This window comes from Providencia sp. PROV130 (assembly GCF_028482225.1).
Taxonomy (GTDB): Bacteria; Pseudomonadota; Gammaproteobacteria; order Enterobacterales; family Enterobacteriaceae; genus Providencia; species Providencia rettgeri.
The window spans coordinates 173,014-229,970 of the sequence record NZ_JAMPQC010000010.1; the positions used below are offsets into that span (position 1 = coordinate 173,014).

62 protein-coding genes (2 of these 62 only partly in view) are annotated in these 56,957 nt (G+C 37.9%); 28 read left to right on the top strand and 34 right to left on the bottom strand.

Annotation, left to right across the window (positions count from 1 at the left end):
- From PSF28_RS08150 to PSF28_RS08165, 4 genes are all read left to right on the top strand, one after another.
- Nucleotides 1-345: the end of a methionine synthase gene (locus PSF28_RS08150; RefSeq protein WP_004254558.1), read on the top strand. It extends 687 nt beyond the left edge of the window; only the last 345 of its 1,032 coding nucleotides appear in the window; its start codon lies off the left edge, out of view; its stop codon occupies nt 343-345.
- A 171-nt stretch (nt 346-516) separates the two neighbouring features.
- On the top strand, nt 517-864 hold the full coding sequence (yajD, locus tag PSF28_RS08155) for an HNH nuclease YajD (RefSeq protein ID WP_210838838.1): 348 nt from the start codon (nt 517-519) through the stop codon (nt 862-864).
- A 185-nt stretch (nt 865-1,049) separates the two neighbouring features.
- On the top strand, nt 1,050-2,315 hold the full coding sequence (locus PSF28_RS08160) for a M24 family metallopeptidase (protein ID WP_272684887.1): 1,266 nt from the start codon (nt 1,050-1,052) through the stop codon (nt 2,313-2,315).
- 21 nt (nt 2,316-2,336) lie between these two features.
- A complete protein-coding gene (locus tag PSF28_RS08165; protein WP_210838835.1) occupies nt 2,337-3,014 on the top strand; it encodes a CerR family C-terminal domain-containing protein in 678 nt (225 codons plus the stop codon).
- Between the two features lie 30 nt (nt 3,015-3,044).
- On the opposite strand, the gene PSF28_RS08170 is transcribed toward PSF28_RS08165, so the two are convergent.
- Both PSF28_RS08170 and pdxR read right to left on the bottom strand, forming a co-directional pair.
- The gene (locus tag PSF28_RS08170; protein WP_210838833.1) at nt 3,045-3,626 is read right to left on the bottom strand and encodes a YebB family permuted papain-like enzyme; all 582 of its coding nucleotides are present in this window, start codon (nt 3,624-3,626) and stop codon (nt 3,045-3,047) included.
- Nucleotides 3,627-3,720: 94 nt separating this feature from the next.
- Nucleotides 3,721-5,208, bottom strand: a complete 1,488-nt coding sequence (pdxR, locus tag PSF28_RS08175; protein WP_210838831.1) for a MocR-like pyridoxine biosynthesis transcription factor PdxR — start codon at nt 5,206-5,208, stop codon at nt 3,721-3,723.
- A gap of 103 nt (nt 5,209-5,311) precedes the next feature.
- On the opposite strand from pdxR, the gene PSF28_RS08180 reads away from it, so the two are divergent.
- Nucleotides 5,312-5,770 (top strand): GNAT family N-acetyltransferase, encoded by a 459-nt coding sequence (locus PSF28_RS08180; protein WP_247605410.1) that lies wholly within the window; start codon nt 5,312-5,314, stop codon nt 5,768-5,770.
- A 98-nt stretch (nt 5,771-5,868) separates the two neighbouring features.
- Here PSF28_RS08180 and PSF28_RS08185 read toward each other — a convergent pair whose 3' ends face one another.
- From PSF28_RS08185 to PSF28_RS08200, 4 genes are all read right to left on the bottom strand, one after another.
- Nucleotides 5,869-6,417, bottom strand: coding sequence for an NADAR family protein (locus PSF28_RS08185; protein WP_210838827.1), 549 nt, complete (start codon nt 6,415-6,417; stop codon nt 5,869-5,871).
- Between the two features lie 99 nt (nt 6,418-6,516).
- On the bottom strand, nt 6,517-7,239 hold the full coding sequence (locus tag PSF28_RS08190) for an amino acid ABC transporter ATP-binding protein (RefSeq protein WP_109912194.1): 723 nt from the start codon (nt 7,237-7,239) through the stop codon (nt 6,517-6,519).
- Entirely contained in the window at nt 7,226-7,975 is a 750-nt protein-coding gene (locus PSF28_RS08195) for an amino acid ABC transporter permease (protein ID WP_272684888.1), read from the bottom strand. Before PSF28_RS08195 ends, PSF28_RS08190 begins: the two co-directional genes overlap by 14 nt.
- A gap of 66 nt (nt 7,976-8,041) precedes the next feature.
- Nucleotides 8,042-8,809 (bottom strand): basic amino acid ABC transporter substrate-binding protein, encoded by a 768-nt coding sequence (locus tag PSF28_RS08200; RefSeq protein ID WP_210838826.1) that lies wholly within the window; start codon nt 8,807-8,809, stop codon nt 8,042-8,044.
- Between the two features lie 294 nt (nt 8,810-9,103).
- Between PSF28_RS08200 and PSF28_RS08205 the strand changes: the two genes are divergently transcribed.
- From PSF28_RS08205 to PSF28_RS08230, 6 genes are all read left to right on the top strand, one after another.
- A complete protein-coding gene (locus tag PSF28_RS08205) occupies nt 9,104-10,018 on the top strand; it encodes an AEC family transporter (protein WP_210838824.1) in 915 nt (304 codons plus the stop codon).
- Between the two features lie 93 nt (nt 10,019-10,111).
- Nucleotides 10,112-11,572, top strand: a complete 1,461-nt coding sequence (locus PSF28_RS08210) for an AMP nucleosidase (protein ID WP_425594628.1) — start codon at nt 10,112-10,114, stop codon at nt 11,570-11,572.
- A complete protein-coding gene (locus PSF28_RS08215; RefSeq protein ID WP_210838820.1) occupies nt 11,553-12,116 on the top strand; it encodes a GNAT family N-acetyltransferase in 564 nt (187 codons plus the stop codon). The genes PSF28_RS08210 and PSF28_RS08215 overlap by 20 nt, the downstream gene beginning before the upstream one ends.
- Before the next feature lie 30 nt (nt 12,117-12,146).
- A complete protein-coding gene (locus PSF28_RS08220; protein ID WP_210838818.1) occupies nt 12,147-12,569 on the top strand; it encodes a helix-turn-helix domain-containing protein in 423 nt (140 codons plus the stop codon).
- A 105-nt stretch (nt 12,570-12,674) separates the two neighbouring features.
- A complete protein-coding gene (gene accA / locus PSF28_RS08225) occupies nt 12,675-13,634 on the top strand; it encodes an acetyl-CoA carboxylase carboxyl transferase subunit alpha (RefSeq protein ID WP_272684889.1) in 960 nt (319 codons plus the stop codon).
- Between the two features lie 45 nt (nt 13,635-13,679).
- Nucleotides 13,680-14,570, top strand: coding sequence for a LysR family transcriptional regulator (locus PSF28_RS08230; protein WP_210838814.1), 891 nt, complete (start codon nt 13,680-13,682; stop codon nt 14,568-14,570).
- On the opposite strand, the gene PSF28_RS08235 is transcribed toward PSF28_RS08230, so the two are convergent.
- From PSF28_RS08235 to PSF28_RS08260, 6 genes are all read right to left on the bottom strand, one after another.
- The gene (locus PSF28_RS08235) at nt 14,571-15,029 is read right to left on the bottom strand and encodes an RES family NAD+ phosphorylase (protein WP_210838812.1); all 459 of its coding nucleotides are present in this window, start codon (nt 15,027-15,029) and stop codon (nt 14,571-14,573) included.
- Entirely contained in the window at nt 15,026-15,487 is a 462-nt protein-coding gene (gene parS / locus PSF28_RS08240) for a type II RES/Xre toxin-antitoxin system antitoxin (RefSeq protein WP_004910826.1), read from the bottom strand. Before parS ends, PSF28_RS08235 begins: the two co-directional genes overlap by 4 nt.
- A gap of 88 nt (nt 15,488-15,575) precedes the next feature.
- Nucleotides 15,576-16,043, bottom strand: a complete 468-nt coding sequence (locus PSF28_RS08245; RefSeq protein WP_109912201.1) for a DUF1456 family protein — start codon at nt 16,041-16,043, stop codon at nt 15,576-15,578.
- A 191-nt stretch (nt 16,044-16,234) separates the two neighbouring features.
- On the bottom strand, nt 16,235-16,549 hold the full coding sequence (locus tag PSF28_RS08250) for an AzlD domain-containing protein (RefSeq protein ID WP_272684890.1): 315 nt from the start codon (nt 16,547-16,549) through the stop codon (nt 16,235-16,237).
- Nucleotides 16,546-17,247, bottom strand: a complete 702-nt coding sequence (locus PSF28_RS08255) for an AzlC family ABC transporter permease (RefSeq protein WP_272684891.1) — start codon at nt 17,245-17,247, stop codon at nt 16,546-16,548. The genes PSF28_RS08250 and PSF28_RS08255 overlap by 4 nt, the downstream gene beginning before the upstream one ends.
- Before the next feature lie 58 nt (nt 17,248-17,305).
- Complete coding sequence (locus PSF28_RS08260) at nt 17,306-18,160, bottom strand: AraC family transcriptional regulator (protein WP_272684892.1); 855 nt, start codon at nt 18,158-18,160, stop codon at nt 17,306-17,308.
- Between the two features lie 485 nt (nt 18,161-18,645).
- On the opposite strand from PSF28_RS08260, the gene leuE reads away from it, so the two are divergent.
- Nucleotides 18,646-19,287, top strand: coding sequence for a leucine efflux protein LeuE (gene leuE / locus PSF28_RS08265; protein ID WP_210838432.1), 642 nt, complete (start codon nt 18,646-18,648; stop codon nt 19,285-19,287).
- Between the two features lie 47 nt (nt 19,288-19,334).
- Here leuE and PSF28_RS08270 read toward each other — a convergent pair whose 3' ends face one another.
- Nucleotides 19,335-19,793: a GNAT family N-acetyltransferase gene (locus PSF28_RS08270; RefSeq protein ID WP_272684893.1), complete on the bottom strand. Its 459-nt coding sequence runs from the start codon at nt 19,791-19,793 to the stop codon at nt 19,335-19,337.
- 117 nt (nt 19,794-19,910) lie between these two features.
- Nucleotides 19,911-20,795 (bottom strand): DMT family transporter, encoded by an 885-nt coding sequence (locus PSF28_RS08275; RefSeq protein ID WP_272684894.1) that lies wholly within the window; start codon nt 20,793-20,795, stop codon nt 19,911-19,913.
- Between the two features lie 95 nt (nt 20,796-20,890).
- Between PSF28_RS08275 and PSF28_RS08280 the strand changes: the two genes are divergently transcribed.
- The 3 genes from PSF28_RS08280 to PSF28_RS08290 all read left to right on the top strand — a co-directional run bounded on the left by PSF28_RS08280 (nt 20,891) and on the right by PSF28_RS08290 (nt 23,226).
- Nucleotides 20,891-22,231, top strand: a complete 1,341-nt coding sequence (locus PSF28_RS08280; RefSeq protein WP_272684895.1) for an aminotransferase-like domain-containing protein — start codon at nt 20,891-20,893, stop codon at nt 22,229-22,231.
- Between the two features lie 78 nt (nt 22,232-22,309).
- On the top strand, nt 22,310-22,696 hold the full coding sequence (locus tag PSF28_RS08285) for a cytidine deaminase family protein (protein ID WP_210838423.1): 387 nt from the start codon (nt 22,310-22,312) through the stop codon (nt 22,694-22,696).
- 56 nt (nt 22,697-22,752) lie between these two features.
- Nucleotides 22,753-23,226 carry an NUDIX hydrolase gene (locus tag PSF28_RS08290; RefSeq protein ID WP_210838421.1) on the top strand — a complete coding sequence of 158 codons (474 nt, stop codon included), beginning with the start codon at nt 22,753-22,755 and terminating at the stop codon, nt 23,224-23,226.
- Between the two features lie 41 nt (nt 23,227-23,267).
- Here the strand turns inward: PSF28_RS08290 and PSF28_RS08295 are convergent, their stop codons facing one another.
- Nucleotides 23,268-23,882 (bottom strand): LysE family translocator, encoded by a 615-nt coding sequence (locus tag PSF28_RS08295; RefSeq protein WP_272684896.1) that lies wholly within the window; start codon nt 23,880-23,882, stop codon nt 23,268-23,270.
- Between the two features lie 151 nt (nt 23,883-24,033).
- On the opposite strand from PSF28_RS08295, the gene PSF28_RS08300 reads away from it, so the two are divergent.
- Complete coding sequence (locus PSF28_RS08300; RefSeq protein WP_272684897.1) at nt 24,034-24,918, top strand: LysR substrate-binding domain-containing protein; 885 nt, start codon at nt 24,034-24,036, stop codon at nt 24,916-24,918.
- Nucleotides 24,919-25,051: 133 nt separating this feature from the next.
- Entirely contained in the window at nt 25,052-26,155 is a 1,104-nt protein-coding gene (gene ddlA, locus PSF28_RS08305; RefSeq protein ID WP_272684898.1) for a D-alanine--D-alanine ligase, read from the top strand.
- Between the two features lie 46 nt (nt 26,156-26,201).
- Here ddlA and PSF28_RS08310 read toward each other — a convergent pair whose 3' ends face one another.
- The 5 genes from PSF28_RS08310 to hisN all read right to left on the bottom strand — a co-directional run bounded on the left by PSF28_RS08310 (nt 26,202) and on the right by hisN (nt 30,926).
- Nucleotides 26,202-26,753: an AAA family ATPase gene (locus tag PSF28_RS08310; RefSeq protein WP_272684899.1), complete on the bottom strand. Its 552-nt coding sequence runs from the start codon at nt 26,751-26,753 to the stop codon at nt 26,202-26,204.
- 118 nt (nt 26,754-26,871) lie between these two features.
- Nucleotides 26,872-27,645 carry a GNAT family N-acetyltransferase gene (locus PSF28_RS08315; protein ID WP_272684900.1) on the bottom strand — a complete coding sequence of 258 codons (774 nt, stop codon included), beginning with the start codon at nt 27,643-27,645 and terminating at the stop codon, nt 26,872-26,874.
- 3 nt (nt 27,646-27,648) lie between these two features.
- A complete protein-coding gene (locus tag PSF28_RS08320) occupies nt 27,649-28,749 on the bottom strand; it encodes an NAD(P)/FAD-dependent oxidoreductase (protein WP_272684901.1) in 1,101 nt (366 codons plus the stop codon).
- Nucleotides 28,750-28,937: 188 nt separating this feature from the next.
- A complete protein-coding gene (locus tag PSF28_RS08325; RefSeq protein WP_272684902.1) occupies nt 28,938-30,098 on the bottom strand; it encodes an MFS transporter in 1,161 nt (386 codons plus the stop codon).
- A gap of 27 nt (nt 30,099-30,125) precedes the next feature.
- Entirely contained in the window at nt 30,126-30,926 is an 801-nt protein-coding gene (hisN, locus tag PSF28_RS08330) for a histidinol-phosphatase (protein WP_210838405.1), read from the bottom strand.
- A gap of 88 nt (nt 30,927-31,014) precedes the next feature.
- On the opposite strand from hisN, the gene PSF28_RS08335 reads away from it, so the two are divergent.
- From PSF28_RS08335 to PSF28_RS08345, 3 genes are all read left to right on the top strand, one after another.
- Nucleotides 31,015-31,785: a DeoR/GlpR family DNA-binding transcription regulator gene (locus tag PSF28_RS08335; RefSeq protein ID WP_164528839.1), complete on the top strand. Its 771-nt coding sequence runs from the start codon at nt 31,015-31,017 to the stop codon at nt 31,783-31,785.
- 110 nt (nt 31,786-31,895) lie between these two features.
- Nucleotides 31,896-32,816, top strand: coding sequence for an alpha/beta hydrolase family protein (locus PSF28_RS08340; protein WP_272684903.1), 921 nt, complete (start codon nt 31,896-31,898; stop codon nt 32,814-32,816).
- A 1-nt stretch (nt 32,817) separates the two neighbouring features.
- Nucleotides 32,818-33,417: a LysE family translocator gene (locus PSF28_RS08345; RefSeq protein WP_210838401.1), complete on the top strand. Its 600-nt coding sequence runs from the start codon at nt 32,818-32,820 to the stop codon at nt 33,415-33,417.
- A gap of 40 nt (nt 33,418-33,457) precedes the next feature.
- On the opposite strand, the gene PSF28_RS08350 is transcribed toward PSF28_RS08345, so the two are convergent.
- A complete protein-coding gene (locus PSF28_RS08350) occupies nt 33,458-34,240 on the bottom strand; it encodes a GNAT family N-acetyltransferase (RefSeq protein WP_272684904.1) in 783 nt (260 codons plus the stop codon).
- Nucleotides 34,241-34,424: 184 nt separating this feature from the next.
- Here PSF28_RS08350 and yqfB point away from each other — a divergent pair, with 184 nt between their 5' ends.
- The gene (gene yqfB, locus PSF28_RS08355) at nt 34,425-34,754 is read left to right on the top strand and encodes a N(4)-acetylcytidine aminohydrolase (RefSeq protein ID WP_272684905.1); all 330 of its coding nucleotides are present in this window, start codon (nt 34,425-34,427) and stop codon (nt 34,752-34,754) included.
- Here yqfB and PSF28_RS08360 read toward each other — a convergent pair.
- On the bottom strand, nt 34,751-35,620 hold the full coding sequence (locus PSF28_RS08360) for a LysR family transcriptional regulator (protein WP_272664901.1): 870 nt from the start codon (nt 35,618-35,620) through the stop codon (nt 34,751-34,753). The two genes, yqfB and PSF28_RS08360, sit on opposite strands and share 4 nt — an antisense overlap.
- A 96-nt stretch (nt 35,621-35,716) precedes the next feature.
- Between PSF28_RS08360 and PSF28_RS08365 the strand changes: the two genes are divergently transcribed.
- Nucleotides 35,717-36,622, top strand: a complete 906-nt coding sequence (locus tag PSF28_RS08365) for a DMT family transporter (protein WP_272684906.1) — start codon at nt 35,717-35,719, stop codon at nt 36,620-36,622.
- A 36-nt stretch (nt 36,623-36,658) separates the two neighbouring features.
- Here the strand turns inward: PSF28_RS08365 and PSF28_RS08370 are convergent, their stop codons facing one another.
- From PSF28_RS08370 to PSF28_RS08390, 5 genes are all read right to left on the bottom strand, one after another.
- Nucleotides 36,659-37,525 (bottom strand): SDR family oxidoreductase, encoded by an 867-nt coding sequence (locus tag PSF28_RS08370; RefSeq protein WP_210838392.1) that lies wholly within the window; start codon nt 37,523-37,525, stop codon nt 36,659-36,661.
- Nucleotides 37,526-37,553: 28 nt separating this feature from the next.
- On the bottom strand, nt 37,554-38,075 hold the full coding sequence (locus tag PSF28_RS08375; RefSeq protein ID WP_210838390.1) for a GNAT family N-acetyltransferase: 522 nt from the start codon (nt 38,073-38,075) through the stop codon (nt 37,554-37,556).
- A 130-nt stretch (nt 38,076-38,205) separates the two neighbouring features.
- Nucleotides 38,206-39,195, bottom strand: a complete 990-nt coding sequence (locus PSF28_RS08380; RefSeq protein ID WP_272684907.1) for a D-cysteine desulfhydrase — start codon at nt 39,193-39,195, stop codon at nt 38,206-38,208.
- A gap of 15 nt (nt 39,196-39,210) precedes the next feature.
- Nucleotides 39,211-40,638, bottom strand: coding sequence for a Na+/H+ antiporter NhaC family protein (locus PSF28_RS08385; RefSeq protein WP_210838387.1), 1,428 nt, complete (start codon nt 40,636-40,638; stop codon nt 39,211-39,213).
- Between the two features lie 175 nt (nt 40,639-40,813).
- On the bottom strand, nt 40,814-41,356 hold the full coding sequence (locus tag PSF28_RS08390; RefSeq protein ID WP_210838385.1) for a GNAT family N-acetyltransferase: 543 nt from the start codon (nt 41,354-41,356) through the stop codon (nt 40,814-40,816).
- A gap of 153 nt (nt 41,357-41,509) precedes the next feature.
- Between PSF28_RS08390 and PSF28_RS08395 the strand changes: the two genes are divergently transcribed.
- Entirely contained in the window at nt 41,510-42,364 is an 855-nt protein-coding gene (locus PSF28_RS08395; protein ID WP_272684908.1) for a helix-turn-helix domain-containing protein, read from the top strand.
- 2 nt (nt 42,365-42,366) lie between these two features.
- On the opposite strand, the gene PSF28_RS08400 is transcribed toward PSF28_RS08395, so the two are convergent.
- Nucleotides 42,367-43,266 (bottom strand): LysR family transcriptional regulator, encoded by a 900-nt coding sequence (locus tag PSF28_RS08400; protein ID WP_210840011.1) that lies wholly within the window; start codon nt 43,264-43,266, stop codon nt 42,367-42,369.
- Between the two features lie 117 nt (nt 43,267-43,383).
- On the opposite strand from PSF28_RS08400, the gene PSF28_RS08405 reads away from it, so the two are divergent.
- Both PSF28_RS08405 and ada read left to right on the top strand, forming a co-directional pair.
- Nucleotides 43,384-44,562, top strand: a complete 1,179-nt coding sequence (locus PSF28_RS08405) for an MFS transporter (RefSeq protein ID WP_210840012.1) — start codon at nt 43,384-43,386, stop codon at nt 44,560-44,562.
- A 170-nt stretch (nt 44,563-44,732) separates the two neighbouring features.
- The gene (gene ada / locus PSF28_RS08410) at nt 44,733-45,809 is read left to right on the top strand and encodes a bifunctional DNA-binding transcriptional regulator/O6-methylguanine-DNA methyltransferase Ada (RefSeq protein ID WP_247605455.1); all 1,077 of its coding nucleotides are present in this window, start codon (nt 44,733-44,735) and stop codon (nt 45,807-45,809) included.
- Nucleotides 45,810-46,056: 247 nt separating this feature from the next.
- Here ada and PSF28_RS08415 read toward each other — a convergent pair whose 3' ends face one another.
- Entirely contained in the window at nt 46,057-46,194 is a 138-nt protein-coding gene (locus PSF28_RS08415) for a hypothetical protein (RefSeq protein ID WP_210840014.1), read from the bottom strand.
- 152 nt (nt 46,195-46,346) lie between these two features.
- On the opposite strand from PSF28_RS08415, the gene PSF28_RS08420 reads away from it, so the two are divergent.
- A complete protein-coding gene (locus PSF28_RS08420) occupies nt 46,347-47,756 on the top strand; it encodes an aminotransferase-like domain-containing protein (RefSeq protein WP_272684909.1) in 1,410 nt (469 codons plus the stop codon).
- A 51-nt stretch (nt 47,757-47,807) separates the two neighbouring features.
- Here PSF28_RS08420 and PSF28_RS08425 read toward each other — a convergent pair whose 3' ends face one another.
- Nucleotides 47,808-49,055, bottom strand: coding sequence for an MFS transporter (locus tag PSF28_RS08425; protein ID WP_222959670.1), 1,248 nt, complete (start codon nt 49,053-49,055; stop codon nt 47,808-47,810).
- Between the two features lie 532 nt (nt 49,056-49,587).
- Between PSF28_RS08425 and PSF28_RS08430 the strand changes: the two genes are divergently transcribed.
- Nucleotides 49,588-50,727, top strand: coding sequence for an MFS transporter (locus tag PSF28_RS08430; protein ID WP_272684910.1), 1,140 nt, complete (start codon nt 49,588-49,590; stop codon nt 50,725-50,727).
- A gap of 62 nt (nt 50,728-50,789) precedes the next feature.
- Here the strand turns inward: PSF28_RS08430 and ydeE are convergent, their stop codons facing one another.
- Nucleotides 50,790-51,980 (bottom strand): efflux MFS transporter YdeE, encoded by a 1,191-nt coding sequence (ydeE, locus tag PSF28_RS08435; protein WP_272684911.1) that lies wholly within the window; start codon nt 51,978-51,980, stop codon nt 50,790-50,792.
- A gap of 467 nt (nt 51,981-52,447) precedes the next feature.
- The gene (locus PSF28_RS08440; protein ID WP_272684912.1) at nt 52,448-53,605 is read right to left on the bottom strand and encodes an iron-containing alcohol dehydrogenase; all 1,158 of its coding nucleotides are present in this window, start codon (nt 53,603-53,605) and stop codon (nt 52,448-52,450) included.
- A gap of 432 nt (nt 53,606-54,037) precedes the next feature.
- Here PSF28_RS08440 and PSF28_RS08445 point away from each other — a divergent pair, with 432 nt between their 5' ends.
- Nucleotides 54,038-54,922 carry a DUF362 domain-containing protein gene (locus tag PSF28_RS08445; protein ID WP_272684913.1) on the top strand — a complete coding sequence of 295 codons (885 nt, stop codon included), beginning with the start codon at nt 54,038-54,040 and terminating at the stop codon, nt 54,920-54,922.
- A gap of 43 nt (nt 54,923-54,965) precedes the next feature.
- Here PSF28_RS08445 and PSF28_RS08450 read toward each other — a convergent pair whose 3' ends face one another.
- Together PSF28_RS08450 and PSF28_RS08455 are read right to left on the bottom strand one after the other, a co-directional pair.
- Nucleotides 54,966-55,844: an alpha/beta fold hydrolase gene (locus PSF28_RS08450; RefSeq protein ID WP_272684914.1), complete on the bottom strand. Its 879-nt coding sequence runs from the start codon at nt 55,842-55,844 to the stop codon at nt 54,966-54,968.
- Nucleotides 55,845-55,986: 142 nt separating this feature from the next.
- Nucleotides 55,987-56,957, bottom strand: the 3' portion of a protein-coding gene (locus tag PSF28_RS08455; RefSeq protein WP_272684915.1) for an MFS transporter. 214 nt of this gene lie beyond the right edge of the window; 971 of the gene's 1,185 nt are visible here — the last part of the coding sequence; its start codon lies off the right edge, out of view — the gene reads right to left on this strand; it ends in the stop codon at nt 55,987-55,989.

The following is a 56,957-nucleotide window of genomic DNA, read 5'->3' on the forward strand; positions in this document are numbered from 1 at the left end:
TCTGAGTGGCGACAATATGAAGAGGCTTTCCCAAAACTGCAAACCTCGAATATCGATATTATTTCTTTGGAATGCCATAACTCCCATGTTCCAATGGATTTGATTGAGCTTATTCGCGGTAAAAAAGTGATGGTAGGAGCGATTGATGTGGCAAGTAATATCATCGAAACACCAGAAGAAGTCGCCAATACGCTACGTAAAGCACTGCAATTTGTGGATGCAGATAAACTTTATCCATCAACAAACTGCGGGATGGCACCGCTATCTCGTCGTGTCGCTACTGGTAAACTCAATGCATTAAGTGCAGGTGCTGAGATTATCCGTAGAGAATTGTTGAATAAGTAATCTAAGTATAAATTAACGAATAAAAGGACCCAGAATTGATGAGGTGCCCTATAAAGTTGGGACTTCATGATATCTGGGTTTTTTGTTGCTTTGAGTTTCTTTTTTTGCTCTTACTTGAGGTATATTAGGCGTATTATTTCAAAATTACTATCTTCAATAGGAATATTGGCAATGGCTTTGATCCCTAAAAACTATGCGCGATTGGAAAGTGGCTATCGTGAAAAAGCGCTTAAGATTTATCCATGGGTTTGTGGACGCTGTACCCGTGAGTTTGTGTATTCAAATTTGCGTGAATTAACGGTTCACCATATCGACCATGATCATACTAATAACCCTGAAGATGGCAGCAATTGGGAACTATTATGCCTATTTTGCCATGATCACGAACACTCAAAATATACTGAAGCAGACCAATACGGAACAACCGTTATTGCTGGTGAGGATGCTCAAAAAGATATTCCAGCGGCAACCTATAACCCTTTCGCTGATTTACAATCGATGTTAAATAAGAAAAAATAAAATTTTATAGCAAATTCAGTTGAATATAGTTAAAAGCACTCTTTAGAGTGCTTTTTTGTGCGTATTTGAGCGTGTGTTCATCATTCTAGATGAGCACAAAGTGTTCATTTAATGGTTTGACAAATATGCGTATTACATCCAATATTTAATTCATTCAAATGAATTAAATATTAAAAGGATCGTATATGAATATAGCAACCATACCTCGCCCATTTACCTTTGAAGAACGTGATAGAAGATGGAGCATTGCTCGAACAATCATGCAACAACATGATCTTGAAGTATTAATGGTTTATGGAGATAGAGAGTCAGCCGCCCCCGCGCCATTTTGTATTGACCATTATTTTACCAATGACCGTTTAGGTTCCGTAGTTATTTTCCACCAAGATAAAACACCTTTAGTCGTCACTTTTGCACCGATGATGGTCGCTGACCATATGCAAGCGAAGATTCGTGGCGACCAGCAGTGGATCTCTCCAGAACAGATTATTGTGGGTAAAACAGGGCGAAATATTGCACAAGTATTAGTTGATTTAGGTATTTCAGCGAATGCAAATTTGGGAGTAATTGGTTTAGAACCTTACCCACCATTTTATTTTGATGGTGCGATGCCATATAACACCTTATCAGGAATAAAAGAGCGATTACCCCATCTGAATATTGTTCCTGTTTATCGCTCATTTTTCCAATTAGCCTCAGTGAAAAGTGCGGAAGAGCTTGAGCATGTGAAGCATGCCGCCATGATAGGTGAGGCTATGAGTGAAGCGATGCGTACTACGGCGATTGTAGGGAATTCAGAGGCAGATATTGCTGCGGCAGTTACTGCAAAATGTTTGTCGATGGGGGGATTTACTGCAGAGATCTTGATGGGGTCAGGACCTGAATATATTGGTTGGGGCCAACCTGCATGGCAATATCGTTCACAACATCCACGTAAAATTCAACAAGGAGATATCGTTTTAACTGAAATATTTGCATTGTATGGGATGTACGAGACTCAGCACCAAGCCGCTGTTGCCGTGGGAAAAGTCCATCCAAATATTGAGAAAGCAGCGGCTGTTGCTCGTGAATGTTATGAAATTGGTGTTGAAAACCTTAAAGAAGGTGTTACTTTTGGGGAAGTGGTTGATAAAATGGAACAACCACTTTTAAAATCAAAGGGGTGGCATGTGCATCCTTTGATTCATAGTATTAATCCTTATGGGCCAATAGGTTTTGGAACTGCACCGGGGATTGAATCTTTACCAATTGCTCAAAAATATCGACAATTGGAACGGTTGCCGAATCCAGGTAGAGAATTGGTGTTACAAGCCGGTATGACATTTGCGTTTGAGCCCAATTGTGCATTTGGTCACCATCTTTGTAATTTGGGTGGAACAGTCGTTGTGGGTAAAGAGCAGGGCGTTGAATTGAATTATAATTCAACATATCTTATGCGGGCGGATAATTAATTCACGGAATAACAGCGGAATATGACTGATACCAATAAAAATACCCTTTCTTCGGAGTCAACCAAAGATAAGCTGATTAACGAAGGGATCAAGCAATTTGCTCTTCATGGTATTAATGGTGTAAGAACTCGCCAACTAGCTGAAAATGCAGGCGTAAATCAATCTGCGATCCCTTATCATATGGGAGGGAAATTAGGTGTATATGCCGCTGTTATTCATAAAGTCGCAACTGATTTATCATTAGCAAGTAACACTCTAGCGTTTGATACGCTATTTGCTGATATAACACAGCAAGAAATGATAAATGCAGAGCAAATAAATCAATTGGTATGTTTGTTAATAAAAGGGCTGGGAAATGCGTTGTTATCACCAGACCATGAATTTTATTCCGTGTTGATCCTTCGTGAGCAATTAGAACCAACAGATAATTATGATGTCATTTATCGTGATTTTATTGAGCCTTTTCATAAGCGTTTATCAGGGATAATTCAACTTGCGAGTTCAGTTGATGAACAAACTGCGATTATTCAGGCTCATGTGCTAATTGGCCAAGTATTAGGCTTTGTTGTTGCACGAAAACCACTCCTTAAACGCTTAAAGTGCGAGCAAATCGATAACGCATTATTAGCGGATATTTTGCAACAAATCAGTTTAATGGCCATGAAGGCGTTAAGTTTTCATGATATTAGGCCTACATGATAATAATAACAAGTTTATTGCCCACATTGTTTAATGAATATCCTCATGACTACGATATACGAGTGATAATTCAGGGTGATGCCATAAACTCGCTGGAGTAACTGTTTTACGATCCCATGGTATTTGGCCAATAAACCAAAGTTTCCAAAAATTTAATTTGGCATTCGGATTTTTAGTTAATAATTCCTCAAATGTTTCAATTTCGCCAATTTGGATTGATAAAGCAGATTGGTAAATATCAAAAACAAACTTAGAGCAAAACTGCCTAGGTGAATTGTAATTAAACCCGGTGTGGTAAAATTTGTTTAAGCGAGCAGGAACTTCAGCGATTAATGCAGATTTTTGTTCATGGGTTAGTGTATGAGTCAATCGACGTACGCTGTAACGGTTACCAGATGAACGGGAAATAAAGCGAGATAAGGTTGTCGTTGTTGAAAGCGGAACCCGACTTTCTGCAATCAAATAGTCTTCGCCATTATGGCCGACAATCATGCCAACATGGTTACTCCAACATAAAGATGCTGAGGCTATTTGGCGAAATAATTCGGTCCCAATACTGGTAAAGACAACATCGCCAACTTCGTACTCATGGGGATAATTTATTTTTGTCATAAAAGTACCTCAATATAAACAATGCTATTAAGGTACAGTTATAAAGATTAGAAAAATTCCTAGCTATCAGATAAAAGCTGAAAATCATTTTTGTTTAACTAGGGTATATTTTATTCAATTGATCGCTAAGTAATTTTACGTTGCTAATTATCTCATTTTCACAATGAGCGGCGTAGCCAAATAGAATCGCATTTTGGTGAGTACTTTGAATGCAGTAACGCGATAGCGGTTGTGCGCCAAAGCCTAACAGACGGCATTGGTTAAGGATCAGGTTAATATCATAACCATCTTTAACCCAACAAACGGTATGAATGCCTGAATCTGTCATTTGTACATCAAATAAATGCGGGAGATAATGGTTGATGGCATTGATAAACGTATTTTGTCGGTCGTAACATATCTTTCGTATTTTTCTGACGTGGCGTGCATAGTGGCCTTCTTGGATAAATTGCGCTAAAGCAGCCTGTTCTAAATAACTACAGTGGCTATCACTATAATATTTCATCATGGTGAATGCCTCACTCAGAATTTCTGGCACAATTAAAAAGCCTAAACGAAAACCGGGATACATCATTTTAGAGAATGTCCCTGCATAAATAACACGTTGATGATTATCTAAGCCTTGTAAGGCTTGAATAGGTTTTGATAGAAAACGAAATTCACTGTTATAGTCGTCTTCAAAAACCCATGCATTATTTTGTTGCGCCCAATCCAATAATGCTAAACGTCTCGGTAAGCTGAGGGTTGTGCCGAGAGGAAACTGGTGAGAAGGCGTGGTATAAATTAATTTTGCTGTTTCATGGTGTTTTGCACCGTATACAATATCCATTCCTTCTCTGTCAGATGGAATTGCGGCAATCTCAGCACCTGCCGCGGTTAAAATAGCTCTTGCACTATCATAGCCAGGGTCATCTAACCATACTTTATCTCCTTGCTGTAATAAGACTTTTGCAGCTAAATTAATGGCTTGCTGTGTTCCATTGACAATAATAATTTGTTGCTGTTTACAATGAACTCCGCGAGTAGAACGAACGTAATCGACTAATAAATTTTTTAGCGGTGTATATCCATCAGGGTGATTAAAATGCGTAATTGTATGTTTGGATTTACGCCAAACTCGGCCTAATAATCTACCCCATAATTCATGTGGAAATTGGTCAACACAGCCAATACCAATATTAAACATTGAGTTCTTATCGGTATTCGGTCGTGAGTTTTTCCATAAATTTGTTAAAGTAGAAACTCTAGGGTTCAGATTTAATGCAGGGTATCCAGATTGGTCACGCTGTTTAGTGCTACTTATGGTGCCAACTAATTCATCAGGAATATGGGGCGAAACATAAGTTCCTGAGCCTTTTTTCGAATAAAGATACCCTTCATCAATTAATCGTTCAAACCCAGCAATGACTGAATTTCGCGAGATCGACATCATTTCTGCTAATGCTCTGGAAGAAGGCAGTTTAACACCGACAGCAATACGTCCATCTAAGATAGCGTTGCGTATTGTGTGATAAACATTTTCCTTAATGTGTCCATCTTCAAGTAAGAGTAATGGGAACTGCGCATGTTGTTGGCGTCGCATAAAGTGGTTCCTAAATAAATAACAAAAGTGTCTCTTATGCAGAGCCAGATTGCTATGTACTATAACTCCATTATGTAATATGTCTACAAATGGAATGGTTATTATGAGTAAAACAGCATTATCAGTTACCGTAGAATTTGTTGCTCCAGAACATTATCCAGCATGGTTAGTGTATTGGCTGGAATATCAAAAATTTTATCAAGTAGATTTAAGCGAAGAAATTACTTTAAAAGCATGGGAGCGCTTTTTTGATGACAATGAACCGATGTATTGTGCGGTTGCGCTTGAAGATGGAAAAGTTGTTGGTTTTGTAAATTATTTATTTCACCGTTCAACATGGGCAGAAAATGATTTTTGTTACCTAGAAGATTTGTATGTGACACCAGAAATGCGCGGGCGACATGTAGGAAAACAATTAATTGAATTTGTACATACACAAGCGAAAGAAAAACAATGTGGCCGCTTATATTGGCATACACAGGAAACCAACTTACGAGGCCAAAAGTTATATAATTGGGTTGCAGAAAAACCAGGGGTAATTGAATATAGAATGCCTTTGTAATAAAACGTAGTAGCATATCCTATATTCAGTAACATATTGATAGGCCCGCTGTTTAGTCACAACGGGTTTTTTGTTTTTATCGGAAAATAAGCAAAAAATTAGAGAGTTAGATTGGCTAACTGACTTCTAACATCCATTAATGCAAAACCGAGCAGATTTAACCCTTTCCATGTTAATGGGTTTTCAATATTTTCAGCATCTTCGGCAAGGCCTATTCCCCAAATTTTATCGACAGGACTAGCTTCAACCAGAACACGTTCGTTTGTGGCAAGTAAAAACTGCTTAATTTCTATATTTTGAGAAAATTTGGCCATATTCGCCGCAACAACAATGGTAAAACGGTTTTCATCCCAAATATCTTGTTTAAACCCACGAACCTCGCGACCAAATGCTTTAGCTGCTCCAGGATTTGGTGCGTGAATAATTTTATCCAATGTTTCTAAATCACCAAATAAGCGTGCTTTTTCTGCCATCATAAAATGCTCTGCGCTAGCAAAACGGTGATTATCGACAATAAATGGGGAAGGGTACCATTGGCTGAAACAGCTTTTTGTAATTTGGTTTTGCTTGGTTTGGTGGCCCCAGAAGAAAACATATTTAAATTTTTTTCCTGAGCGGTATTGTTTACAGAGGCTTTTGATATCCATAACTTAAGATTTATTAAGGAGTGATATTCTTAGCTTATCGATAATAAAAAGATTTGGATATCAGAAAAACCTGCTTAGATTGCTAAGCAGGTAAAAAAATTAAAGTACTTTACTTAAAAACTCCGCAGTTCGTGGGTTTTTAGGTGCAGTAAAGAGTTGTTCTGGTGTGCCTTCTTCTTGAATTATGCCTTGGTCAATAAACATAACGCGGTCAGCAACTTCACGTGCAAATCCCATTTCATGGGTGACGATAACCATCGTCATACCTTCATTCGCAAGGGTTTTCATCACAGAAAGTACTTCCCCAACTAATTCAGGGTCAAGTGCCGATGTCGGTTCATCAAATAACAAAATGGACGGTTGCATTGCTAAGGCCCGGGCAATAGCAACACGTTGTTGCTGACCACCGGATAAACTGGCTGGCCATGCATCAATTTTATCTAACAGTCCCACCTTGGTTAGGAGCTGTTCAGCTTGTTTAAGCGCCAGTTCCTTTTTTATTCCTTTCACTAAGGTTGGTGCCATCATTAAATTTTCTAGCACGGTCATATGAGGGAATAAGTTAAAACGCTGAAACACCATCCCCACATTTTCTCTCATTTTATTTAAATCGGTTTTAGGGTCATGAACGTTAAAACCGTTAACTTGTATTTCACCGCCATCTGGGCGCTCTAGTGCGTTTAAACACCGTAAGAAGGTACTTTTTCCTGAGCCAGAAGGGCCAATGACACAAATCACTTCTTGAGGTTTAACTTCGCAAGAAATACCTCTAAGTACATGAGCATCGCCAAATTTCTTTTGTAAATTATTAACGTAAATCACTTCTGCCCAACCTTCTTTCCATATATTGCACCAACTGAGCAAGTATAAATGTCAGCATCCAATAAATCACAGATATCGTTAAGTAGGGTTCCCAATAAGTTGCATAAGCACCGGATACCGTTCTCGCTGCATAGGCGAGATCAGCTAAGCCAATTGCGGATGCAAGGGAGGAATCCTTAACAATCGCGATGGCATTATTTCCAAGCGGGGGAAGGATACGACGAAAAGCTTGCGGAAGGATCACTTTACGCATTGTTTTTGCCCAACTCATACCAAGCGCACGCGAGGCTTCCATCTGCCCTTTGCCCGCACGAAAAATTTCAGAAACATAAGCCCCTGAGTTCAAAGTGATTGCAATGACACAAGATAAAAATGCACCGTAATCGGACCGGAGCATTTTAGCCGTATCAACAGACATAATCCCTGAGGTAACAAATAAGCCATCACGCGGGTTAATAAATAGTGGAACTAAGGCAAAGTGAACAACCATTATTTGAACAAATAGCGGAGTACCACGAAAAGCACTGACATAGAAGCGAACAGGCCACTGTACAAAATAATGTAAAATAGGTTTCCAAATTCCTTGCTCAGCTTTGGCAGTTCTTCCTAAGCCGAGAGTTAACCCCCATAATGAGCCTAAAATAACGCAAATGATGGTTGCTTTTATCGTCATCATTGCGCCTTCAGCAAATAACGGAGCATATTCTTCAATTATTTCCCAACGAAACGCAGACATCTTAATATTTCACCCTGATTTATAACGTGAAAAAGCCATCCAAGGATGGCCTTAAGTTAGATTAAATTATTGTTTTGGTAATTGAGGAACATTTTCATCAAACCATTTCTGGTAAATTTTATTGTAAGTACCGTCTGCAATAATTTTATCTAAGCCATTATTTATTTTTTGCTGTAATTCGCTATTTCCTTTTGCGACAGCAATACCAAAATATTGTTTTTCGAAGTGGTTATCGTAGATCAGTTTGAATTTTTTCTCGGGGTGCGTTTTTATGTAATATTTAATCACACCAACATCACCAACAGCTGCATCAATACCATCTTCAAATAGCTCTTGTAATAAAAGCGGAGTATTGTCGAAACGTTTAATTGATGTGCTGTTTTTTCCGATTACATCAGAAACAACAATGTCACCGGTGCTGGAGTTTACGACACCTACATTCAGGTCTTTTAAGCTATTTAAATTTTTTACATCAGATGTTTCGCTGATAACGATCGCTTGCTCAGCTGGGAAATAGGGATTAGAAAAATCAACCATATTTTTGCGCTTATCGGTAATTGTAATCCCCGAAATTAAAATATCTCTATCACCTGACGATAAAGTCGCAAAAATCCCTTCCCAAGGAGTATTGACAAGTTTAACGTCAAAACCTTCTGCTTCCGCGATGGCTTTAATGATATCAATATCAAAGCCTTCGAGTTGTTTTTGGCTATTTTCATATTCGAATGGACGGTAAGTTCCACCAGCACCAACCGTATAGCTTTCTTTTGCGTAAACATTCCCGGCGAAGGCTGCCAATGACATACAGCCAGCAAAAACTAATTTTTTAAACATACCAACCTCTTTAATTATGCATTTATAGTGAATAAAAATACATAATATTGCTGTGGTAAGCAAATGTTTTTATATGCCTAAGTGAGATAATTTTAGGGTTCAGTTTTTGTGTGGAAAAAATATTTATTTAAATATAAACAAGAGATCATCAATTAAATCTTGATTGATGCAAAAATGAATGGGAGAAAAGCCAAATATTGAAATAGAGCTTTTTTTACCTATCCGTCACAAAAACTTAACGATAGACTGATTAATATACTTAATTAAGACTTCGATAAAACAGATGACGTTCTCATGGATAAGATTTTATTAGTTTTATGGCCATTATTTGCTCTGATTGCAATGGGATTTGTATTACGTCGTTCGACAATAGTTACCACTGATTTTTGGCCGAGTGCTGAAAAGTTAAATTATTTCATTTTATTCCCTGCATTATTAATTAACAGTTTAGCAACAGCACCATTGGATAACCCTAAATTACCCTATTTAGCGAGCGCCATTCTGTGTGTTTTAGCGATGAGTTCCGCGTTAGTTCTTGGTTGTAAATATTTATTCAAAATACCTATCCCACGATTTGGTGCTCACATCCAAGGAATTACGCGTTTTAATACTTATTTAGGGTTGGCCATTGTTGCAGATTTATTTGGTAAAGAAGGCATTGCTATCGCTGCAGTCATTATGGCTGTTTTAGTACCAAGCTGTAATGTCATCGCTGTACTTTCATTATCTTCTGGGCAACAAGTCTCCGTTAGGCAAATTTTATTACCGATCATAAAAAATCCATTAATCATTTCTTGTGTTGTTGGGGTGTTATTAAATATATCGCCTGTCGGGTTACCGTTTGGCTCCGATCAATTTTTAAAATTACTCGCAGCCGCTAGCTTACCGTTAGGCCTAATCTGTATTGGAGCCGCATTACAAACCTCAACGCTGAGAAATGAATTTAAACCCATCATGACATCGACATTGTTACGCTTACTTCTTATGCCTATTTTAGCGGTAATAGTGGCGGGTTTATTTTCATTGCCAAACCTTGAAACAACCTTATTAGTGCTATTTTTTGCTATTCCCACTGCACCAACCGCTTATATTTTAACGCGCCAGTTAAATGGAGATAGTCAGTTAATGGCCGGTATAATTACCTTACAAACCGTGGTTGCTGTGTTCACATTACCCATTGTTTTATCTTTTGTAGTACATTTATCGTGAGTACATTAATCTCGATATATTTTGCAACTATCACACTGATACTCTATGTTATCGGAGATGATTTTATCTGATGATAAGGAGTTGTGTGTGTCTTTGGAAAAATGCCAGAAATATGAAAACTTATCTATTGAAGATGTTTTGGATAAACTTTCGTTGTTATATAGCAATGCGATAGACTCATTAAGGGACGCTATTGCTATTTATGTAAAAGAAGGCCGCATACCAGATATTACAGAAAGGGAAAATGGGTTATTCGCTTACCCCGAGCTATGTGTAACATGGGAAGGAAAAGTCGATCATTGTGAAAAAACACGTGCTTATGCACGCTTTGTTAAACGAGGTGATTACACCATTACGGTGACTCAACCAGAGTTATTTCGTGCTTATTTAGTTGAACAGCTGTCTATTTTGCAACAAGATTATGATGTTACTTTTGCTGTTCGCCCTTCAAAAATTGAAATTCCTTATCCTTTTGTCATTGATGGCTCAGACTTAATGTTGGATAGGAGTATGAGCAGTAATTTAGCTGCACATTTTCCTATAACCGATTTATCTCACATTAGTGATGATATTACCGATGGCTTGTATTCTGCTACGGATGAAATGCCACTGTCTCATTTTGATGCATTACGTGTGGATTTTTCATTAGCGCGTTTGAAGCATTATACCGGAACCCCACCTGAACATGTTCAACCTTATATTTTGTTCACCAATTATAACCGTTATGTTGATGAGTTCGTGAATTGGGCATGTGAACAGGTACGTGATCCTGAAAGTCGTTATATCGCATTATCTTGTGTAGGGCATAATTATTTAACCGCTGAGAATGCAGACCCACAAATTGCCATTTCTGATTTAACATGGAAAAAATTTCAAATGCCTGCATATCATCTAATCGCTAGGGATGGTGCAGGGATTACTTTAGTGAATATCGGTGTTGGGCCTTCAAATGCAAAGAATATTTGCGACCATTTAGCGGTTTTACGACCACATGCTTGGTTGATGATAGGCCATTGTGGTGGATTAAGAGAAAGCCAAAAAATTGGTGATTATGTTTTGGCACATGCTTATTTGCGTGATGACCATATTCTTGATGATGTATTACCGCCAGATATTCCTATTCCAAGTATTGCAGAAGTCCAACGCGCGTTATATGACGCAACTAAACAAGTTAGTAATATGCCTGGGGAGTTGGTAAAACAGCGACTACGAACAGGAACCGTTGTTACAACAGATGATAGAAACTGGGAATTACGCTTTTTTGCAACGGCTCGCCGTTTTAGTTTAAGTCGCGCTGTTGCAGTGGATATGGAAAGTGCCACAATCGCAGCACAAGGTTATCGTTTCAGGGTTCCCTACGGTACGCTTTTATGTGTTTCGGATAAACCTTTGCATGGTGAGATTAAATTACCGGGCCAAGCAAACAGTTTTTATGAAGGTGCAATTTCTGAACACTTACAAATAGGTATTCGTGCTATTGATTTATTGAGGCAAGAAGGGGATAAATTACATTCAAGGAAATTAAGAACGTTTGATGAACCCCCATTTAGATAGCAAGGAGATGCAATCAATGGCTGTAATACCTGAACTTGAGACAGACAGATTAATATTAAATAAACACCAAGTGAGTGATTTTCCTGCACTTGCGAAGTTATGGGCGACCGAGTCGATGGTTCGCTACATTGGCGGTATGCCATCTAGCGAGCGCGAGTCATGGATGAGAATGTTAGCTTATGGTGGCTTATGGCCATTATTAGGCTTTGGTTATTGGGCTGTCCGCGAAAAAGTAAGTGGCCAATATATTGGTGATTTGGGGTTTGCGGATTTTCATCGCATGGTCGAACCCCAAGTTAAAGGCATTCCGGAAGCGGGCTGGGTCATTGCACCTGAATACCAAGGAAAAGGCTATGCAACAGAAGCGATGCAGGCTGCATTGTCTTGGCTGGTAAAAGAAAATAAGTTTCAGCAATCTATTTGCTTTATTGAGCCGAGGAATTTGGCATCTTTACGCGTGGCTGAAAAGTTGGGTTACGTAGTTGATCGTGAAATTTTTATGAACGGCACAATTACGGTATTATTACGGCAACAACTAGCTTGAGTTGTGAATGTTAGAGCGGGTTATTATTTCATGCATGATGAACTGGATATTTCTCAAGTTAGCCAATTATCAGGTTTAGCGGCATCAACCTTACGTTATTATGAAGAAAGAGGGTTGATTAAACCGATAGGCCGTAAGGGGCTAAAACGGGTTTATCATGGAAAAGATGTTATGACCCGCTTATCTTTAATTGCATTAGGGCAGGAAGCTAAATTTTCACTCGACGAAATTGCTATCATGCTCAATCATAAGGATGGCCCTAATATTGAACGTGGGAGCTTACTCGAAAAAGCCGAGGAGATTGAACAAACCATACAGGGGTTATCTGCATTAAAAAAAGGTATTTTGCACATTGCGAATTGCCCTGAAAAAAACCACTTTTTATGCCCTAATTTTCAAAAAATCATGGAAAATAGTTTAAAATCAAATCAATTGAAGAAAAATCAGCGCTAAATAACTATCCCACTTTTGGTAATAATCAATCCTATTTTTAGGCATGGAATGGGATTGATTCTCTGGTTACACTCCTAAGATTGCAGTTACCATTTTAGGAACGATATGACTCACCATTTTCTTGCATTTGAGAAACCCATTGTTGAACTCAATGACAAAATTGAAGCGCTTATTGCCTTCAAACAGAAAGGGCACTCTTCAGAAATTAAATTAGAGGAAGAAATCCAGCTCTTGAAAAAAAAGAGTCATTCTCTGACAAAAACGATATTTGCATCTCTTGGGGCATGGGAAATTGTTCAATTAGCAAGGCATCCATTAAGGCCTTATCCTCTTGATTATATTTCATTAATATTTACTGAATTTCAAGAATTAGCCGGTGACCGTGCTTTTGCTGATGATAAGGCGCTGGTGGGAGGGCTTGCTCGTTTGGATGGTAGGCCGGTTATGGTGCTGGGGCAACAAAAAGGGCGTACAACAAAAGAGAAAGTTATGCGTAATTTTGGTATGCCGTCGCCAGAAGGCTACCGCAAAGCACTCCGTTTAATGAAAATGGCGGAACGTTTCCACCTACCTGTATTGGTATTTATTGATTCTGCGGGAGCTTATCCTGGCGTTGGTGCTGAAGAGCGCGGACAAGCAGAAGCCATTGCACGCAATATTATCGAAATGTCGCGCTTAAAAACGCCCATTATTTGTGTCATTACAGGTGAAGGATGTTCTGGTGGTGCGTTAGGTATTGGTGTGGGGGATCGTATTAATATGTTGGAATACAGTACTTATGCAGCGATATCCCCGGAAGGTTGTGCCTCTATTTTATGGAAAGATTCCCAAAAGGCACAAATAGCAGCGGAAGTGATGGGAATGACTGCTCCACGGTTAAAAGAGCTAGGCATTATCGATACCATTATTTCAGAGCCTTTGGGTGGAGCTCATCGTGACTATCAGTTAGCTGCAGAACAATTAAAACAACAATTACTCACTGATTTAAATGAGTTAATTCAATTAGACATGGAAGTATTGCTAGCAGAGCGGTATCAAAAAATAATGGATTTTGGATACTGCTAATGCTATTAGTTCAGATTAATAGAGAGTGAACTGTAGGGATTAGAAATGGCTGTTGACCTGAACTTATTGAAAGTATTTATTGCTGTTGCGACACAAGGAAATTTTGTCAATGCGGCAAAATTACTTTCAATGCCAACATCGAATGTGAGCCGTTATATTAAACAGTTGGAGCAACAACTTAACAGCCAGTTAATTGAACGAACAACCCGGCAAATGCGGCTAACTGAAACGGGAAATATTTTATTTGAGCAAAGCCAAAAGCTAGTTAGTGAATTAGAGCAGGTTGTGCTGCAAATTTGTCATCCACAACAACTTACCGGAACGTTACGGCTAACTATCCCCAGTGAATTTGGTAGTCTACTATTCGCGGATTTATTAGCGAAGTTTGCATTATTACACCCACAATTAAATATTCACTGTGATACACAATTAATGCCTCAAGATGTTATTAGTGATGATATTGATTTATTACTCACATTTCATCGTGGTCACCTTGAGGACAGTAGCTATCACTCACGTTTAATCAAATCATGGCAAAGTGTTGTAGTTGCCGCTCCCCAATTACTTGAACAAGTAGGAAAACCGCGTTCATTTACGGACTTAGCTAATATGCCGTGTATTTCAAGCTTGAGTGCATTGCAGGGGCAACCATGGATATTTATTGATTCAGAGGGGTTACAGCAAAAAGTGATAGTTAACAGTAACTATCGCGTAAATAGTGGCATTCTAGCTCACGCTGCCGCAATGAACGGCGTTGGTTATGCCATCTTGGCATTAGAAGGGTGTGCCGAACAGATTACACAGAATAAATTAGTGCAAATAGAATTCGATGAGGTATCACCAGCCCCAATAGAACTGAGCGCGGTTTATGCGAGCCGTAGTGCATTATCACCGAAAATAGACACTTTTTTACAGTATTTGTTAGCAAATACTTAACTATGCTAAGCGTGGGTCAACACTAAAATCCAGCGGTTTAACGGTATGCATGGCTTTTTGAAATTGCGGATGCAACGGGTTGATAATTGCATTGTATTCGTAGGGAATAATACAAGAGGGAATTAACAATACTAAGCTATCTTGGTTATTTAGCCATGTAGTACCAATATCCATGGTAGAGGTTGGTGCTGGGTCTTGCTGCCAATCTGTTGGAAGGTGGTCTAACGACAATTTCATCACGTATCTGTCATTGATATCGATGGACAGCAAGCTGAACTGGTTTAACAGTAAGTCTTGATTGATGTGAACGAGTATTTCAAGGGTGGCTAATGAAATACTCGTTGAAGTATAAACAGCGGGAGTTCCTTTATGATTCCAACGCCCGCCGTAGAGCATGGCTCCTTGGCCTGACCATGCATCATGTACAAAACTGGATTTAACCAATCGATACAAAATCATGAAAACACACCATGCTCAATGCGGCCAATCAAATCAATCACCTCAATGGCTCCACTTTCTGTCGCAATAAGCTCAATAGGGCGTAAATGGCCTAACCCTTTAACTGGGTGATTAAGCCAATCACCTGCTGCATGTTTATCTCCATTAAATAAACGCACTGCCGCATCGAACACGCGTACTAGACGAGCAATTCGTTCGCTTTCATCAGCATTAAGGGGTTGGCCTGCATTTTTGCGACGAGCAATATTGCGTTCATTAATACCGGATATCCGTAATAATTCAGTTTTGCTCATTCCTGACCATTCCTGGATATTGTCTAAAACAGAGACAGACAGCCCTTGGCGTAAGAAGTGGGTCAATTCAATACCACGCTCAGCGGGTAACCCTACATGGCGCCATAGTGGTTTAAAAGATGAAGCAGTCGGTTGAAGTGGGGTTGTGGGGATATAGTTTCTCATTTGAACCTCCTGACATTTGTCATTTCCATTATAGACAAATGTCAGAAAAATGCAAAATAAACGAACAAAAAACAAACAGAAGAAATGGTTATTTATCACCACGTAGACGAATTGTCAGGCCTTTTAGGAAGTAACGCAGTAATTGGTCTCCACATTCGCGATAGTTTTTATGTCCAGGCTTACGGAAAACAGCGTTAAGCTCAGGTTTGGATACGCGAAAATCAACAAGCTGATAGATTTCAATCATATCTGTATCTTTTAATTCAAAAGCCACACGTAATTTTTTGAGCATAATATTGTTATTAAGGCGGCTATCAACGTCAGGTGCGGGATGATTTTCATCTTTACCACGGCGGTGATAGATTAAACCATTCAGAAAATGCCCCATTACATTGTCATTGCACTCAACATATTCAGGCTCATTGTCTTTTTTTAACCAAGTCACCATTTCTTCTTTTGTAACAGCCAAATCTGCGAGTTTTACGATTTTAACCATTTGGGCATCGCTTAAATCCAACATATAGCGAACACTACGTAAAACATAATTATTAAGCATGGTATTGTATTATCCATTATCTATAAAAGTTAATTGGCTATTTATTGAGTAAGTAAGGCCAATAAAGTATTCACTATGACAATCAATGACAGGGTGAAATTGAAAAGGAATGTATTTTGAGAGGGCCATATTATGAGGGATTAACCAAGATAAAGCAAAGCGTTGAACGATGCTTTATCTTGAATATTAAGTTAACCGATAAAATAAATAAGGGAATAGAAAAATACTAAGGTAAGACCGACAGTTAACAGCATATTTTTCAATACTGAGGCAACAATGACACAGAATAACGCCCCCCATAAATAAGGATTATCTGGGAAGGCGCGTAGATCATGGTTTTCTAATAGGATAACAGGGGCACAAATTGCAGTTAGCAAGCAAGGTGCTGAGTACCCTAGTGCTTGGCGAACCACGAGGGGAAGACGTATTGGCAACTGTGGTATTAGGAAAATATAACGTAGAGTAAAAACAACCGCTGTTAAGGTAATAATTAAAAGCCAAATCATTTTTCCTCCTTCAATAAACGTGAAACGGCCACTGATACAAACATCCCACCCACACCAGCGATAACAATAGCACTACTGAAGGAGTACATTGAAAATACGATAGCGACAACGAGTGAAAAAATAACACCACAAAGCGTACTTATTTTTCTTGTTAGTGGAACGACGATTGCAAGCAAAGTTGCAACCACAGAAAAATCGAGATGTAAGCGACTCAAATCGCCCACAATATTGGCCATCGCAATCCCACAAAGGCTGGTGATTAACCAAACCAGATAAAAACTAAACCCAGCACCAAAGAGATAGGGAAAACTTAAGCTTTGCCGTTTAGCTGCGCTAATCGCAAACAATTCATCTGTTAATAAAAAGCCGATACTAAGACGTTGAGGAGTTGTAAAGTCCTTAACTTGGGGGCGTAATGTCAGCCCATAAAGTAAGTGTTGGGAAGTGATAAAAAAAACAGAAATAACAATCGTGATATAGCCTGCACCTGAGTTAAGTAATCCAAGAGTGACTAACTGTGCTGCGCCTGCAAATACCATCGCAGACATCGCCACACTTTGCCAGAAATCGAGACCAGTTTCGACAGCCATTGAGCCTGCTAATACCCCCCATGGAATAACCGCAAGGTTAAGAGGAGCGGTATGAACAGCTCCTGTCATCATTGCTTTTTGCCATTGATTACTTTGTTGTGATGCCATTTAAACTAACCTTGTTGTAATTATGAACACTTTTATAATTTGATTGATTTTAAAGAGATTAAATATTAGTAGATAGAATAAAATTGCTCTTTTCACCGATCCGATGCCGAATAAAATTCCCAGGGGTAACCCCAAGGGCTTGTTTAAAATGCCGAGTGAAATGACTCTGGTCGGAAAAACCACATTGGTTTGATACTTCTGCGGGTGAATTTCCTGCTAATAACAGTTTTTTTGCCTTATGTAAGCGGGCTTGTACTAAGAATGCGTGCGGTGTAATTCCTGTATGCAATTTGAACTGTCGTAGAAAGTGCCATTGGCTAAAAGCTGATATTTCAGCTAATTGGCTTAATGAATGTTCTTGTTCGCAGGTATTTATGAGCAAATCACAAATTTGTTCTATGCGTTGCTTTGCGGGTGTTATTTCTGTTAATTCAACTTTAGTCTGGTTGTAACGTAAGGTCAGCCAACTTAAAGAGGATAACAATAAGGTTTCTTTGAAAAGGGTATTACCTGGCTGAGGTAATAGACTAAACAATAAGCGGAGTTGGGCGCTAAGCCCTGCATCCTGTATCACTGCAATAGGAAACCAGGGTATCAACCCTTGATGCTCTGTTGTTAAACCCAGTGTGAGTTGGGTAAAAAGTTCTGGAGTAGGGTAAATAGCCTGATAAGACCAGCCATTTTCCATTGCTGATGAGCCTGTGTGAATTTCATCGGCATTAACTAAAATTATATCCCCTTTAGGGGCGTAGTGGTTTTCGCCAGTACGGAAAAATTGTTGTGCGCCTTCTTCGATAACACCAATGCAAAACCCTTCATGACTATGGCGAGAAAATTTTTGTTGATGATAACGAGCTTTGATCATTTCAAGGCCATTGAGTTCCTCTAGATGAAAATAGTTAGCGCTTTCCATGGAATTCCTAAAATAATAGTTATTAATAACCCAATATTTTTTAATAAAATGTTAAAAGAAAATAATCTTAGCTTGCTATTAAATGGGGTGTTTTAATTTCATGTAGTTTTTATCCAACGTTACTTTTAAATAGCACCGACGTTTATGTTATAACGCGAAATCTCACTCAAATCACTATTACTATTTCATTTGTTTTTGTGGTGTTAAATTCTTAATTATCGAAAAATATTAGCATTAATTACTGCTTTGTTCGGTGTTTGTAGTCCGCTTCTGATTAAGTTGATTGATATGGTTTATTATTCCAATTTTCCGTGTTGATTCATTCATATAAAACCAGTTTATTCTAATATATTGAAATTATATTTCGTATTAACATTATTCATTGGTGATATCTTTTATAGGGTAAATAAAGTCTGTATCATAATAGATATAAAGAAATGATGTGAATTTTTTGTTATAACTTTTATTGAGTTAGCGGGTTTCCTATGCTTGAAAATCTCGGTATTACAAACTTATGGACTTATCTTATCGGTGTTATTTTTATTACACTGGTACCAGGCCCTAATTCTTTATTTGTTTTAACTAGCAGTGCGAAATATGGTGTGAAAAATGGTTATAAAGCGGCATTAGGTGTCTTTACAGGAGATGCTATGCTCATTTTTCTATCATTTTTAGGGGTTGCATCTTTAGTGAAAACATCGCCTATCTTTTTTAGTGTTATAAAATACGCAGGGGCGGCTTATTTATTTTATTTAGGGATTAAAACCTTATATAGCGTATTGCATAAGAAAGAAAATACAGGTGATGTTGATTCAATTACTTTAGAAACCAAGGGTACCTATAAAAAAGCCGTTTTTTTAAGTTTACTAAATCCTAAAATGATCATTTTTTATGTTTCATTTTTTATCCAATTCATTGACCCAGTTTATCCAAGCGCGGGTGTGCCATTTTTTATTCTTGGTGCCATTTTAGAAGTCTGTAGCATGATTTATTTATCACTATTGATTTTTGGCGCGGTTGCCGTAACGAATATGGTTAAACATAATAAAAAACTATCTAAATTCTCTAATAGCTGTATTGGCGCTGTATTCTTGATGTTTGGAGCAAAACTGGCACTAACCGCATAATAGTTTTATCAGAAATAGCCGGCCCATGCGCTGGCTATTTTTTACCACTAACGTTTCATTACGGTTACCCACTCACCATTCACTAGCCTCTGTTCAGCGTCTTCCCAGCCCATTTGGCGATATACTGCTTGCATATCTGGCGTGTATAAATACAAAGGGGCAATGTTGAATCTATGGTAATACTGGTAAAGTTGTTCAATCAGTTTTGTGCCAACTTTTCTCCCACGAGCAGATGGGATCGTGAGAACTTCGCCTAACCACCATTGAGCACCTGAAACGTCTGGAAGCTCATGCAAAATAATGCTTGCACAGGCAAGTAATTGCCTATATTCATCAACAAAGCATGACAATATTTGTGGGTTATCTATGTGGCTACGGTTAAATAATCGTTCTTTTATAATGGAAATGTCAGACCACGGCGTTAATGTTGCCCATTCTTGGTGTAATGCAGAGCTGATTTGATCAATTAATTGTGTATCTTGCTGCTGGACAATAACAAATTGCATTTTTAATCATTCCTTGCAATTAAAGAGGGAATTTACAGTCAATTGCTGCCAACTATCATACGATAATTTATCTTCTCTAATCGCGCTTCGAATGCCCCATGTTTTTCAATAAGAAACTCACCCTGCAAATCTTTTGGATGCTGCAACACAAAAGATCACACCACAAGTTGAAATGACCATTAATATATCTACAGTTTCGTGTAGTAGCCATGCTGACAACAACAAACCAATAAATGGCTGTAATAACTGTAACTGCCCTACACCAGCAATACCACCTTCAGCTAAGCCTCTATACCAAAAAAAGAAACCAATGAGCATGCTAAATAATGAAACATAAAGTAAACCTCCCCATGCCTTGCTCGGCACTGCCATTACATTTCCCGGCCATAAGGTAATACACAGCACTAACATAATGGGCAAAGAGATAACTAATGCCCAACAAATCACTTGCCAGCTACCAAGGTGTTTTGACAGTACGGCACCTTCTGCATAACTCAGGCCACATAACAAGATAGCGATTATCATATAGAGGTCACCAAGCAAGCTGCTTTCTCCACCTTGAAATAATGCGAAGCCGATAACAAATAAACTTCCTATTACTGAAAACAACCAAAACATTTTGCGAGGGCGCTCGTGGGCACGCAAAACGGCAAAAAAAGCGGTTGCGAGAGGCAGTAAACCTATGAATACAATTGAGTGTGCGGAACTTACATACTGTAATGCCAAAGCGGTTAACAAAGGGAAACCAATAACCCCACCCATAGAGACAATGACTAAAGGGAGAAAAGTGGCTTTATTAGGGAGTTTTTGGCGTAAAAACAGAAAAATAATGATAGAAATAATGCCTGCAATAGTAGCACGTGCAGCGGTTAAAAAATCTGGACTGAACCCATCTATAGCCATTTTCGTTGCTGGTAAGGAGCCACTGAAAATAACGACACCAATAAAACCATACAACCAACCTCGTGTAGAAGAGGGTTGTGTTGATACTGTTTGTTCCATAATTTCCTCATTAAATGAATAGGTAAATATCTTGAGTTCGAGAAAATTAATGCAGATAATTATGACAATCAAAAAATTGTCATAGGTACAATCACATGGCTCAGGCACGTTACCAAAAATACGTCGATAAAATGGCAGGGCAGATTTCTCGTGGGGAGTTGAAGCCAGGAACTCGATTGATGACCCATCGCGCATTTGCTAAGCAGGAAGGTATTTCATTGGTGACAGCGTCACGGGTGTATCGTGAGCTTATTGAAAAAGGCTTAGTGAGTGGCGAAACGGGTAGAGGAACTTTTGTCAGGGATATCCATCTGCTACCCGCATTGAGCATTGAACAAGATGTAACACCCGAAATGCTAGATTTAAATTTTAGTTACCCAATTGCAAAAGAGCAAACAAAGTTATTACGAGACTCGTTAAGAGAGCTTTCTATCGGTGGTGATTTGGAGGGGATCTTATATTATCAGCAACATACAGGCCGTCATCATGAGCGAATTGTTGCGGCTAATTACCTAGCACAACAAGGTTTTTCCAACGTATCACCTGATACTATTTCTTTTGTAAGCGGTGCACAGCATGGCCTAGCGACTATTATTTTGGGGATGTTTAGCCCTGGAGATTCGATAGCTGTCGACGCTCTTACTTACCCAGGCTTTAAAGCATTAGCTAAGACATATCATATTGAATTAATTTCAATACCGGTATTAGAGAGTGGGCCTGACTTAGCTGCTTTAGAGCAACTGTGTTTGCAAAGAAAAATTCGTGGTTATTATACAATGCCTACAGTGCATAACCCTTTGGGATGGGTTATGTCTTTATCAGCACGTAAGGCTTTGGTAGCAATAGCAAAAAAATATGATTTATTACTGATTGAAGATGGCGCGTATGCATTTTTGCAACGACCACTGACAATTCCATTAGCGGTGTTGGCACCAGAAAGAACGTTTTATATCGCGGGATTTTCGAAAAATATTGCTACAGGCTTGCGTGTTGGTATCGTTTTAGCGCCACAACAATACATATCTAACATCGAAAAAGTGATACGTATAACGACGTGGAATACGCCAGCATTAACCACGGCAATTATTTGCGATTGGATAAAAAAAGGGGAAGTTGCCAAAATTGAACGAAACAAAAGGCAAGATGCGAGAAATAGACAAAAAATCGCTGAGCGAATTTTCACTGACCTCCCTTATATAGCCCATCCCAACAGTTATTTTCTTTGGCTACCGTTGCCTGAAGGCGTCCGTTCAGAGCCGGTGATTAGCGAATTGGCTAAACATCATATCGCTGTGAGTAGTGCTAGCTCTTACTCGACAGCAGTCGCTGTTCCTCAAGCTATTCGTGTCGCCATTAGTACCGTTTCTGATGAGGAGCTTGAAAGCGCGTTGAAAACAATAAAATCAGTCATTCTTTATATGGTGGACTTAGAATAAAGCACAAAAAAATTGATATTATTATATCTAGTTAACGTCTAATACGAACATATCAATAGAATAGTTAGCGGAGAAGTAATGTTAAAACACTTAATTGAAGTAGCAAAGAAATATGCTAAACCTGCAACCTTTAATGGTTATGTAGAAAGTGGTTATGTCGCTTCTGCATTAGAAACAGAAGATGGCGAGATTTATAGTGGCATCAGTATTGATTCTGCCTGTTCACTTGGCTTTTGTGCGGAACATGCTGCAGTTGCGGATATGCTTAAAAATGGTAAATCAGTCATTAAAGCTATTGTCGCCGTTGATGCTTCAGGCTGTATTGTTCCGCCTTGTGGGCGCTGCCGGGAATTGCTAAGCCAGCTGTCGGATAAAAACCAGTCAACAGTCGTTGCAGTCAATGAAAACACGCAGGTGACATTAGCAGAGTTAATGCCTTATGACTGGAAGGCCGCAAGGTGTTAGGCTCGAAATAAAAATACAATGTAGAAATAGTAAAATAGAAAAAGGGCAGTGACAGGATGAACGAGGAAGTTAAACATTTTACGGCAACAGCAATGATCCGTAATGAGCATGGTGAGTTTTTATTACACGAGCATCAAAAGCTTGGTTTTTGGTTACCACCGGGTGGCCACATCGAAGTGAATGAAGAGCCACAGCATGCTGTTTTTCGAGAAGTTCTTGAGGAAACGGGGTTAGAATGCCAAGTAGTCAGTTGTGGTTTCCCGTTTGCATCACAAATCCATGATTCATCCCATACACAAGTACTGCCGTTGCCTATAGCTATCTTGAAAGAATTTATTGTCGATAAAAAGAAAGGCAACCATTGGCATATTGATATGATTTACTTATGTGAGTTATTACCTTCATCACAACCGCCTTTTGCACCATTTGAATGGGTGCCATTTGAGGCGCTCGCCAAACTCAACATTCCAGCTGATGTGATTGAGTTGGCGAAAATAGTCAATGAATATTATCGGTTGCAAGGTAAATAATTATCATGAATGTGGGCATAGGTAGGGGTGTAAGTACAAGATTAATTTACATTAAAGAATAATAAAGATAGTCCCAATAGAATGAGTAGTGCGCCAATTGTTCTATCCATAATAAATTGGTAGTTAAGGATTTTGTTTCGTACTACGGGTGTTGCAAAGAAAATAGCAATTAGACTAAACCAAAGCCAATGAGCGAAAGAAATAAATAGGCCATAACTTAAATTTAACCAAATTGAGTTCTGTGTACTGATAACTTGGCTGTACACAGAAACCACAAAAAACATGGTTTTTGGGTTTAAAGCATTCGTCAAAAAACCATTTTTAAAAGCGTTTAAGGCAGATAATGGCTTTGATGCTGCATTATTCGAGGATATTTTTACTTTATTCGTTAATGATTTAAATCCGATATACACCAAGTAAAATACCCCAATAAGTTTAACAATTAAGAATAATGTTGGTGAACTCATGATGACCAGCGTGATACCAAAAACGGTATAGAACACATGAACCTGTACCCCAATAGCGATACCTAGCGCACACAGTAAGCCTGTTTTAATGCCATAGGTATAACTATTGCGAGTTACCATAGCGAAGTCAGGCCCCGGACTAATGACGGCTAAAATGGTGATGGTCGCAACTGCAATAGTTTCATTCATATTAATTTCCTGAAAGGTAATAGAAACAGACTAAAAATGTATTTTCTTTGAAATAATTTGTTTATCTATTGTTTTTATTATCAATGGATTGAATAAAACTAAAAAGCGATTTATCCTGACGCAAATCTGTCAGTTTTTATTACCTATATATATGAAACTACCACCGTTAACATCATTACGTTTTTTTGATACTGCTGCGAAAGCAGGCAGTTTTGTGAAAGCGGCACAAGAGCTAAATGTGACTCACAGTGCGATTAGTCGACAAATTCGTTTATTAGAAGAATACCTTGGTGTCGAGTTATTCGAACGAAGGAACCGAGCTGTTTTTTTAACGGCTAACGGGCAAATATTGTTGCAAACAACTAGTTCGATATTTGAGCAGCTTAAAGACGGTGTTGAAAAGATAAAAAATAGCATATTTCCTGATGTTGTTAGCTTGTCATGTGAACCAACAATTGCAATGAAGTGGTTAATTCCTCGACTTACGCATTTTTATCAACAATATCCTCATATTACGGTACATCTAGTTGCAGCAGGTGGTGTTATTGATTTTACAAAAGCGAATGTTGATTTAGCATTGAGGCGTAATGATTTTAAATGGAGTGACAATCTTTGTGCAGTAAAAGTCTGTTCAGAACGTATGGGGGTTGTGGTTCGGCCTGAACTTGATCTTAAGAAAAATTTTGCTTACATACCACAATTGTCGACGACATCTAGACCTAATGCATGGGCAACTTGGCAGAATATAAAAAAAGTTGCTCTTCCAAATAGTAAAACCATTACATATGAGCATTTTTACTTGTGTATTCAAGCTGCATTGGCGGGGCAAGGAGCAACGCTTGCATCATTTTTGATGGTTGCGGATGAAGTGCAATCAAAGCAATTAGCCGCACCATATGGTTTCATTGAAGATAATTCTGCGTATTATTTATTGTCATCGAAACCTATAGAACGAGGCAGTGCAGCAGCTACTTTTACCCAGTGGTTAATAGAACAGGTAAGTATCAGCATTGAAACCCTGATTGATGAAAGATAATTAGGCATCAAAAAAAGACGGTTTGATTATAAAGCCAGCGAACCCTAATGAAAAATAAATAATTTATGTCATAAGCATTTCTTTGCGTGCTATATTTCTCTGCTAGGTTTGGTGTTTTATGTCGGAGCAAATAATGAGCAAGATACGAGTAGGTGTTATTTTTGGTGGTCGATCAACAGAACATGAAGTTTCGCTACAGTCCGCTAAAAATATTATCAATGGATTAGATCGTAATAAATTTGATGTATGCCTTTTGGGTATTAATAAAGAAGGGCAATGGCATGAATATAACGAATCTGATTATTTATTGCATGGTGATGACCCGTCTCGGATTGCATTGAATACACCAAAACATAGCATTGCACTTGTTCCGGGGAAAACTCGAGAGCAATTCATTTCCCTTGAAGATACGAAGCCATTGCCGCAAATTGATGTCATTTTTCCTATTGTCCACGGTAATTTAGGTGAAGACGGTTCGCTGCAAGGCTTATTGCGCATGGCGAATTTACCGTTTGTCGGGCCGGGGGTTTTAGGTTCGTCCGCCTGTATGGATAAAGACGTTACCAAAAGATTACTTAGAGATGCTGGCTTAAATATTGCCCCGTTTATTACGGTGCTTAAAAATGAACGTGCAACAACGGAATATGAAGCCACAGTGGCACAGCTAGGCTTACCACTATTCATTAAACCTGCAAATCAAGGTTCATCTGTCGGGATCAGCAAAGTCAGCACTAAATCGGAATTTGAAACGGCTCTTGATTTTGCCTTTTTATTTGATACTAAAGTCCTTATTGAAAGTGTAGTAAAAGGGCGTGAAATTGAGTGTGCAGTATTGGGTAATGAAGTACCTCTTGCCAGCCCTTGTGGTGAAATCGTGTTGCACGATAGTTTTTATGCATACCATACCAAATATATTGATGAGAATGGCGCATCTGTCGTTGCTCCTGCACAATTAGATGAGGCGGTGAGTGATAAAATTCGTGAGATTGCTTTATCCGCATACCGCGCATTAAATTGCTATGGAATGTCCCGTGTGGATGTTTTCTTAACGGAAAATAATGACGTCGTTATCAATGAAATCAACACATTGCCTGGTTTTACGAATATCAGTATGTATCCGAAACTATGGCAGCAAGGCGGTATGACCTATCAGCAATTAATTAGCCGCTTAATCGAGTTAGGAATTGAAAAATTTCAACAAACAGCGATGTTGAAAACGGCATGTGATGAGCTTTAATTGCTGAATAATACTATCTCGGTAGTTTTTATGACTGCCGAGATGTTTATTTACTCTGAACTTGAACCTTCATCTGTTGTAAAAATAAGTTTGTTTCTTTTGGTGAGGTAAGCCGAACAAACTGAATATGGCGTAAATTGAGATTTGCCATATGACTTAGATTTCTTTTCTTATTTGGATAGTAAGTCTTTAGCAGCCACAGAATTATCGAATCGCGACTGAAAAAGGCATTTTTCCAACGTTCTTTGTTCCCTGTATTTTCCCACAGCTCTTGTCCAGAACGAATGCGCGCTAATGTGCGCGTAATCGACTGATAAAGGGTTCGAGGCAAGGAGTAATCCAACCAAACCACCATGTCGACTTCTTTCCATTTAATGGGTTGAGTCCGTGTATAGTTGCCATCAAGTACCCATCCAGATACTGCTTTATCTAATGCATCAGTGAGTTTCTGGTTAAGCTCATCATCCGAAGAACCTTGCCAATTTGCTAGCCAATATAAGCTATCTAACTCGATAGAAGGGACATTTAATAACAAAGAAAGTTGCTGGCACAGGGTACTTTTACCGCTGCCACTAGTGCCAATAATATTAATTTTCATATGTAAACATCAGACAATTTTGTCACTAGGGTTGGTCTGGAAATGACTGAATTTGGAACCATTGTATGAACAATGATCCCAGATTAGATGCCTCTACAAATAACACTATTGCTTTAAATTATTTGCACCAGACATAATTGATATAGCGAAATAATGGCTCAAAACCAAATTTTTTATACAGGTCAAATCCTGCTTCTGAAGCATCAAGGAAACAGTGCTCTACACCTTGCTGGCGGCAAAATGCTAAAGCATAATCAATGAGTTGTGATGCATAACCATTACCTTGATGGTTTGGCTCAGTACCAATATCATCAAAACGGGCTAACGTCCCTTCAATTGTCACGGTCATTGAAGTCGCGGGTTCTCCGTTGACGAGTAACACAAGATGAAATTGCGGTGCGCCTTGTTGCAAAGCATCCTCATGATAACGCACATATTCTTTAATAACCTGGTCGTGCTCTTCAGATAAATAAAATGCGGAAACAAGTGGCTTTGCCCACAAAGACAAATCGTGATTCGCTAAGACGATATCGACTTGGTTATCAGGCAGTTCAACCTCATTTTGTTTTGCTAAGGTCAATGCCATTGCAGTGGTGACGCTGTCATGTTTGTAACCTAGTGACTCAGCCTCAGTAACCACCTGCTGGAGCATCTCTTCGGGGATCACTAAGGTATGGTTTTTCTTCTGTGAAACAAACAGGTTGTGAGCCTGCATAAAGGCGTGACTGGTCGAGTCAGGCTGCAAATAAATGAAGTTAAACGCCGGAGAATTAAGGGGCGTTAAATAGCAAATGGTGTGTTGTGCAATCTGGATACTATGTTCACAAATAGATGTCCAAAATGTTTTTTCAATCGATTGATAATGTCTTAAATAGTACAACGGAATATTCATTTGTCAGTTACCTGATACAAAACGAGTTAATCGATATGGGCCTAATGCAGCTTGTTCAATTCCATGCAAGATTTCATCTTGAGCCAATTGGCATATCAAAGGCGCTAGCGTAATCGCAGCGTGCATACTGATAATATATAAACCTTCAAAATCAGCAACTTTTCCGACAATTGGCATCTCATCTTTAGGCATAGGTCGCATTCCTTTGAAAGCGTTTTCAAGATTTAACGTGTTACTACCTATAAATGAATTTTTAATCGTTGTAAGGGCGTTTTGTGCGATAGCCACTGCACTGTGTTCGGGCTTTTCGCTAATATAATCATCAGCACAGAGTATTTTACCTGAACCTGCCGGTCGTAGCTCCATTTGTGGTGTTGAAATGATATGTTGAACCAATGTTTGTTCGGTGGAATCATTGATGTGCACAATGATAGAAGGAGAGGCGGTAACCGGTAATTCAACATCAAGTGATTGCATAAGGGCGGTTGCGTCTGCGCCAGCAGTCACGATAACCTGTTCAGCTAAAAACGTATTTTTATGGGTATTTACGCCAATTATGCGTCCATTTTCCTGCAAAATAGTGTGAACTTCCTGCTGAGGTAAATAGACAACACCTTGTTCGATAGCAAGGGATAGTAACGCTTTTGTTGCATGAATCGGGTCAACACTACCTTCATCTGGGCAAAATGCAGCAAGTTCAGGTAAAGCAGACAAGAAAGGTTCCATCTTGTGTACGGTTGATTTGTCCAATAATTCGACATTAAATCCACTTTGTTGGTAGTGGTAGACATATTCTGCAGTTGCTGAATCTGTTTCCTGCCAACTGAGAGCGCCTGTCCACTGGATATTTAACTTTCCATCTGTGTGTTTATCGAGTTCATGCCATGCCACGAGGGCTTGTTGTCGAAGTTGACTATATGCATCAGGCCTTCCATATGACACATTCAACCAAGCGAAAGCGTGCTGTGTGACACCTTGGCCAGCGTGTGCTTTATCAAGCAAAATGACCTGCTTATCGGATTGTCTTGATAGATACCAAGCTAATGTTGTACCAACAAAACCAGCACCAATAATGATAATCTTTTTTTTATGAGTAGGGTTCATTTAGCCTCAGTATATATGGAAGTCGCTAGCAGAAAAATCAGATGGAATTTTAATAGTTTAATGAATAATTATATATATGGAATCTATAAATAGAGCACGATTGTTCCCATTTTTATCAGATATGAACAATTGATGAGGGAAAATGGAGTGTAAGGCTACAACGCAGTAGCCTTAAGAGATTCAAAAAATTACACGCGAATAAAACGAGTTACAAAAGCAATAATAACTAATAATGCAGAAATTAATAATAATGCAGTTGCCAAGGATAATTGAAAAGCAACAAAACCAATAGCTGCAGGTCCAGCCAAAATACCTAAATAGCCTAAAGTTGAAATTGCGGGTACAGCAAGAGCCTCTGGCATCGTTTTTTGCTTCCCTACAGCAGAAAACATCACTGGGACTATATTAGATGAACCTGCACCGACTAATGCAAAACCTATGATGGCAAATATGAGATAAGGAGATAAAACAGCAATAACAAAACCAAGGCAAGCGAGTAAAGCACCTAAAAATACGACACGAGCAGAACCGACTCGCATAACAATTTTGTCACCCAATAATCGGCCAATAGTCATGGTTGTGGCGAAAGCCGCAAACCCTAAACCGCCTAAAGTTTCTTTTAATCCATGGTGTTCAATTAGAAATACAGCTCCCCAGTCAAGAACTGCACCTTCAGCAAGAAAAACGGCAAAACAGACAATCCCAATAACTAAAACAATGCCTTTCGGGATAGCAATAAGGGGGCCAGTTGGGGCGTTAGCGTAAGGGATTAAACCGTTATAGCAAGCCGCTAATAGAACCACCGCAACAATTGAAATAATGATTGATGCCATTGTCGCGGAAACACCAAGTAGCAAGATCAAACTCATGGTACCTGCACCTGCTATCCCCCCGACACTATAAAAACCGTGAAAACCAGACATAATTGGCTTGTCGGATGATTTTTCAACAATAACAGCTTGGATGTTCATCGCACAATCCGTTAAGCCAATGAAAATTCCAAAAAATAACAAGGTAACGATGATAAAGTTAACTTGCGATAAAGAAGATAAAATGGGGAATAACAAACAAAAGGCGATAGTGGAAAAAACCATTAAACGGCGGCAGCCATACTTGGCCGCTAATGCTCCGGTCACCGGCATAGCAATAAGTGCCCCTCCACCGAAACATAATAGTAGCATGCCAAGGGTGGCATCATTTGCCCCTGTATTAAGTTTGACATAAGGAACAATGGCTGCCCAAGCCGCGGTAACAAAACCAGCAATAAAAAAAATAATTCGAGTAGAAACTTGCTCCCTTTTTGCGGGTATCAAGGAAACATGGCTATTAACTTGTTGAGTAGATTGCATTTTATAGGGCTTCTTAAAAAGATAAAATTAACTACCTGTATTTAAGATAGTCAGAATTTGTTCATGAAGGTATGGGCAACCCGTGGCTACAACAGCACCGCCTGCTTCAGCTCGGCTGCCATCTAATGTAGTCACTATGCCACCAGCACGTTCTATAATAGGGATTAATGGAACAATATCATAAGGTTCCAGTGCGAATTCGACACAAATATCGATTCTACCCGCTGCTAGCATTGCCATTGCATAGCATTCTCCCCCATAGCGAGTCATTAATACTTGTTTCTCAAGCGCCATAAAATGAATGTCTGGCCGTGCTGCTATAGGCTCAGGCGATGTGGTATGCAAGATGGCTTGTTCGAGTTTGACTTGTTTGCGAGTAGATAAGCGATATTGTCCGTGAGAGCTACTGGTCCAACTCCCGTGTTGGTCTGCCCAAAAACGTTCGCCAATATAGGGTTGGCTCATCATCCCCATGACTGCTTTGCCATGCTCAGTTAGGCCTATCAGGTTTGCCCATAAAGGGAGCCCACAAAGGAAAGGGCGGGTTCCATCGATGGGGTCAAGTACCCATTGAATGGGACCTGTACCCGTTATTCCATATTCTTCACCCATGATAGAATGCGTTGGATAATGTTTAGATATCAGTTCTCGCATGGCTTTTTCTGCGAGCTTATCCGCTTGAGTGACTGGGTCGAAGCGATAGTTGGCTTTGGGTTTGTTTTCAATAACACTAAGTTCATTTGTTCGATAGTATTCAAGAGAAATTTTACCGGCAGTATTGGCAAGTTCATGTAAGAAAAAGCTATCTGGTAACTGAGAGTGCGTCATTTAATTGTCCTCGAGTGCTTGAACAAGATAGTGTTTGACATCTTTTCTTGCTCGATTATGATTGATAAAAAAGTTAATGAGGAAGTGTATGCTCGATTATGTCGCTTTTCCAGAACAAAGGCAAAATAAAATTCGCCAGTTACTACAAGATGAAGGGCGTGTGGTTTGCACGACGTTAGCCCGTGAAATGCAAGTATCAGAGCATACTATTCGCAGGGATTTAAATGAATTAGCACAAGAAGGCGTTTGTCGTCGAGTCCATGGCGGTGCGGTCAGTATGCTTGAGGAAAAGGGCACATTCGAGCAGAGAACGACACAAAACCAAGATGAAAAAATCAAAATAGCGAAGGCTTGCAATAAACTAGTCAAACAAAATACCTGTATTTTTATTGACTCAGGTTCAACTAACTTAGAAATCGCTCGTTATTTACCTTCAGAACTATCGTTGACGGTTGTGACTCATTCTCCAGCAATAGCATTAGAACTAATGAAGAAGCCACTATGTGAAGTGATTTTAATTGGTGGAAAATTAAACCGTCAAGTTGGCGCGAGTATTGATATTTCTGCAGTGAATCAAATCAATCAAATCCATTTTGACCAATGCTTTATTGGTGGCTGTGCTTTAGATCCACAAATGGGGGTTTCGATATTTGATTATGAAGAATCTAAATTTAAGAAAATCCTTTTTGAACGCAGTAATCAAGTCATTATGGGGGTAACCGCAGACAAATTACCTGGAGTTGCGAGGTATAAGATTGCCAATTGTGAACAAATTTCAATCTTAGTTATGACAACAGAATTGAATAAACAAACGACTGACTTGTTTACTAATATGGCAATAAAGATTGCACAAGCATAGGCCACATGTCTAACTTTTATCTTGTATCATGAGGGCATTTTAGGTGCTATTTGTTATAAAAAATCAATATAATATCTTCGAAAGGCCCTTATAGACATGATGAGTGCGCGATGAAATTAAAAATGACTACCTTGTTACTTTCACTTTATTCATTGGGTGTATTTGCTCAGGATTTATCTGTGAATATGCAAACCATGCACTTTGCAGGAAAAGAAATAAACTATTACTTAATCCAAAAACAAGCCGAAAAATCAAAGGATTTATTAGTTCTATTACAAGGCTCTGATTGTAAAAGCGTCATTAATAATCCAAACATGCTGAAAAATTTCGGTGTGGTATTTCCTGATAATGATATTTTATTAGTTGAAAAAACAGGGTTAAACAACCTAGTGGGGGCTAATGATGAAGAAGCTTCGGAAGAAGAATGTCCTGTTGACTATATGTCGAAAGATTCACCATTAGAACGCGCCAATAATTATGTTGCAGTCTTACAACAATTAAAAAATGATTACCAACACATAGTGCTATTAGGCGGAAGTGAAGGTGCACTGGTAACTAATTTAATTGTTGCACAAGAAAACTTTATAACCGCATCCGTTGCATTGAATGTCGGCGGCCAATATTTTATTAATGATGTTCTGTATAGTATTGAAAATAATACGCCTAAAGAAGAAATTGCTAACTCAAAAGAAGGTTTTAAACAATTTGCAGAAGCAGTAAAACAAAAGCAATTAAACAACGACCAATTTGTCAGCGGCCATGGCCCAAAATGGTGGTATGAGATGCTCACCATTGACAATTTAAAACTTATTCAGTCAGTTAAAACTCCACATTTGGTGATACAAACGATGGCGGATACCAACGTGGATGCTCATGGTACAGATAATATGATGAAACAAATCCGTAATCCCCATGTCAGCTACCGAGCATATCAAGATTTAGACCATTTTTTTAAAGATAAAAATGGGCAGTTGCATACTGAGCAAATTGTGACGGATATTCAACATTGGTACCAAACGGTGACAAAATAAAGTGGATATACTCGGATTTATCGTTATATTATTTCCCATTGTCGTGTCACCGGGAGCAAGCTTTGCGATTGCTTTAAATAGTGTATTAAACCAAGGTATTAGAGGGCTGTTCATACCTATTGTTGGAACAGGATTAGGCATTTTAACTCATGGTTTTTTAGTTGGAATTGGTTTAAGTAAAGTACTGGTTTCTTACCAGTGGGTAATGAATTTAATTGGCATTTTAGGTACGTTATATCTATTGTATCTTGCAGTTTCATTGATCATTTCAGGGGTTAATGCCGGTAAAATAGAAAGCTCTCAAGAAATAAAAAAAATCACGGTCAAAGATGCTTATTTAGCTAATTTACTTAACCCAAAAGCGATTATTTTATATTTAGTTGTTGTTTCTAAATATGCAGGAGCAGACCCGTCACTCGCTAACTTTCTAGTATTATCACTTATCCATATTATCATGATGGCGTTATGGCTGCTGGTTTCTTGTTCCATTTTAATTATTTCTTCTTCCTCCCTTAAAGTCTCAACATTACGAAAATACATTAATATTGGAGGGGGAGTCTTGCTATTAGTGATTACATTCGAGCCTTATCTTTTTAGGTAAAGTAAAATGCACCTTGTTTATTAAGATGCATTTTATAAAATCACTCCGAAATATAGCTGTAGTAATTAAATATAGGTACAAAACCCAGTTTTTTGTAGATAGATAACCCTTCACTGGATGACTCCAATACACACTGTTTAACCCCTTGTTGATGGCAAAGGTATAGCGCATGTTTAATAAGTAAAGTCGCGAGCCCTTTACCTTGGTATTGAATATCAGTACCAATATCATCAAGTCGAGCTGTTTCATAATTAAATGTCATAGTTAAGGTTGAGACTGGTTGCTGATCTGCAAATAAGACTAAGTGTACCATATTAGTTTGTTTATCAAGTGCTCTTTGGTGATAACGAATATACTCGTCGGTAACAGTTGAGTCATCTTCATTTGTATCAGCATCGATAGGGAATGCCGTAATTAAAGGCTGAGCCCAATCTTTGAGTTGATTATTGCTTAACACAACCTGAAAACCAGCATTAAGCTGCGGTGGTGAATTGTATTGAGATAGAACGTCTTGCGGCAAAATCATTGCGGTTGATTCACCATCGTAGATTAATCCCCGAGCTATTATTTCTGACTCAAATTGTGAATGTATTTGGTCATGAACAATAAGTACATAAGGCTTAGCTTGTTGTTTAAACAGCATTTCAGCCTTCTCGTAATCTGAAATGAGCGCACCTTGGTGGAGGTAAATATAATTAAATATAGGCAATGGTAGCTCAGAAAAGTAAGCACTAGTTTGGTTGCTGATTTTCACTACATTTGCACATATAGCAGACCAAAAGTAGTGTTCTTGTTGATAAAACAAATTTTCATTGTTATCCATTATGCGTACTCAGTTTATAGTCGTAGATAATATTTTTATGGCTTGATTGTATATAAAATGAAATGATCGCTATAGCATTCGTATAATTGAAAGCACAAAAAGAACCATTTTATTGCAATTTATTGAGGTTATAAGAAAATAGGTCTTCCTAGAGAAGACATGGTATAAAAATAAGAGAATTATTATGAATAACACGCCAGACACGATAACCTTTTTTGAACGTTTACTTCCATTGGTGGTTTCCGGTAAAAAAATTATCACTATCCGTGATAAAAGCGAGAGTGATTATGTTCCTGGGACTATTGTGAAGGTATATGCGTTGGAAACAGGTGAATACTATACTGATATTAAAATACTGTCGGTAGAGCCCATTTCTTATTATGACATTTCTGAATACCATGCTAAGCAAGAAGCCATGAGTTTAGAGACGTTGAAAGCGCTTATCAAAGAAATTTACCCAAATGAGCAATATTTATACGTAATCACTTACCAATTGCTGAATAGCACTGACTAATCACAATATAGTTTTTTGGCAATTTGTAAAAATGCCTTTGTTGCAGGTGATGCTTGGTTTTCGTTATTAACAGCAAAAGCAATACTGCGCTTAACTGGTGGGTTAAGGGGTTTAATCACGATGTCTTGAAGATGCGTAGGAATTGCTAGTTGTGCAACAATAGAAATAGCTTCTCCCCGAGCAACGAGTGTAAAAGTACTTAGCAATTGTTTTGTTTTAAATTGAATTTTTGGCGTTAATTTTTGTGCATGAAATAAATCTAGAACGATTTTTCCAGAACCTGCTTGGGTTAAATTAAATGGATAATCACAAAGCTGTTTCAAAGAAATAGACGATTCATTTGCCAGAGGATGGCCTAATGGCAGTATAGCAACCATTTGGTCGTCTTTGACTTTAAACGTATCAAAGCGTTCATCGGGTAAAACGACAACACCAATATCAATTCGCTTTTCTTGTAACCACTGTGTAACGGTTTCATCATCACCTTCATCAACCATAATATTTATCAATGGATATTTTTGGCGAAACCTATCGAGTAATGGAGGTAACAGCCCTAAAGATGACCCGGGACCAAAAGAACCAATTCGCAGAATACCCGCCTTCAGACCATTTGCAGCAAATGCTTCTTGCTTCATCGCCTCCTGAATATTGAGCATATTATGAGCTCTTAATAAGAGCTTTTTCCCTATCTCAGTTAACGTGGTTTGATTTTGTTCTCGAGTGAATAACACGACACCAAGATCTTTTTCAAGGGATTTTATCGCGTGTGAAATGGCTGACTGAGAGATGTTTAATTTCATTGCAGCAAGCGTAAAACTTTTGAGTTCGGCAACAATTGTGAATATTTCAAGTTGGCTTAATGTCATGAGTAAATGCTCATTAGGATATGACCTAGCATTAAGGTTAGCTTATCCATCATGTAAAGAGAAGATAAATATGAGTTGATAACAGGGAATACATGGATGAGCAATATAACAGTAATGAAAAGACGACCAAGTAATTTTATATTTTTCCAAATGGTATTTGTATCTGTCACTTGGGGGGGAACATTCATTGCGGGTAGGGTTATTCAACCTGAAATTCCACCGTTATTATCCGCGACGGTGCGTTTTCTTTTTGCCAGTATTTCGTTGGTTCTTGTCATTATACTCGGTCGATTAGGTTGGAAACAAATAAATAAAAGGCAGCTATGGCAGATTATGTTATTAGGGGCCAGTGGCGTGTTTATCTATCAAATTTTATTTTTTTATGGTTTACAAATTATCCCTGCGTCAAGAGCCGCATTATTAGTCGCCATTACCCCTGCCATGATAGCGTTCATTTCTTTTCTTCTTTGGCAAGAAAAGGTTTCATTGAAAAAAGGTGTTGGGATTACGTTATGTGTTGTTGGGGCAATAATTTTGTTGTCAGAGAAAACACCGAGTAGTGATATTTTTATGGTTAGTAAAGGAGATCTAGCAATTTTAGGATGTGTAATCAGTTGGGGGATTTATACTGTAGCAGGTAAAAACGTTATTAAAGAAATTGGAGCATTACATACGGTAACTTACGCTGTGTTATTTGGGACCTTGTTATTGATAGTAACGTCATTGTGTCTAGATATCACATTAGATACTGTATCATTATTTTCTCTAAAAGATTTAGTGAGTTTGGGCTATTTGGGTATTTTGGGGTCTGCAATAGCTTACGTTTGGTATTATCAGGGAGTCTCACAATTAGGGGCTGCGGGTGCAGGGGCATTTATTGCACTAAATCCGCTGAGTGCGGTTATTGTGGGAACTCTATTTCTTAATGAGCAAATCAGTACAGTGATTTTTATTGGCGGAATATTAATTGTTTTGGGAATACTTATTGCGAATAAAAGATAATATAAAAATAGGCCAAATTAGAGGCCTATTTTAAATTTACTTAAATTTTTCTTGATGTTTTAAAATAAATTCTTTTAATGATGTTGGTGCTTTACCCGTTATTGCTTGAAAATTATCAAAAATCATCCCTGAACGGTCTAATTCCCCATTGGTAAAAGCGACATAATGGTCATAGATACTTTTCATATAAGCGAGTTCTAAATTATTTTTAAGGGCATGTTGCCAAAACTCATTGGGATTTTCTGCCTGATAGCTGAAAGGGATCGCCAATTGTTCTGTTAATAATTCAGCTATTTGTGTGTAATTTTTGTTCTCATAACCAAGACGATAAATTTGGCCTGCATGTTGTTGCGGGTTAAGTAAGCAATAAGCTGCTAGCTCAGCAACATCGGCACAGTCAACCCAGCTGAGTACCGCATTGCCAAAATAAGAGCGCAAGACACCTTTTTGTAAGTTCTCATCCCCTTGATAACCCAGCAAGTTTTGCATATAAGATTCGGGACGAAGGTGAGTAAATTGTATTCCTGACCATTCAATATAGCGTTCAATAAGCTGGTGCCATGCCCAATGTGCCACTTGAGCGCTATCATCCCCACAGGCACCTAAATGTACGATATATTTCACGGACGATTTTTTTGCAATATCAATGAAGATCTTACTTTGTACAAGCATATCAATGGTATAGCCCGTCATCATGAAAACGGAGTCTATACCTTGTAAAGCGGTTTCAATAGTATCTGGCTTATCATAATCCATAACAACAGTTCGATAAGGTGTGTTTTTCAATTTAGCAGGATCTCTAACCGCTAAAACAATATCATGATAGCCTTTGTTCTGTAATGATTGGATAAGGTAATGACCAACCTGGCCTGTCGCACCAGTGATAAGAATTGTATTTTTCATGAATATCCTATAGTTACAATATATACAGTTAAAGTTTTTTGCTCATAATATATTCAAGAGATTGCTGAGTTTCGCTTGTAAATAAAATTTCTTTCAGAATGTGCATATCGTTTGACTGATAAAATGTCATTGCTCGAGTGTTACTTGCGAGGACATCTAGCCATAGCAAAGAGTCACCTTGTTGTTTTGCGAGCGCTTCTATTAATTTAAATACGGTTTTTCCATAACCTTTACCTGTAGCGCCAGGAGAGAAGTAAAGCTTATTTAACAAAGTACCAACTAAATCAGTTTCAGGTATACAGGAGTGATAGGTTAGTTTTACTAAACCGATTGGGCTCGTATTTTCAATAATATACCAATCAATATGTTGTTGATTAAGGTCCTCAGTGATTTTAGTTGTGCTATATTCTTGATTTAAATATGTGTTAAGTTCATTTTGGCTATTCCATAATGTAGCAAAATGATGCAAATAACTTTCCGTACCTATTTTATGTAGTAATAACACGTCATGTTTCGTTGCTTTTTTTAGTATATGGGGAACTTGGTTCATAAATGTTTTCTCCTGTGCTTTATCAGTGTATAGCAATCAATTGATAAATGTCATAGAAGAGGAAAAGTAGAGCATTTTTGGTATTAGAGAGAAGATAAAAGGACTATTTAGCCCTTTTATCTGATGGTAATTATTTAATTGCTTGGCTAATATCTGAATAAGCAAATAACGCTTGGGCTCCACCTGTATGAACAAATAGAATGGGTGTTTTTTCTTCAGAGTTTTCTAAGTAGTCAATTAATCCAGCCATGGATTTACCGGTATAAACTGGGTCTAATAAAATACCTTCTTGCCTCGCTAATAAACTGATTGCAGCGAGGCCTTTTTGGTTTGGCATTCCATACATGGGGGCAAAGAAGTTATCCCATAGCTGCACTTTAGGTGTTTTAGTTAGATCCAACAATTGGGCCAATTCGGTTTGTAATTTCTCAACTTTAGGGGCTTGGTCTTGTTGTTTTCTTGATACGGTTACACCAATCACTTGGCTTTGTGGTAATAGTTCTTGCAAGCCAATAGCAAGCCCTGCATGCGTTCCAGCACTTCCTGATGCAACAATAACTTTGTCAAATTCAATATGTTCTGGCTTCTGCTGAGCTATTTCAATAGCGCATTGAATATAGCCTAAGGCACCTAATGCATTTGACCCTCCTACAGGGACAATATAGGCATCTTTAAGAGAAAGTGTTTTAATTAATTCTTCCAGTTGAGATTGAGGATCGGTTAGTTCATCACACATAACACAACGAGTGGCAAATAAATCAGTTAATAATTTATTACCATTATGAAGAAAGTTAGGGTTATCACTTTGAATTGGATTTTCTAACAATGCAACGCATTCAAGCCCATACATAGCGGCAACCGCGGCAGTTTGGCGGACATGGTTTGATTGAATTGCCCCCGCAGTAACAATAATTTTTGCTTTTTTGGCTAATGCATCGGCCATTAAAAATTCTAGTTTACGCAGTTTATTTCCTCCCATGGCAAGGGGGGTCATATCATCACGCTTTATATAAATCTCACGACCAAATGTATGCGATAAATTATTCAATCGATTAAGTGGAGTCGATGCGTTAAGTAAATCTATTTTTGCAAACTGTGCTAGTCGTTGTTGAAGAGACATCTAAACTCCCAATAATTAATAAGAGAAACCAAGGTAAAGGTAAATAGCAAGAACAATACTGGCAGTCACTAGTGCATAAGGCATCTGTGTTCGAATGTGCTCAATATGTTCGCAGTCTGTTGCCATTGAAGCAACAATAGCATCCGCAGAAATTGGAGAGGTCATATCGCCAAATATTGAGCCAGAAATTGCGGCACCAATCATATATTCTACAGGCATTCCTACAGATAAACCTAATTGAACTCCGATAGGGATCATTATTGCGAAAGTTCCCCAAGAGGTACCTGTTGCTAAAGACATAATGGCGCTAATTATAAAGATAAAACCAATAGAAAAACCTGGAGCCATAACGCCTTGAGTGACTTCAGCAATATAAGCGCCTGTGTTTAACTCAGCAGAAACATTTCCCATTAAGAATGCTAAAATCATAATGGAGCTAATTTTTAGCATATTGGCGTAGCCGATAAATAACTCTTTAAAGAACGCATCAATATTTAGTAGCCGTCGACCGATAAACCAACAGAAAGATACCACGGTACCAAACATGACCCCCCAATATACGGAGGTCGAACCGCTTCCTTTGCTAAAGTCACCGTCACCTGTGATGTATAGTGCGATAGGGACCATTAATACCGTAGATAAAATAGGTATAAAGAAGTTTAATGAAGAATGAGCATTAGGGTGATCAATAATCTCTTCTTCGTTCTCTTGGCTTTGTAATTGAGAAATATTCCCAGCAATAAAATTTTGTCGGTATGTATCTTCTGCTTTTTTCATGGGACCCCATGAAATGTTAGTAAATACATAGAATAGGATAGTTATAATGGATAGCCATGCCATTAAATTGTAGCCAATCGACGTAATTAAAATATCAAAAGGCTCGCCTTGAATCAGTCCTTGGGATATTTGTACCCCAATTAACCCCATTATTACCGCTCCCCAACCATTGATGATGGCCGAGGAACAAACAGAAACACACGCTGTTTGGATAATATAGGACATTTTTTCAGGGGCAACACCATATTGCCGTGCTAGATTTTTAGTTGAGGCGCCGGCGACTAATTGGTTAATTGAGCTTTCAATAAAAATAAGAGAAGTAATGATAATAGCAAGCAACTGGGTAGATTTACGGTTTTTAATTAATTTTGTCTTATTGGTAAGTAACTGAACTAACGCACGAACACCACCGGTAACCACAACAAGCCTCATGATCCCACCGATCATAACCATAAAGACAATTGTTCGTGTATTCCCTGCAGATGAAAACGTATCAATAATACCATCAACGGTACCTTGAACACCTAATAATACGTTGTGGTCATGAATGACAGTAAAACCAACGAGTATTCCTAACATTAATGAAAGCATGACTTGGCGAGTTAATATCGCCAATATTATAGTCACAATGGGAGTAATAACGGTCCAAATACCATAGTCCTGCATGTGTTTACCTGTGATCCGAGAGAAAATGTGAATTTTATAATTATTGAAAAATCATAGCATTAATAGGAACACGGTAGAATAATTTTATGTAGTTTGAAATGGGTTGTGACAATAAATTAATAAAAAAAAGGCCAAACAGATAAATGTTGGCCATATGTATAGATAGAATCAAATATTACTGTCGAGCTTGCCACTCTTTAGCCGTTATTTTACTAATATCTTCTGTTTTAGTTTTACCAATTAATTCAATAAATTGTGGTTCAAGAGTTGCATAGTATTTGAAGCCACATTTTTCTTGAGCAATTTTAGATTGTTCGTTACCTTGAAAATAACCGCACCACAAATTATCTAATTTCAAACGAGTGAAAGCATGGTGCATGATGGCGTTAATTGATTCTGGAATAATACCTTTTCCCCAGAACGGTACACCAATCCAATAGCTAACTTCTGCATCATTTTCACCAATAGGAAAATTACTTTCATGGCTGAATGATAAACCAATCAAGCCAATAGCTTGGTTCTCATTTTTTAACGTTACAGCGTAAATTTCATCACGCATAAAAATACTCTTGATGATAAAAAGACTCTCTTCTTCGCTTTTGTGTGCAGGCCAACCTGCGATTGGGCCAATTCTTTCATCTTTTGCATAGAAATATAAATCAGCGGCATCTGTTTCTTGCCAAGGACGCAATACTAACCTATTTGTTGTAAGTACCATTTTATCATCTCCTCATTATGGCCTCTCCTAACTTGAACGCTATTTTAGGTATTTATGGAAATAAAATAAGGGCATAATTTGTTCATTTTAGGTACTTATGACAACTTATTTGCTATGGTAGTGCGATATGACGCAAATTAAAGTACAACGACCATGCAGCATTTAAATAATTATCAAATTGACTTGCCTGAAGTCATTCGGATTGGTGAAAGCAATATGGATGAAATGCAATTTAAACCGATTAAAACATCTTATGTGGCGGTTTGTCTGTGCAAGCAAGGATATGCAATATTCAATATTAATTTCAAACGGTATCCAGTACGAAAAAACGACATAATCGTTTTGTACGATGATTCCTTTGCAATGCTACATGCCAAATCACGCAAATTTCGTTTGGAGTATTGGTTGATTGATAAAAAGCTAGCAGTAGAAATTGCTTATGCATTACCACATCAACTTTTTGCTTTTTTTAATGACTTCCCTGTAATTTCAACGCCATTAGGAAAAACTGCGCTGCTTGAAAACTGGAGATTTATTCTTTTAACTATCGTGTCTAACTGGGGGGACCATGGGTTATTACAATTAAAAAATCATTTGCAAAATTTATTTTTAGAAATTAGTAATCATGTACAACACACTTCTATCAAACCAGAAAATAAAAGCCGCCAAGAGCAACTGTGCTGGCGTTTTTGGGGCTTAATTACGACTTACTGTAAACAGTATAAAGAAGTGAAATTTTATGCGGAGCAATTGTCGATCACACCATTTTACTTATCTAAAATTAGTCAAAGTTTTTTTAAAGACTCACCAAAAGTATTGATTGATAGGCAAGTGATTCTAGAAATAAAGGCATTATTAGAAATTAGTAATTTATCCATTAAGCAAATTGCTGATGAATTAAACTTTGAAGATACATCTTATTTATGCCGCTACTTTAAACGGCATACTGGAATGACGTTAACGGGATTTAAAAAACGTATTGAACAAAAAGAGCGGGAAAATAAATAATATTAATGTGGCTCAATTTTTGTTGAGTATTTTTTTATAAACTCAATAAAACAGCGTAATCGTGGCGAAACGGTTTGGTTTCGATAGTAAACGGCATTTATAGGTTGGCGAATTTTAATGGTTTTCTTTTCTAATACTTGTACTAATTCACCACGAGCGAGAGCGTCTAGTGTGACAAAATCAGCTGAACATAAAATGCCTGCACCTTGAACGGCAAGGTGGAATAAAACTTCACCGCTAGTGCCTGAAATATCTGGTGAAACCTTAAATAAATCTCCATCCTGAGTTTTTACTGGCCAAATATTTAATGAATCAGGTTGAGTGAAGCCTAATAAACAGTGTTGTTTTAATTCTTCAATACTGTGTGGTACGCCATATTTTTCAAGATAATCAGGGCTGGCAACGAGTCGTTGTCGACTAAAACCTAATAAGGTGGCATTGAGTGAAGAATCTTTGAGGACTCCAATACGAAAGGCTACATCAATTCGTTTTTCTAACAGATTAGTAATTCCTTCATAGTTATGGATCTCAAGTTCGATTTGCGGATAAAGTGCATAAAATTGTGGAATTAACGGGGCAATAACATGGGTCAAGAAGGGAGTTGATGCATCTATACGTAACTTACCTGAAGGAACAGCCTGTCGTATTGAGAGCATATCTTCAGCTTCTTGAGCTAGTTCAACTATTTTTCGCGATTTCTGCAAAAATGCAGCACCTTCATCACTAAGTTTAATCGAACGAGTCGTTCGGTAGATTAACGTCGTATTTATTTTTTCTTCAAGCCTGAGTAATAAACGACTTACTGTCGATATTGTCATGTTTAATTGCTCTGCTGCTGCGGTGATAGAACCACAATCTACAACGCTAATAAAGGCCTGAAGCTCTTCAAAAGTTATTTTCATTATTGCATATCCGGCAAAAGTTATTTTCACCTTAACGCCTTTTTCATTGAGTATCAATGTGAAAAAATTCTGCTCATTAATAAAAATGTTAATAATTTATTTCAATAAGGTTTTTATATGAGAATTAATACGGCATTACTAGCATTAGCAATAGGGGCATTTGCTATTGGAGCAACAGAGTTTTCACCGATGGGAATGCTTCCTTATATTGCTGACAATCTTAAAGAAGACATTCCTTCTGTGGGGGTGATAGTGGTTATTTATGCCCTTGGCGTAATGATTGGTGCACCTATTATGACGCTATTGTTAGTCAAAAGGCGCCCTAAAATAGCATTAGTATTTTTGATGTCGATCTTCACTATTGGGAATGTATTATCGGCAATGTCACCTGATTTAGTGACACTGTCACTTTCTCGTTTTATTACCAGTCTAAATCATGGTGCATTTTTTGGATTAGGCGCAATTGTTGCAGCAAGCGTGGTTCCTCCAGGAAAACAAGCAAGTGCAATAGCGGCTATGTTCATGGGGTTAACAATAGCTAATATCGGTGGCGTACCTTTGATGACGAATTTAACACAAGTCGTAGGATGGAGGCAGGCATTTTATTTAATTTCAATTTTAGGCATTTTGACGATTATAAGTTTAATTTGGGCTTTACCAAATAACCTAATGGGGACAAAAGTGGATGTAAAAAATGAATTGCGTATTTTACGGCGCCCTCAAGTCCTGTTAGGCATGTTATCTACTGTGTTAGGTGCGAGTGCAATGTTTACGTTGTATACCTATATTACACCAATGTTAATGAATGTCATCCATGCTTCAGACCAAATGATCACGATGATGTTAGTGATTATCGGAGTAGGCTTTACTATTGGTAATTATATTGGTGGATTATTTGCAGATAAGTCACTTTTTAACACTTTAATAATATTTTTCATTATGTTGGCATTAAGCATGGCTATATTTCCATTTATTGCGGTAAATGCATTTGGTGCGGGTGTAGGCCTAATGGTATGGAGTATTTTTAGCTTTGGTATTGTTCCTCCTATTCAAATGTTAGTCATGAATGCAGCAAAAGGTGCGCAAGCCTTAGCGTCCTCCGTTAATATAGGTGCCTTTAATTTAGGAAATGCTATTGGCGCAGCAATTGGTGGGATAGTTTTATCCTATGGGTATAGCTATTCAATGATTAGTTTTATGGGAGCACTAGTCGCTGTTTTGGGAATTATGGTTATTCTGGTTGTTTTTCGCAAAAAATCCGATACTAAAATGGAAACTGAAATTGCATGCAACTAATTTTATTGTACTTATTCTTCATTTGATGATTAATGTAAAATCACCGTTAAGTGGGTTAAACGGATTTCCCACACGGGATAAATAAAACTTGAATTAAAAAGCAATGTTCGGAGTTTTTTGCAATTGTAGTTTGTCATAATTAATGCAATTAACTAAAGAAGGGCGACATGATGACAACTAAAAATTTGTGGAATACGCCAGAACAGAGATGGCAAGCAGTGGTTGAAAGGAATAAAGCCGCCGATGGTCACTTTGTTTACGGTGTAAGAAGCTCTGCTATTTATTGCCATCCGTCTGCTGCTGGCCGTTTACCAAATAGAAATAATGTTGAGTTTTTTGATAATGAGCAACAAGCTATTGAACAAGGTTATCGTGCAGGAAAACGTTTTCGGACAGAAACATCACAATTAACCCAATTTTATCAAGAGCAAATTGAGAAAGCTTGTCGTTATATTGAACAGCAAGAGCAAACGGTGAGTTTGGCAGCGTTAGCTAGTTACATTGGTATGAGTCGCTACCATTTCCACCGTTTGTTTAAAGTGCAAATAGGGTTAACACCAAAAGCCTATGCGGATGCATTTCGCCATAAAACATTGCAACAACGGCTTCAAGAAAAAAAACGAATTACTGACGCTATTTATGATGCGGGTTATCAATCAAATAGCCGCTTTTATGAAGCTTCATCTCAACGACTAGGAATGACGCCGAGTGAATGGAAATCAGGAGGGGGTGGCAGTAAAATTTATTTTGCTCTTGCGGTTTGCTCATTAGGAACATTACTCGTTGCACAAAGTCCGATAGGTGTTTGCGCCATTTTGTTAGGGGATGACCCTGAGCAGTTATTGAATAATTTACAGGATAAATTCCCAAAAGCAGAGCTGATTGGAGGAGATGACGGCTTTGAGCAACTGGTAGCTCAGGTGGTGGGTTTTATTGAAGCACCTGAAATTGGTTTAAATTTACCATTAGATATTCAAGGTACTGCATTTCAACAACGCGTCTGGCAAGCTTTACGTAATATTCCAGTAGGAGAAACAGTAAGTTACAGTGATATAGCAGAAAAAATTGGCAAGCCTAGTGCCGTCAGAGCAGTAGCTAATGCCTGTGGTGCAAATATGTTAGCTGTCGCTATTCCCTGCCACCGAGTGGTTAAGAGCAATGGTGACCTTTCAGGCTATCGTTGGGGCATTGACCGAAAACAAGCGCTATTATTAAAAGAAGCCCAGTATAAGGCAGATAATAGTTAATGATAGCTAAGGGAATCACGGGTAACCATAGTATTCATATAATTATGTCTAAAGCTAGAATATTTAAGATAAACAGCACCTATATTAATATATAATGGGTGCTGTTTAGTAAACACAATATAATATCTAAAACTAAAATTTTTCTTTTAGAAGTAACCATCTTCATTTATTGATATGTGAAAAGCCCATTATATATCCATTAAAAACTATCCAGATTATATGTTTTTTTATACGATTGATAATAATGTTATATTTTTTGCCCTTTATATTTTTCATGTCTTTTTTTTTGAATAAAAATATTTAATTTTTTAAATAGCCAAATAATGGGTTGCAATAAGATAAATTTAGGGTGTGGTTTCCCGCTTATGTTTTTTTCATATTCCATAAGTATTCCTAATAAAGTACGAATTTATATTTAGAATTACATGGAGAACATTTTTAAAAAAGTGACAGATTTGTTTTTTTACAAAATACAGATCAAATTCAGTCATTTTTGTATTACATTATCCTTACGGGGAAAATGAGAAGGGTTTTGGTGTGTTACTGTACAAACAAATAGCACAAGAGCTGCAGGAAAAAATTAAACAGGGTGAGTTTCTTAGCGGTGAAAAGATGCCGTCAGTGAGGGATCTTGGGCGTACTCATCAAGTCAGTATCACAACGGCACAACTTGCGTACCGTGAGCTGGAACGTTTACAACTGATTTATGCAGTACCCAAATCAGGGTATTTTGTGATACCAGAAAAAACAGAGGCTCTTTTGCCTAAAGTGGCAAATTATATTCAAAACCCCGTACAAGTTGCTCAATGGAATCCAACAATGGATTTTCTGCGTGTATCCGAGCGACATGGTGTTACATCATTATCTTGTGCCGTCCCTAATATAGAAGATAAAAGTTTAGAGCCACTATGGCAAGAAATGACCATGGTTGCACGTCGTAAACATTCCCTAACTCTGGAATATGATAGCTTGCAAGGGCTCGCTTCCTTAAGAGAGCAAATTCATTTAATTTCGGATGATCGTCATCTTTTTACGCCCGATGATATTGTGACCACGACGAGTGGTCATCAATCTTTATCAATTGCCTTGCAAGCTTGTACACAAGGTAATGATGTTATTGCAGTTGAATCGCCAACGTTTCCAGGATTATTACAAACGTTGTATGGGCTAGGCCGGAAAATTATTGAAATTCCTATTGACCCTGAAACTGGAATGGACCTCGATAGGCTAGAGGAAGCGTTCGAACGCTGGGAAGTAAAAGCTGTTGTTGTAACACCGAGTTGCAATAACCCAATGGGCTGTATTATGCCTGATAATAATAAACAACGTTTATTGAATATTGTTGAAAAACATCATGGAACAGTAATTGAAAATGATTGTCTCGCAGGGTTGGCGTATCAGTATCCAAGGCCTTCGACAATACAATCGCTAGATAACAATGGGCATGTTATTTTATGCAGTTCTTTTTCAAAAACGGTTGCACCAGGTACTCGTACGGGATGGATAATCCCCGGGAAATATAAAGAGAAAGTTCTACATTTAAAATATTTATCTCACTGCTCTGGTGAAATTTTTATGCAGCAAGTTATGGCAAACTTCTTAAAGGAAGGGCATTATTTTTTGCATTTGCGCCGAATGAGACAGCATTACAGTGAACTACAATGCCAATATAAAGAGTTAGTTGAAACCCATTTTCCTGTTAATACTCGTATTTCACGGCCACAAGGAGGATTCTCATTGTGGGTTGAACATCTACCGGTTGATAATCGTAAATTACTCGACATTCTACATCGTAATAAAGTCACCGTTTTAACAGGGGAACATTTCTCGACCGGCGGATGTTTCCTTAATCATTTGCGAATAAACTATGCGCTTCCATTAATCGCAAGGCGACGCAATGCAATTAAAATATTAGGGGAAGCATTAAAAGTCACAAGCTTAAAATAATATAAAACCCCTTATTCAGTAAATATGAGTCATGAATAAGGGGAATAAGAGTTATTGAATGGCGGCTTTCGGTTGACTATTTTTAGAATAGAATAAGTAAATTACATAGAGAAGCGTAAAACTGGCGGTGTAGCCTGTAAAAATCATCCAGAAAGTTTTCCAATCAACTACACCATCGACGGTATTCAGCTCGATAACCCATCCACATAATACCGCACCTAAAAATGTACCAAATCCATTGACTAATGTGGTGAATACACCTTGCGCTGTTGAACGAAATTCGGGTGCAATTTCTTTTTCCAAAAATAGTGCTCCTGCGATATTAAAGAAATCAAATGCACAGCCGTATACAACCATGGATAAAAATAATGCCAGTGTACCAATCGCAGTGAAATCACCATAAGCAAATAAGCCTAGCCGTAAAATCCACGCAATCATACTCATAAATAAGATGGTTTCAATTTTGAATTTTTTGAGTAACAGCGGTAAGAGTAAAATAAAGACAATTTCTGAAAATTGTGATATCGATAAAAAGATAGTGGGGTATTCAGAAAAAACTGAGCCTCTAGCTTCAGGCATTAATGCCATATCCTGTAAGAAGGGAACGCCAAAGGTATTGGTAATTTGTAAGACAGAACCTAATAGCATGGCAAAAAATAGGAATACTGCAACTCGCCCTTTTTTAAAGAGTAAAATAATATTTTGACAACTAAAACTAGATTTCTGTTCTTTTTTCTCAATTTTACAGCCCTGTGTTGAAATAAAGAAAATAGAAAAGATACTGAGGGTTACGGATGCGATTGCACCTACATATAATTGATAAAAACTCATTTCCAACTTTAATAAGCTAATTGTCCACATAGCGACAATAAAACCTACAGTGCCGTAAACGCGTATTTTGGGAAAATAAACATCCGAATCGAGTTTTTTTGCGCTTAACATCTCAAAAACAATGCTATTACAAACGGAAATAGTTGGCATATAAAACATTAGGTGAACTAATGTCATAATAAATAGCAAAGTTATTGAATCACTATGAGCCATTGCGATCAAAAATACAGCAGAAATAATATGCGAAGCAATATACACCAGTTTTCGATTATTAATTTTATCTGCAATAAATCCAATAATAATCGGTGAACATAAAGCTGAGATACCTAATGTACTAAAAATCAGGCCAATTTCACCGCCTTTGAAATGTAATGTATTGAAGAGGTAAGACGCAAAAGTAACTAGCCATGATCCCCAGATAAAAAATTGTAGAAATGAAACGAATTTCAGCCGAGTTGTGATATTCATGTTTATATACCTTCCGTTAGCCTAAACATGCTTTAATGTAATTATTAAATAAACTGTTCTTTTCAATTGATTTAATAACCAAACATGGAAGCACTTATCTTGTTATTGTTTGAGCATTATAAAATAGCTAACGTGAATTTTTTTTGATATGGAAGTGGCTAATCATCGATTAATAGTAGAAATTAGTGTCTTTTTATCGGGATTATTACGTATAAAAAATACAGATACGCTGAAATTAGCGGAGAATTAATTTTTTCTGAATTCAAGATGATTAAATAATAGTTAATATATATTTAACTTAGTAGGTATTACTTGAATTTAATTAACGTTTAAGATTTAATAGACAACTCTCCTGTCTCATACTTCCAGTATGCTATCCCAATTAATTATCTCAATATTTCCAGCTTGACTACACCCTAGCAATTCACAACCCAAAAAACTTACCTCAACTACCTTTTTAAAATTCAAATTTTATAAGTACCAATCATAAACAATGATTGGGAAATTCATTGTATATCAAAACGAGAATATTATGGTTTCGACTCATTACCTACTGCTTTTATCGGCAGTAGCGGTATACCTTGTGGGTACCGCAGAATTCATGTTATCGGCGATTTTATCGCCGTTAGCAAATGTTTTTCATGTTCAGCCCGACCAAATTGCTTGGTTGATATCAGCTTATGCATTGGCCTATACCTTGGCAGCGCCTATTATAGGTTTCTTATCAGATCGAATTGATAAACGAAAAATTGTACTCATGGCTCTTTTGTTATTATCACTTGATAGCTTGGTTATTATTTTTGCGCCTAATTTATTGATTGCACTAGTTTTAAGAGGATTTGGTGGATTAGCATCTGCCGCACTTGTTCCGGTTATCTTTGCCCTTATTGCTGATGTGATGAGCGAAAGTAAGCAAGCTGCAGCAATGGGAAACATTATGATGGGAATGACTGTCGGTATTATTACCGGGCCTATCATCGCTGGGGCATTAGTTCAGTATTTTGCGTGGTACGCGCCATTTATTTATACCGCGGTAGGGTGCTTAGTGGTATTCATCATAGGGATATTTACGCTACCTCGTTCACAAAAAGTAACCAGTAAAAAATTATCTTTCATAGCGATTAAACAAAAAGGTATTGTTCGACTTATATTAGCGAAAGGTCTATGGAATGGGGTGTCAGTCTGTATGTTTCTGCTTGCGGGTGAAATATTAAGGCAAAGATCACACTTAGAAAGCGTTGAAGTTGGCAGTCTAATGGGATTATTCGGGGTCGGATTATTATGTGGCAATGGTTTGGTTGCAAGAATAGAGAGGATTAAGACGTCAAATAATATAAAACTCATTGTTATTATTTTAATAATTATGGCTGCGATTATGTTATTTCTTAGTGGGTGGCTTTCGTTAATTGGTCATGGTTTATGCTTAGCTATTCTTGGGGGGATGTTGGGATTAGCATCTCCCATAAGTACCGCAATGCTAGCAAGGCAAAGTGCAGAGAATAAAGGTTTTGTCTTGTCGATATCCGAGAGTGTGAACAACGTGGTTTTATTATCTGCACTACCCGTATTTTCTTTATTTTTTTCCAAAGGTCACCTTGTGATTTCTATGATCATGATTGTTATATTCTTGAGCTCAGCTATTTTTTTAGTTTTCCCGACAAGACAGAGATGAAAAAGGCAGTAGATTGCTTATTTTTCTCCACCGAAAATGGTTTTTCAGTGGAGAAAAGAGTTCTATTGGGTAATTAATAGTTGTTTCTTTCTTAGACGCATTCCATTTAGCATAGATAGCCAAGCTAAAAATGTAATAAACATAAGAATAATAAAAATAAAATAGGCTGGAAGTTCTGTTAATACAACCCCTGTTAACATCGGATTAAATGCACCACCAAGCAGCCCTAGAGATTGGGCCGAAAAGTAACTGGCCTTCATTCCGTCTGGTGCAATACTATCAATCAGCATATATTCACCAGGGGCATAAATTAATTCACCCAGAGTGAAAATAAAGGCACCAAGAGCCCAAAGGTATAAATTTTCATGGGCATACATAAAGGTTGCTAGCCCTAAAATAAAAAATAGGCTGCCTAGTGTCATTAATTTTCTTAAATTATCTGGGGTGATGCGTTTTCCGACGGTATATTGCAACGTCACCACGACAATCGCATTCACAGGCAAAATAACTCCAATCACCACTTGAGCGAAATCGCTGTCCGCTACAGTAATGGCGTACTGGGATATCCAAGTGGTAAAAGTACCGAAAACTAATGAGCCTAAGAAGGTTGATAAAATAAACCAAGCCAGCACTTGGTCTCGTAGCATAGCGACAGGGTTCCATTTACGGATTTGGCCTTCTCCTAATGGTGCTGGCTTTATGCTTTGTACAAACCTTTGTATAAAAAAGATCGGAAAAGCGGCAGAAATTGCAGCTAAATAGAATGGCAAGTTAATACTATACATTAATAACCAAGTACCAATTGGTGGGCCAACGGTCCAGCCTATATTAATAAAGGTATAGTTTAAGGAAAATATTTTTGCTTTTAATGCAACGGTGAGGGTATCTGCGAAATACGCTTTTAGTACCGTAGAGAATACGGAATAAGAGCAGTTTATTAGTGAAAAGAAAATAATAACTAAAATTGCATTATTAACGATAGGGATTGCAATAAACCCAAAAATAAAGGCGATAACAGCAAATAACATACAGCGTTTTTTGTCTACGCGGTCAGCTAGCATGCCAAAACCCATACTAAATAAAACACCGACTACCATAGCCATTGACATTGCAACACCGACAATATCAATAGCCATTTTATATTCACGGGTCAGGTAAATAGCCATGAAGGGCAATGTCGCGCCGCGCCCAATAGTTAAGAGCAGTGACGATGCAAGTAATGCACTGTTTGATATATTGAATTTAGATAACATGACACACGACCTAACTCATTAATTGTTGTTATAGATTTGTTTCAGACGTTTTGTAAGCTATAAAATACCTAAATTTACTGCGGTGAGATATGGTGATTAATGCTCAAAATTGAAAACAATATTTTGCTAATGCTAATGTACCATTCTCAATTAAAAATCTGGTAATATGAAATGCAACCTTGATAATTAAATGTTATATGCTGTTGTAATAACCAAGAAATTAAAGTGAATTATAAGGCGAAGGATTCTTGATGTTAAAACAGAAAAAGGTGCAATTTTGCACCTATTAGACTTGCCGCCAAACCTATTATGCTTGGCGGCAAGTCTAATAGGTTTTGAAAATAAACGAGGAAAATCAAATTATTGATTTTCGGCTGATAACACAAAGCGGGAAAAACCACGCTTTTATCCCGCTTTGTCAATAACCTCAAAGGTGCAAATTTGCACCTTTTCGAAAGAAGTAAACATTATAAAGCGGCAGTATATACTCGGCGGCTAATATCTAAATTAATATCTTGGTGCTCACCTAATTTCACCATACCATGTGCAGCCAAGCTATTGACTAAGGGCTCAATAACATCTTGATTCAGTTGGTAGTCACTAAAACGAGTACCCACATGCATTTTTTCAAAGAACTCTCGAGTTAACTCAATGGATTTGAGGGCTTTCTCTTGTTCTGTACCTGACGTAATTCCCCAAACTCGTTCGGCATATTGCACTAATTTGGCCTGTTTTTGGGCTAATTTTTCTGTCAGCATGGATGGTAGAACAATCGCGAGTGTTTGCGCATGATCCAAACCATACAGCACAGTAATTTCGTGACCTAACATATGTGTAGACCAGTCTTGTGGAACACCAACACCGATTAAACCATTTAAAGCTAATGTGGCTGTCCACATTAAATTAGCCCGAATATCATAATCTTTCGGAGTCTCAAGAGCTTTAGGTCCAATTTCGATTAATGTCTTCAATAAACCTTCTGCAAATGCATCTTGTACATAGGCATTTACTGGATAAGTTAAATATTGTTCAATCACATGAACAAAAGCGTCAACGACACCATTACTGATTTGACGGGCCGGTAAAGTATAGGTTTTGACTGGATCAAGAATAGAGAACTGAGGAAATACGTGGTCACTCATAAATGCAAGTTTAGAATGTAGTTCTTCACGAGTAATCACAGAACCTTTGTTCATTTCAGAACCTGTAGCAGGTAATGTTAGTACAGTTCCAAACGGTAGCGCAGTATTTATGGTAGTGCCTCTATTGGTGACCACTTCCCACTTATCACCTGGATAATTTACCGCAGCCGCGACAAATTTAACGCCATCAATGACCGAACCGCCACCAACAGCCAGTAAGTAGTCAAAACCTTCTTTTTCAATTTTATCGACCGCTTTTATCAAGGTTTCATAACGCGGATTGGCCTCAATTCCACCAAAATGATCGAATGTTCGAGATCCCAGAGCCTGCTCAACTTCACCTAATGTTCCCGTTTTTTTCGCACTTTCACCACCAAAAAGAATGAGAACTTTTGCCGTTTTCGGAATTAATCTATCAAGCTCAATGATTTTACCTTCGCCAAAGATAATACGAGTTGGGTTATAAAATTCAAAATTATTCATAGATAAACCTTAGTTTGTATGGAGGGTGAGCGGTACTAAAATATCACGTATATAAACTAATATGATTGATATAAGACTAACAGATTAATATTATAGATTAAAACTATATGATTATTTATCATAAATATGCGTTATATATCACTCGTCACATTTACTTATAATGAAATTATTGCATATTAAATGAGTAGCTAATTATTAAAATGAATATGAGTGTATGGGGTATGATAGCTGGGGATATTATCCTGTTAACTTATTGAATTTATAATGATGAATTGTTTTTTACTCATTACTTAGCCCAAGTCATCTTTATGGACAAAAGGTTACTGTAAAATAAAATGTAACTTAGTGATAGAATTAAAGTATTAAGTCTGTGAATGTGGTTTTTTTCATTATTATGTTGGTTATTTTTGCAACGATGAGAATAAAAGAGCGATGAGACGTTTTATTAGTTTAGAGCTGCCGCCTGAGCCCCTAATTAATGGCCAGTGCGTAAGAAAACGCCTGAAAAATAGCATCTGTGATAATTGTGCCAGGAGTTGTCCTGTGGATGCGGTATCGTTTAGCCCTATGAATGCAGAAATCAATAATGAATTGTGTTTTCAATGTGGTAATTGTTTATTTGCTTGCCCTGTTGATGCGATTGAAAATATCAAACCTCACGAACGTAGCTATCAAGGGGAGTTTCTGATAGTAAAACATGACGAACCCATTGCGAATGCGGACGAATTGATTGTTTGGCACCGGCAGTATGGTATTCGTGGAATGCAAATTGCTGAACCATGGGTTGATAAGTGGTTGCCAACGATTGCAGCATTAAATTTAAAACTCAAAACGTTACAAGAACCTGTTTGGCAATTGCGAATTGTTCAGCCGGAACAAGTCGATAGTGGCCGTCGGATGATGCTATTTCGTCAAAAATTGGATTCGAAGCCTTTGGATAAGGGGCAGGTGAAAACTGGGTTAAATGCGAGAAAGCAATTTTACCCTGAAGATAGTTGGTTTAAGGTTGAGTTAGATACGGAAAAATGCATTCTGTGCGGTGCTTGTGCCAAAATGTGTGATGAGCATGCGATTGAAATTGAGAATAACCAATTTCTGATTGATGAAAAACGCTGTACAGGTTGCATGAGTTGCCAAGTCGTTTGTTTCCCTAAATCCATTCATGTACAAACATATACAGCCAAAAATAACGTGCCAAAAATTTTCCATTATTATGATGCGCAGTGCCATACTTGCCACTTACCATTTTCTTCTTGGGAAAAAGACACTCATATTTGCCCAATTTGTGCGCAACATAAGAAACAAGGGTGGTTATAATGGTAACTAAGGCCCATTTTCAGAGCCTTAGTACGCGAATTTATTAATTTAAATGATTAATTATCAGTTTAGCGATTTGTGGATTAATCATTGGTGGTGTTTCATGCCCCATACCTTCAATCACTTCCAGTTTTGCATTCGGAATATTGTTAGCAATATCTTGCCCTGCGGCTAATGGGAAGAGCGGGTCGATAGAACCATGAATAACTAATGTGGGTACATTAATGTGCTGTATATAAGAACGCAAATCTCCGGAGACGGCAACAGCCACAATTTGGCGTTTAGTGCCTTCTGGTGAATGGTTGCGTGCAAGTGATTGCAGTATATATTCACGGTAATAATTTTCATCAAATGGGCCGAACGTTGAGCTTATCCGACGATAAAATGCGAGTTGTCCTGACAAATATCCCTCTAAATCCTCTTTGGGATTAGCACTTGGGCTCATTAGCATTTGCATAACATCGGGAGCACTTTGTGGCAGAGTCGGGTTCCCAGTCGATGACATGATTGCACAAAGAGATAATGTACGTTCAGGAAATTTCGCTGCCACTATTTGGGCTATCATCCCTCCCATGGAACGACCGATAAAGTGGGCTTTATCAATAGATAACGTATCTAAGAGCTGGATAATATCTTCAGCCATATCGAATAAAGTATAAGGAACAGCAAAAGGCTCACCTTGTTGCATTTTTTCAATCAATACCCCTAAATCAATAGGTGGGAACTCATTGATATGATGAGATAAACCCGCATCTCGGTTATCTATACGTAACAGGTAAAAACCGGCATCTGCAATTTCCTGACAAAAGTCTGACGTCCAACTAATGTTATGGCCACCTAAGCCAGGAATGAGGACTATAGTAGGGTTATTTGGTGAACCAAATGAATCATAAAAAAGTGGAACTGAATTGGTTTTGGTCATTTTTCTTCCGGTATCTTCATTAATAGTACTATTTATATGCCGTAGTTTCGTTGCAATTACGAGCCATAAAAAATGGCAATGATTACCTATGATATAAACGAAGTTTATCATGGTAATCATTTTATTGATGAAGAATGTCAGATTAATGTGTTTTAAATTGATAAATAGCGAGTGCCAGCAACGCTATTGTGAGTAATAAAATTGCGATGATGAGATTAGTAGATAACCCATATAAGAAGACAACCATGCTGCCTAAAGCAGAACCCAAAGCAATACCCGCATTAAAAAAAGCAATATACAGAGAACCCGTAATTTCAATATGTTGAAGACTGTGCGTAATCATCCATGTCATCAATGTGACGGAGACTCCACCATAAGCCATTCCCCAAGCGATAATAGTTAGGCCGCCAATTAATGTTGTCAGGGGTAAAATAGCAAGCAAAAATAAGCAAGCAATAATGATTGTTATAATGATAAACAAGGATAAATTAAGCTTTTTCCCCGCCGTTAAGCCAAAGATAAAATTCCCCAAAATGCCCGCGATACCATAAAAAAATAGCATAATGCTAAGTTGTTCACCTGTTGCATGAATATTAGCGACTAATAGCGGTCTAATATAGGTAAACACCATGAAATGCCCTGATACCAAAAGTAAGGTAATGGTTAACCCAAGTAATATTGTTGGGCGTTTTAATTGTGCAATAAAAGCGTTAGCAGAAGGTGGTGTGACCGTCGGTAAAGAGGGTAAAAGTACTACCATTAACAATAATAAAATAAATGATAAGGCGCTCATTAAGAAAAATGCGCTGCGCCAATCCCACCATTCACCCATAAAAACGCCTAATGGAATCCCCACTACCGAGGCAGCAGCCACTCCACCAAAAATCATTGATGTTGCTAAATTAACATGTGCTGATGCCACTAAACGCGGTGCTATTCCACCTGCGATCGCCCATATAATGCCAATACACAAACCAATAAATAAGCGGCTAATTAATAGCAATGTAAAATGAGACGTGATTGCCGCAAGCAAGTTACATACAACGAGCAGTAGCGCACCCAAAATCAGCAATTTTTTACGATCAATTTGTTCGGTAAATAAAATGACCAATG

What these genes read in the sequence shown, in the direction of transcription:
- yajD (WP_210838838.1), top strand. Translation starts at nt 517, where the DNA reads ATGGCTTTGATCCCTAAAAACTATGCGCGATTGGAAAGTGGCTATCGT.
- PSF28_RS08160 (WP_272684887.1), top strand. Translation starts at nt 1,050, where the DNA reads ATGAATATAGCAACCATACCTCGCCCATTTACCTTTGAAGAACGTGAT.
- PSF28_RS08165 (WP_210838835.1), top strand. Translation starts at nt 2,337, where the DNA reads ATGACTGATACCAATAAAAATACCCTTTCTTCGGAGTCAACCAAAGAT.
- PSF28_RS08170 (WP_210838833.1), bottom strand. Translation starts at nt 3,626, where the DNA reads ATGACAAAAATAAATTATCCCCATGAGTACGAAGTTGGCGATGTTGTC.
- pdxR (WP_210838831.1), bottom strand. Translation starts at nt 5,208, where the DNA reads ATGCGACGCCAACAACATGCGCAGTTCCCATTACTCTTACTTGAAGAT.
- PSF28_RS08180 (WP_247605410.1), top strand. Translation starts at nt 5,312, where the DNA reads ATGAGTAAAACAGCATTATCAGTTACCGTAGAATTTGTTGCTCCAGAA.
- PSF28_RS08185 (WP_210838827.1), bottom strand. Translation starts at nt 6,417, where the DNA reads ATGGATATCAAAAGCCTCTGTAAACAATACCGCTCAGGAAAAAAATTT.
- PSF28_RS08195 (WP_272684888.1), bottom strand. Translation starts at nt 7,975, where the DNA reads ATGTCTGCGTTTCGTTGGGAAATAATTGAAGAATATGCTCCGTTATTT.
- PSF28_RS08200 (WP_210838826.1), bottom strand. Translation starts at nt 8,809, where the DNA reads ATGTTTAAAAAATTAGTTTTTGCTGGCTGTATGTCATTGGCAGCCTTC.
- PSF28_RS08205 (WP_210838824.1), top strand. Translation starts at nt 9,104, where the DNA reads ATGGATAAGATTTTATTAGTTTTATGGCCATTATTTGCTCTGATTGCA.
- PSF28_RS08215 (WP_210838820.1), top strand. Translation starts at nt 11,553, where the DNA reads ATGAACCCCCATTTAGATAGCAAGGAGATGCAATCAATGGCTGTAATA.
- PSF28_RS08220 (WP_210838818.1), top strand. Translation starts at nt 12,147, where the DNA reads ATGCATGATGAACTGGATATTTCTCAAGTTAGCCAATTATCAGGTTTA.
- accA (WP_272684889.1), top strand. Translation starts at nt 12,675, where the DNA reads ATGACTCACCATTTTCTTGCATTTGAGAAACCCATTGTTGAACTCAAT.
- PSF28_RS08230 (WP_210838814.1), top strand. Translation starts at nt 13,680, where the DNA reads ATGGCTGTTGACCTGAACTTATTGAAAGTATTTATTGCTGTTGCGACA.
- PSF28_RS08235 (WP_210838812.1), bottom strand. Translation starts at nt 15,029, where the DNA reads ATGATTTTGTATCGATTGGTTAAATCCAGTTTTGTACATGATGCATGG.
- parS (WP_004910826.1), bottom strand. Translation starts at nt 15,487, where the DNA reads ATGAGAAACTATATCCCCACAACCCCACTTCAACCGACTGCTTCATCT.
- PSF28_RS08245 (WP_109912201.1), bottom strand. Translation starts at nt 16,043, where the DNA reads ATGCTTAATAATTATGTTTTACGTAGTGTTCGCTATATGTTGGATTTA.
- PSF28_RS08250 (WP_272684890.1), bottom strand. Translation starts at nt 16,549, where the DNA reads ATGATTTGGCTTTTAATTATTACCTTAACAGCGGTTGTTTTTACTCTA.
- PSF28_RS08255 (WP_272684891.1), bottom strand. Translation starts at nt 17,247, where the DNA reads ATGGCATCACAACAAAGTAATCAATGGCAAAAAGCAATGATGACAGGA.
- PSF28_RS08260 (WP_272684892.1), bottom strand. Translation starts at nt 18,160, where the DNA reads ATGGAAAGCGCTAACTATTTTCATCTAGAGGAACTCAATGGCCTTGAA.
- leuE (WP_210838432.1), top strand. Translation starts at nt 18,646, where the DNA reads ATGCTTGAAAATCTCGGTATTACAAACTTATGGACTTATCTTATCGGT.
- PSF28_RS08270 (WP_272684893.1), bottom strand. Translation starts at nt 19,793, where the DNA reads ATGCAATTTGTTATTGTCCAGCAGCAAGATACACAATTAATTGATCAA.
- PSF28_RS08275 (WP_272684894.1), bottom strand. Translation starts at nt 20,795, where the DNA reads ATGGAACAAACAGTATCAACACAACCCTCTTCTACACGAGGTTGGTTG.
- PSF28_RS08280 (WP_272684895.1), top strand. Translation starts at nt 20,891, where the DNA reads ATGGCTCAGGCACGTTACCAAAAATACGTCGATAAAATGGCAGGGCAG.
- PSF28_RS08285 (WP_210838423.1), top strand. Translation starts at nt 22,310, where the DNA reads ATGTTAAAACACTTAATTGAAGTAGCAAAGAAATATGCTAAACCTGCA.
- PSF28_RS08290 (WP_210838421.1), top strand. Translation starts at nt 22,753, where the DNA reads ATGAACGAGGAAGTTAAACATTTTACGGCAACAGCAATGATCCGTAAT.
- PSF28_RS08295 (WP_272684896.1), bottom strand. Translation starts at nt 23,882, where the DNA reads ATGAATGAAACTATTGCAGTTGCGACCATCACCATTTTAGCCGTCATT.
- PSF28_RS08300 (WP_272684897.1), top strand. Translation starts at nt 24,034, where the DNA reads ATGAAACTACCACCGTTAACATCATTACGTTTTTTTGATACTGCTGCG.
- ddlA (WP_272684898.1), top strand. Translation starts at nt 25,052, where the DNA reads ATGAGCAAGATACGAGTAGGTGTTATTTTTGGTGGTCGATCAACAGAA.
- PSF28_RS08310 (WP_272684899.1), bottom strand. Translation starts at nt 26,753, where the DNA reads ATGAAAATTAATATTATTGGCACTAGTGGCAGCGGTAAAAGTACCCTG.
- PSF28_RS08315 (WP_272684900.1), bottom strand. Translation starts at nt 27,645, where the DNA reads ATGAATATTCCGTTGTACTATTTAAGACATTATCAATCGATTGAAAAA.
- PSF28_RS08320 (WP_272684901.1), bottom strand. Translation starts at nt 28,749, where the DNA reads ATGAACCCTACTCATAAAAAAAAGATTATCATTATTGGTGCTGGTTTT.
- PSF28_RS08325 (WP_272684902.1), bottom strand. Translation starts at nt 30,098, where the DNA reads ATGCAATCTACTCAACAAGTTAATAGCCATGTTTCCTTGATACCCGCA.
- hisN (WP_210838405.1), bottom strand. Translation starts at nt 30,926, where the DNA reads ATGACGCACTCTCAGTTACCAGATAGCTTTTTCTTACATGAACTTGCC.
- PSF28_RS08335 (WP_164528839.1), top strand. Translation starts at nt 31,015, where the DNA reads ATGCTCGATTATGTCGCTTTTCCAGAACAAAGGCAAAATAAAATTCGC.
- PSF28_RS08340 (WP_272684903.1), top strand. Translation starts at nt 31,896, where the DNA reads ATGAAATTAAAAATGACTACCTTGTTACTTTCACTTTATTCATTGGGT.
- PSF28_RS08350 (WP_272684904.1), bottom strand. Translation starts at nt 34,240, where the DNA reads ATGGATAACAATGAAAATTTGTTTTATCAACAAGAACACTACTTTTGG.
- yqfB (WP_272684905.1), top strand. Translation starts at nt 34,425, where the DNA reads ATGAATAACACGCCAGACACGATAACCTTTTTTGAACGTTTACTTCCA.
- PSF28_RS08360 (WP_272664901.1), bottom strand. Translation starts at nt 35,620, where the DNA reads ATGACATTAAGCCAACTTGAAATATTCACAATTGTTGCCGAACTCAAA.
- PSF28_RS08365 (WP_272684906.1), top strand. Translation starts at nt 35,717, where the DNA reads ATGAGCAATATAACAGTAATGAAAAGACGACCAAGTAATTTTATATTT.
- PSF28_RS08370 (WP_210838392.1), bottom strand. Translation starts at nt 37,525, where the DNA reads ATGAAAAATACAATTCTTATCACTGGTGCGACAGGCCAGGTTGGTCAT.
- PSF28_RS08375 (WP_210838390.1), bottom strand. Translation starts at nt 38,075, where the DNA reads ATGAACCAAGTTCCCCATATACTAAAAAAAGCAACGAAACATGACGTG.
- PSF28_RS08380 (WP_272684907.1), bottom strand. Translation starts at nt 39,195, where the DNA reads ATGTCTCTTCAACAACGACTAGCACAGTTTGCAAAAATAGATTTACTT.
- PSF28_RS08385 (WP_210838387.1), bottom strand. Translation starts at nt 40,638, where the DNA reads ATGCAGGACTATGGTATTTGGACCGTTATTACTCCCATTGTGACTATA.
- PSF28_RS08390 (WP_210838385.1), bottom strand. Translation starts at nt 41,356, where the DNA reads ATGGTACTTACAACAAATAGGTTAGTATTGCGTCCTTGGCAAGAAACA.
- PSF28_RS08395 (WP_272684908.1), top strand. Translation starts at nt 41,510, where the DNA reads ATGCAGCATTTAAATAATTATCAAATTGACTTGCCTGAAGTCATTCGG.
- PSF28_RS08400 (WP_210840011.1), bottom strand. Translation starts at nt 43,266, where the DNA reads ATGAAAATAACTTTTGAAGAGCTTCAGGCCTTTATTAGCGTTGTAGAT.
- PSF28_RS08405 (WP_210840012.1), top strand. Translation starts at nt 43,384, where the DNA reads ATGAGAATTAATACGGCATTACTAGCATTAGCAATAGGGGCATTTGCT.
- ada (WP_247605455.1), top strand. Translation starts at nt 44,733, where the DNA reads ATGACAACTAAAAATTTGTGGAATACGCCAGAACAGAGATGGCAAGCA.
- PSF28_RS08415 (WP_210840014.1), bottom strand. Translation starts at nt 46,194, where the DNA reads ATGGAATATGAAAAAAACATAAGCGGGAAACCACACCCTAAATTTATC.
- PSF28_RS08425 (WP_222959670.1), bottom strand. Translation starts at nt 49,055, where the DNA reads ATGAATATCACAACTCGGCTGAAATTCGTTTCATTTCTACAATTTTTT.
- PSF28_RS08430 (WP_272684910.1), top strand. Translation starts at nt 49,588, where the DNA reads ATGGTTTCGACTCATTACCTACTGCTTTTATCGGCAGTAGCGGTATAC.
- ydeE (WP_272684911.1), bottom strand. Translation starts at nt 51,980, where the DNA reads ATGTTATCTAAATTCAATATATCAAACAGTGCATTACTTGCATCGTCA.
- PSF28_RS08440 (WP_272684912.1), bottom strand. Translation starts at nt 53,605, where the DNA reads ATGAATAATTTTGAATTTTATAACCCAACTCGTATTATCTTTGGCGAA.
- PSF28_RS08445 (WP_272684913.1), top strand. Translation starts at nt 54,038, where the DNA reads ATGAGACGTTTTATTAGTTTAGAGCTGCCGCCTGAGCCCCTAATTAAT.
- PSF28_RS08450 (WP_272684914.1), bottom strand. Translation starts at nt 55,844, where the DNA reads ATGACCAAAACCAATTCAGTTCCACTTTTTTATGATTCATTTGGTTCA.